The organism is Actinomycetospora callitridis (assembly GCF_028737265.1).
Classification (GTDB): domain Bacteria; phylum Actinomycetota; class Actinomycetes; order Mycobacteriales; family Pseudonocardiaceae; genus Actinomycetospora; species Actinomycetospora callitridis.
The window spans coordinates 1-53,363 of the sequence record NZ_JAQZAK010000005.1; the positions used below are offsets into that span (position 1 = coordinate 1).

General features: G+C 74.7%; 65 protein-coding genes (1 of these 65 running past the window's edge). 31 read left to right on the forward strand and 34 right to left on the reverse strand.

Going from position 1 to position 53,363, the window contains the following annotated elements; all coding sequences use genetic code 11:
- Window positions 1–369: 369 nt before the first annotated feature.
- From PH191_RS17230 to PH191_RS17245, 4 genes are all read right to left on the reverse strand, one after another.
- On the reverse strand, window positions 370–747 hold the full coding sequence (locus PH191_RS17230) for a hypothetical protein (protein ID WP_274195857.1): 378 nt from the start codon (window positions 745–747) through the stop codon (window positions 370–372).
- 254 nt (window positions 748–1,001) lie between these two features.
- Complete coding sequence (locus PH191_RS17235; protein ID WP_274195858.1) at window positions 1,002–1,316, reverse strand: hypothetical protein; 315 nt, start codon at window positions 1,314–1,316, stop codon at window positions 1,002–1,004.
- A 209-nt stretch (window positions 1,317–1,525) separates the two neighbouring features.
- Window positions 1,526–1,924: a hypothetical protein gene (locus tag PH191_RS17240; protein ID WP_274195859.1), complete on the reverse strand. Its 399-nt coding sequence runs from the start codon at window positions 1,922–1,924 to the stop codon at window positions 1,526–1,528.
- Window positions 1,925–2,039: 115 nt separating this feature from the next.
- A complete protein-coding gene (locus tag PH191_RS17245) occupies window positions 2,040–2,348 on the reverse strand; it encodes a hypothetical protein (RefSeq protein ID WP_274195860.1) in 309 nt (102 codons plus the stop codon).
- A gap of 459 nt (window positions 2,349–2,807) precedes the next feature.
- On the opposite strand from PH191_RS17245, the gene PH191_RS17250 reads away from it, so the two are divergent.
- A complete protein-coding gene (locus PH191_RS17250) occupies window positions 2,808–3,659 on the forward strand; it encodes an acyl-CoA thioesterase (protein WP_274195861.1) in 852 nt (283 codons plus the stop codon).
- Here the strand turns inward: PH191_RS17250 and PH191_RS17255 are convergent.
- From PH191_RS17255 to PH191_RS17270, 4 genes are read right to left on the reverse strand one after another with little or no spacing between them, the layout of a single operon-like run.
- A complete protein-coding gene (locus PH191_RS17255; RefSeq protein WP_274195862.1) occupies window positions 3,640–4,131 on the reverse strand; it encodes an NUDIX domain-containing protein in 492 nt (163 codons plus the stop codon). The genes PH191_RS17250 and PH191_RS17255 overlap by 20 nt on opposite strands.
- Before the next feature lie 39 nt (window positions 4,132–4,170).
- Window positions 4,171–5,775 (reverse strand): flavin-containing monooxygenase, encoded by a 1,605-nt coding sequence (locus PH191_RS17260; RefSeq protein WP_274195863.1) that lies wholly within the window; start codon window positions 5,773–5,775, stop codon window positions 4,171–4,173.
- Window positions 5,762–6,757 (reverse strand): alpha/beta fold hydrolase, encoded by a 996-nt coding sequence (locus PH191_RS17265; RefSeq protein WP_274195864.1) that lies wholly within the window; start codon window positions 6,755–6,757, stop codon window positions 5,762–5,764. The genes PH191_RS17260 and PH191_RS17265 overlap by 14 nt, the downstream gene beginning before the upstream one ends.
- A 39-nt stretch (window positions 6,758–6,796) precedes the next feature.
- Window positions 6,797–7,696 carry an AurF N-oxygenase family protein gene (locus PH191_RS17270; RefSeq protein ID WP_274195865.1) on the reverse strand — a complete coding sequence of 300 codons (900 nt, stop codon included), beginning with the start codon at window positions 7,694–7,696 and terminating at the stop codon, window positions 6,797–6,799.
- A gap of 100 nt (window positions 7,697–7,796) precedes the next feature.
- Here PH191_RS17270 and PH191_RS17275 point away from each other — a divergent pair, with 100 nt between their 5' ends.
- The 3 genes from PH191_RS17275 to PH191_RS17285 are packed head-to-tail and all read left to right on the forward strand — an operon-like array spanning window position 7,797 to window position 9,483.
- On the forward strand, window positions 7,797–8,606 hold the full coding sequence (locus PH191_RS17275; protein ID WP_274195866.1) for a TetR/AcrR family transcriptional regulator: 810 nt from the start codon (window positions 7,797–7,799) through the stop codon (window positions 8,604–8,606).
- The gene (locus PH191_RS17280) at window positions 8,603–8,953 is read left to right on the forward strand and encodes a DUF4873 domain-containing protein (RefSeq protein WP_274195867.1); all 351 of its coding nucleotides are present in this window, start codon (window positions 8,603–8,605) and stop codon (window positions 8,951–8,953) included. The genes PH191_RS17275 and PH191_RS17280 overlap by 4 nt, the downstream gene beginning before the upstream one ends.
- Window positions 8,953–9,483 (forward strand): hypothetical protein, encoded by a 531-nt coding sequence (locus tag PH191_RS17285; protein ID WP_274195868.1) that lies wholly within the window; start codon window positions 8,953–8,955, stop codon window positions 9,481–9,483. The genes PH191_RS17280 and PH191_RS17285 overlap by 1 nt, the downstream gene beginning before the upstream one ends.
- A gap of 55 nt (window positions 9,484–9,538) precedes the next feature.
- Here the strand turns inward: PH191_RS17285 and PH191_RS17290 are convergent, their stop codons facing one another.
- Window positions 9,539–10,948, reverse strand: coding sequence for an FAD-dependent oxidoreductase (locus tag PH191_RS17290; RefSeq protein ID WP_274195869.1), 1,410 nt, complete (start codon window positions 10,946–10,948; stop codon window positions 9,539–9,541).
- 209 nt (window positions 10,949–11,157) lie between these two features.
- Here PH191_RS17290 and PH191_RS17295 point away from each other — a divergent pair, with 209 nt between their 5' ends.
- A complete protein-coding gene (locus tag PH191_RS17295) occupies window positions 11,158–11,454 on the forward strand; it encodes a hypothetical protein (protein ID WP_274195870.1) in 297 nt (98 codons plus the stop codon).
- A gap of 3 nt (window positions 11,455–11,457) precedes the next feature.
- Here PH191_RS17295 and PH191_RS17300 read toward each other — a convergent pair whose 3' ends face one another.
- Window positions 11,458–12,204 carry a class I SAM-dependent methyltransferase gene (locus PH191_RS17300; protein ID WP_274195871.1) on the reverse strand — a complete coding sequence of 249 codons (747 nt, stop codon included), beginning with the start codon at window positions 12,202–12,204 and terminating at the stop codon, window positions 11,458–11,460.
- A gap of 209 nt (window positions 12,205–12,413) precedes the next feature.
- Between PH191_RS17300 and PH191_RS17305 the strand changes: the two genes are divergently transcribed.
- Together PH191_RS17305 and PH191_RS17310 are read left to right on the forward strand one after the other, a co-directional pair.
- A complete protein-coding gene (locus PH191_RS17305) occupies window positions 12,414–12,656 on the forward strand; it encodes a hypothetical protein (protein ID WP_274195872.1) in 243 nt (80 codons plus the stop codon).
- A gap of 85 nt (window positions 12,657–12,741) precedes the next feature.
- Window positions 12,742–13,005: a hypothetical protein gene (locus PH191_RS17310; protein ID WP_274195873.1), complete on the forward strand. Its 264-nt coding sequence runs from the start codon at window positions 12,742–12,744 to the stop codon at window positions 13,003–13,005.
- 79 nt (window positions 13,006–13,084) lie between these two features.
- Here PH191_RS17310 and PH191_RS17315 read toward each other — a convergent pair whose 3' ends face one another.
- On the reverse strand, window positions 13,085–13,291 hold the full coding sequence (locus PH191_RS17315) for a DUF2795 domain-containing protein (RefSeq protein ID WP_274195874.1): 207 nt from the start codon (window positions 13,289–13,291) through the stop codon (window positions 13,085–13,087).
- A gap of 74 nt (window positions 13,292–13,365) precedes the next feature.
- On the opposite strand from PH191_RS17315, the gene PH191_RS17320 reads away from it, so the two are divergent.
- Together PH191_RS17320 and PH191_RS17325 are read left to right on the forward strand one after the other, a co-directional pair.
- On the forward strand, window positions 13,366–13,833 hold the full coding sequence (locus PH191_RS17320; RefSeq protein ID WP_274195875.1) for an HAD family hydrolase: 468 nt from the start codon (window positions 13,366–13,368) through the stop codon (window positions 13,831–13,833).
- A 4-nt stretch (window positions 13,834–13,837) separates the two neighbouring features.
- Window positions 13,838–15,145 carry a DNA polymerase IV gene (locus tag PH191_RS17325; protein WP_274195876.1) on the forward strand — a complete coding sequence of 436 codons (1,308 nt, stop codon included), beginning with the start codon at window positions 13,838–13,840 and terminating at the stop codon, window positions 15,143–15,145.
- A gap of 3 nt (window positions 15,146–15,148) precedes the next feature.
- Here PH191_RS17325 and PH191_RS17330 read toward each other — a convergent pair whose 3' ends face one another.
- Window positions 15,149–15,739, reverse strand: a complete 591-nt coding sequence (locus PH191_RS17330; RefSeq protein ID WP_274195877.1) for a TetR/AcrR family transcriptional regulator — start codon at window positions 15,737–15,739, stop codon at window positions 15,149–15,151.
- 82 nt (window positions 15,740–15,821) lie between these two features.
- On the opposite strand from PH191_RS17330, the gene PH191_RS17335 reads away from it, so the two are divergent.
- Window positions 15,822–16,874, forward strand: a complete 1,053-nt coding sequence (locus PH191_RS17335; RefSeq protein ID WP_337994068.1) for a zinc-binding dehydrogenase — start codon at window positions 15,822–15,824, stop codon at window positions 16,872–16,874.
- Window positions 16,875–16,923: 49 nt separating this feature from the next.
- Here PH191_RS17335 and PH191_RS17340 read toward each other — a convergent pair whose 3' ends face one another.
- Window positions 16,924–18,084 carry an epoxide hydrolase family protein gene (locus PH191_RS17340; RefSeq protein ID WP_274195878.1) on the reverse strand — a complete coding sequence of 387 codons (1,161 nt, stop codon included), beginning with the start codon at window positions 18,082–18,084 and terminating at the stop codon, window positions 16,924–16,926.
- 180 nt (window positions 18,085–18,264) lie between these two features.
- Between PH191_RS17340 and PH191_RS17345 the strand changes: the two genes are divergently transcribed.
- The 6 genes from PH191_RS17345 to PH191_RS17370 all read left to right on the forward strand — a co-directional run bounded on the left by PH191_RS17345 (window position 18,265) and on the right by PH191_RS17370 (window position 23,527).
- A complete protein-coding gene (locus PH191_RS17345; RefSeq protein WP_274192316.1) occupies window positions 18,265–18,489 on the forward strand; it encodes a hypothetical protein in 225 nt (74 codons plus the stop codon).
- Window positions 18,490–18,615: 126 nt separating this feature from the next.
- Window positions 18,616–20,229 carry a benzoylformate decarboxylase gene (gene mdlC, locus PH191_RS17350; protein ID WP_274195879.1) on the forward strand — a complete coding sequence of 538 codons (1,614 nt, stop codon included), beginning with the start codon at window positions 18,616–18,618 and terminating at the stop codon, window positions 20,227–20,229.
- Window positions 20,230–20,383: 154 nt separating this feature from the next.
- Window positions 20,384–21,400, forward strand: a complete 1,017-nt coding sequence (locus PH191_RS17355) for an ABC transporter ATP-binding protein (protein WP_274195880.1) — start codon at window positions 20,384–20,386, stop codon at window positions 21,398–21,400.
- The gene (locus PH191_RS17360) at window positions 21,391–22,191 is read left to right on the forward strand and encodes an ABC transporter permease (RefSeq protein WP_420791827.1); all 801 of its coding nucleotides are present in this window, start codon (window positions 21,391–21,393) and stop codon (window positions 22,189–22,191) included. The genes PH191_RS17355 and PH191_RS17360 overlap by 10 nt, the downstream gene beginning before the upstream one ends.
- On the forward strand, window positions 22,191–22,769 hold the full coding sequence (locus tag PH191_RS17365) for a dimethylsulfonioproprionate lyase family protein (protein ID WP_274195882.1): 579 nt from the start codon (window positions 22,191–22,193) through the stop codon (window positions 22,767–22,769). Before PH191_RS17360 ends, PH191_RS17365 begins: the two co-directional genes overlap by 1 nt.
- A gap of 44 nt (window positions 22,770–22,813) precedes the next feature.
- Window positions 22,814–23,527: a DUF2267 domain-containing protein gene (locus PH191_RS17370; protein WP_274195883.1), complete on the forward strand. Its 714-nt coding sequence runs from the start codon at window positions 22,814–22,816 to the stop codon at window positions 23,525–23,527.
- Window positions 23,528–23,577: 50 nt separating this feature from the next.
- Here PH191_RS17370 and PH191_RS17375 read toward each other — a convergent pair whose 3' ends face one another.
- Entirely contained in the window at window positions 23,578–24,186 is a 609-nt protein-coding gene (locus PH191_RS17375; protein WP_274195884.1) for a maleylpyruvate isomerase family mycothiol-dependent enzyme, read from the reverse strand.
- Between the two features lie 47 nt (window positions 24,187–24,233).
- On the reverse strand, window positions 24,234–24,851 hold the full coding sequence (wrbA, locus tag PH191_RS17380; RefSeq protein WP_274195885.1) for an NAD(P)H:quinone oxidoreductase: 618 nt from the start codon (window positions 24,849–24,851) through the stop codon (window positions 24,234–24,236).
- A gap of 116 nt (window positions 24,852–24,967) precedes the next feature.
- Between wrbA and PH191_RS17385 the strand changes: the two genes are divergently transcribed.
- Window positions 24,968–26,287 (forward strand): PucR family transcriptional regulator, encoded by a 1,320-nt coding sequence (locus PH191_RS17385; RefSeq protein ID WP_274195886.1) that lies wholly within the window; start codon window positions 24,968–24,970, stop codon window positions 26,285–26,287.
- Window positions 26,284–28,233 carry a homocysteine S-methyltransferase family protein gene (locus tag PH191_RS17390; protein ID WP_274195887.1) on the forward strand — a complete coding sequence of 650 codons (1,950 nt, stop codon included), beginning with the start codon at window positions 26,284–26,286 and terminating at the stop codon, window positions 28,231–28,233. Before PH191_RS17385 ends, PH191_RS17390 begins: the two co-directional genes overlap by 4 nt.
- Before the next feature lie 3 nt (window positions 28,234–28,236).
- Here the strand turns inward: PH191_RS17390 and PH191_RS17395 are convergent, their stop codons facing one another.
- Window positions 28,237–28,383: a hypothetical protein gene (locus tag PH191_RS17395; protein WP_274195888.1), complete on the reverse strand. Its 147-nt coding sequence runs from the start codon at window positions 28,381–28,383 to the stop codon at window positions 28,237–28,239.
- A 211-nt stretch (window positions 28,384–28,594) separates the two neighbouring features.
- Complete coding sequence (locus PH191_RS17400; RefSeq protein WP_274195889.1) at window positions 28,595–29,362, reverse strand: tyrosine-protein phosphatase; 768 nt, start codon at window positions 29,360–29,362, stop codon at window positions 28,595–28,597.
- A 98-nt stretch (window positions 29,363–29,460) separates the two neighbouring features.
- On the opposite strand from PH191_RS17400, the gene PH191_RS17405 reads away from it, so the two are divergent.
- Complete coding sequence (locus PH191_RS17405; protein ID WP_274195890.1) at window positions 29,461–29,988, forward strand: GNAT family N-acetyltransferase; 528 nt, start codon at window positions 29,461–29,463, stop codon at window positions 29,986–29,988.
- 151 nt (window positions 29,989–30,139) lie between these two features.
- Here the strand turns inward: PH191_RS17405 and PH191_RS17410 are convergent, their stop codons facing one another.
- Entirely contained in the window at window positions 30,140–31,360 is a 1,221-nt protein-coding gene (locus PH191_RS17410) for a methyltransferase domain-containing protein (RefSeq protein ID WP_274195891.1), read from the reverse strand.
- Window positions 31,361–31,448: 88 nt separating this feature from the next.
- On the opposite strand from PH191_RS17410, the gene PH191_RS17415 reads away from it, so the two are divergent.
- Window positions 31,449–32,183 (forward strand): Clp protease N-terminal domain-containing protein, encoded by a 735-nt coding sequence (locus tag PH191_RS17415; RefSeq protein ID WP_274195892.1) that lies wholly within the window; start codon window positions 31,449–31,451, stop codon window positions 32,181–32,183.
- Here PH191_RS17415 and PH191_RS17420 read toward each other — a convergent pair.
- From PH191_RS17420 to PH191_RS17440, 5 genes are read right to left on the reverse strand one after another with little or no spacing between them, the layout of a single operon-like run.
- Window positions 32,171–32,602, reverse strand: coding sequence for a TIGR03618 family F420-dependent PPOX class oxidoreductase (locus PH191_RS17420; protein WP_274195893.1), 432 nt, complete (start codon window positions 32,600–32,602; stop codon window positions 32,171–32,173). The genes PH191_RS17415 and PH191_RS17420 overlap by 13 nt on opposite strands.
- Window positions 32,603–32,622: 20 nt before the next feature.
- Window positions 32,623–33,360, reverse strand: coding sequence for an energy-coupling factor ABC transporter ATP-binding protein (locus PH191_RS17425; RefSeq protein WP_274196176.1), 738 nt, complete (start codon window positions 33,358–33,360; stop codon window positions 32,623–32,625).
- Window positions 33,354–34,118, reverse strand: coding sequence for a cobalt ECF transporter T component CbiQ (gene cbiQ / locus PH191_RS17430; RefSeq protein ID WP_274195894.1), 765 nt, complete (start codon window positions 34,116–34,118; stop codon window positions 33,354–33,356). The genes PH191_RS17425 and cbiQ overlap by 7 nt, the downstream gene beginning before the upstream one ends.
- 2 nt (window positions 34,119–34,120) lie before the next feature.
- Entirely contained in the window at window positions 34,121–34,477 is a 357-nt protein-coding gene (locus PH191_RS17435; protein ID WP_274195895.1) for a PDGLE domain-containing protein, read from the reverse strand.
- Complete coding sequence (locus PH191_RS17440; RefSeq protein ID WP_274196177.1) at window positions 34,474–35,157, reverse strand: energy-coupling factor ABC transporter permease; 684 nt, start codon at window positions 35,155–35,157, stop codon at window positions 34,474–34,476. Before PH191_RS17440 ends, PH191_RS17435 begins: the two co-directional genes overlap by 4 nt.
- A gap of 214 nt (window positions 35,158–35,371) precedes the next feature.
- On the opposite strand from PH191_RS17440, the gene PH191_RS17445 reads away from it, so the two are divergent.
- Window positions 35,372–36,703 carry an FAD-dependent oxidoreductase gene (locus PH191_RS17445; RefSeq protein WP_274195896.1) on the forward strand — a complete coding sequence of 444 codons (1,332 nt, stop codon included), beginning with the start codon at window positions 35,372–35,374 and terminating at the stop codon, window positions 36,701–36,703.
- On the opposite strand, the gene PH191_RS17450 is transcribed toward PH191_RS17445, so the two are convergent.
- Both PH191_RS17450 and PH191_RS17455 read right to left on the reverse strand, forming a co-directional pair.
- Window positions 36,634–37,029: a VOC family protein gene (locus PH191_RS17450; protein WP_274195897.1), complete on the reverse strand. Its 396-nt coding sequence runs from the start codon at window positions 37,027–37,029 to the stop codon at window positions 36,634–36,636. The genes PH191_RS17445 and PH191_RS17450 overlap by 70 nt on opposite strands.
- A gap of 9 nt (window positions 37,030–37,038) precedes the next feature.
- Complete coding sequence (locus tag PH191_RS17455) at window positions 37,039–38,355, reverse strand: cytochrome P450 (protein ID WP_274195898.1); 1,317 nt, start codon at window positions 38,353–38,355, stop codon at window positions 37,039–37,041.
- A 228-nt stretch (window positions 38,356–38,583) separates the two neighbouring features.
- Between PH191_RS17455 and PH191_RS17460 the strand changes: the two genes are divergently transcribed.
- Window positions 38,584–39,774: an isochorismate synthase gene (locus PH191_RS17460; protein WP_274195899.1), complete on the forward strand. Its 1,191-nt coding sequence runs from the start codon at window positions 38,584–38,586 to the stop codon at window positions 39,772–39,774.
- Window positions 39,775–40,509 (forward strand): RluA family pseudouridine synthase, encoded by a 735-nt coding sequence (locus PH191_RS17465; RefSeq protein ID WP_274195900.1) that lies wholly within the window; start codon window positions 39,775–39,777, stop codon window positions 40,507–40,509. It abuts the gene before it with no gap.
- Between the two features lie 687 nt (window positions 40,510–41,196).
- Here the strand turns inward: PH191_RS17465 and PH191_RS17470 are convergent.
- Window positions 41,197–41,646, reverse strand: a complete 450-nt coding sequence (locus tag PH191_RS17470) for an SRPBCC family protein (protein ID WP_274195901.1) — start codon at window positions 41,644–41,646, stop codon at window positions 41,197–41,199.
- A gap of 43 nt (window positions 41,647–41,689) precedes the next feature.
- On the opposite strand from PH191_RS17470, the gene PH191_RS17475 reads away from it, so the two are divergent.
- Complete coding sequence (locus PH191_RS17475; protein WP_274196178.1) at window positions 41,690–42,226, forward strand: O-acetyl-ADP-ribose deacetylase; 537 nt, start codon at window positions 41,690–41,692, stop codon at window positions 42,224–42,226.
- 251 nt (window positions 42,227–42,477) lie between these two features.
- Window positions 42,478–42,948, forward strand: coding sequence for a L,D-transpeptidase (locus PH191_RS17480; protein ID WP_274195902.1), 471 nt, complete (start codon window positions 42,478–42,480; stop codon window positions 42,946–42,948).
- A 131-nt stretch (window positions 42,949–43,079) separates the two neighbouring features.
- On the opposite strand, the gene PH191_RS17485 is transcribed toward PH191_RS17480, so the two are convergent.
- The 5 genes from PH191_RS17485 to PH191_RS17505 form a co-directional block, all read right to left on the reverse strand.
- Window positions 43,080–43,700, reverse strand: coding sequence for a copper resistance CopC family protein (locus tag PH191_RS17485; protein ID WP_274195903.1), 621 nt, complete (start codon window positions 43,698–43,700; stop codon window positions 43,080–43,082).
- Complete coding sequence (locus PH191_RS17490; protein WP_274195904.1) at window positions 43,637–44,293, reverse strand: hypothetical protein; 657 nt, start codon at window positions 44,291–44,293, stop codon at window positions 43,637–43,639. The genes PH191_RS17485 and PH191_RS17490 overlap by 64 nt, the downstream gene beginning before the upstream one ends.
- Window positions 44,294–44,378: 85 nt before the next feature.
- Entirely contained in the window at window positions 44,379–45,347 is a 969-nt protein-coding gene (locus tag PH191_RS17495) for an alpha/beta hydrolase (protein ID WP_274195905.1), read from the reverse strand.
- A 52-nt stretch (window positions 45,348–45,399) separates the two neighbouring features.
- Entirely contained in the window at window positions 45,400–45,816 is a 417-nt protein-coding gene (locus tag PH191_RS17500; RefSeq protein WP_274195906.1) for an organic hydroperoxide resistance protein, read from the reverse strand.
- Window positions 45,817–45,884: 68 nt separating this feature from the next.
- Window positions 45,885–46,664: an enoyl-CoA hydratase/isomerase family protein gene (locus tag PH191_RS17505; RefSeq protein WP_274195907.1), complete on the reverse strand. Its 780-nt coding sequence runs from the start codon at window positions 46,662–46,664 to the stop codon at window positions 45,885–45,887.
- Between the two features lie 88 nt (window positions 46,665–46,752).
- Between PH191_RS17505 and PH191_RS17510 the strand changes: the two genes are divergently transcribed.
- Genes PH191_RS17510 through PH191_RS17525 form a run of 4 tightly spaced genes read left to right on the forward strand, consistent with a single transcriptional unit; the run spans window position 46,753 to window position 49,362 of the window.
- A complete protein-coding gene (locus tag PH191_RS17510; protein WP_274195908.1) occupies window positions 46,753–47,460 on the forward strand; it encodes a dienelactone hydrolase family protein in 708 nt (235 codons plus the stop codon).
- Window positions 47,457–48,236: an HAD-IIA family hydrolase gene (locus PH191_RS17515; RefSeq protein ID WP_274195909.1), complete on the forward strand. Its 780-nt coding sequence runs from the start codon at window positions 47,457–47,459 to the stop codon at window positions 48,234–48,236. The genes PH191_RS17510 and PH191_RS17515 overlap by 4 nt, the downstream gene beginning before the upstream one ends.
- A gap of 18 nt (window positions 48,237–48,254) precedes the next feature.
- Window positions 48,255–48,659, forward strand: coding sequence for a ChaB family protein (locus tag PH191_RS17520; protein WP_274195910.1), 405 nt, complete (start codon window positions 48,255–48,257; stop codon window positions 48,657–48,659).
- Entirely contained in the window at window positions 48,652–49,362 is a 711-nt protein-coding gene (locus PH191_RS17525) for a CPBP family intramembrane glutamic endopeptidase (protein WP_274195911.1), read from the forward strand. Before PH191_RS17520 ends, PH191_RS17525 begins: the two co-directional genes overlap by 8 nt.
- Window positions 49,363–49,377: 15 nt before the next feature.
- On the opposite strand, the gene PH191_RS17530 is transcribed toward PH191_RS17525, so the two are convergent.
- Both PH191_RS17530 and PH191_RS17535 read right to left on the reverse strand, forming a co-directional pair.
- Window positions 49,378–49,725 (reverse strand): hypothetical protein, encoded by a 348-nt coding sequence (locus PH191_RS17530; protein ID WP_274195912.1) that lies wholly within the window; start codon window positions 49,723–49,725, stop codon window positions 49,378–49,380.
- A 664-nt stretch (window positions 49,726–50,389) separates the two neighbouring features.
- Window positions 50,390–50,803, reverse strand: coding sequence for a helix-turn-helix domain-containing protein (locus tag PH191_RS17535; protein WP_274195913.1), 414 nt, complete (start codon window positions 50,801–50,803; stop codon window positions 50,390–50,392).
- A gap of 150 nt (window positions 50,804–50,953) precedes the next feature.
- On the opposite strand from PH191_RS17535, the gene PH191_RS17540 reads away from it, so the two are divergent.
- A complete protein-coding gene (locus tag PH191_RS17540) occupies window positions 50,954–52,348 on the forward strand; it encodes an aldehyde dehydrogenase family protein (RefSeq protein WP_274195914.1) in 1,395 nt (464 codons plus the stop codon).
- 69 nt (window positions 52,349–52,417) lie between these two features.
- Entirely contained in the window at window positions 52,418–53,029 is a 612-nt protein-coding gene (locus PH191_RS17545; protein WP_274195915.1) for a hypothetical protein, read from the forward strand.
- Window positions 53,030–53,104: 75 nt separating this feature from the next.
- Here the strand turns inward: PH191_RS17545 and PH191_RS17550 are convergent, their stop codons facing one another.
- On the reverse strand, window positions 53,105–53,363 hold the 3' portion of the coding sequence (locus PH191_RS17550) for a DUF2267 domain-containing protein (RefSeq protein WP_274195916.1). It continues 188 nt past the right edge of the window; only the last 259 of its 447 coding nucleotides appear in the window; the start codon falls outside the window, past its right edge — the gene reads right to left on this strand; its stop codon occupies window positions 53,105–53,107.

Genomic DNA, 53,363 nt, shown 5'->3' on the forward strand with positions numbered 1-53,363 from the left:
TGTCGCTGCCGCGCGAGCCGTGGTCCGAGCCGTGGTCCGAGTCGTGGCCCGACTCGTGGGCGGAGGCGAACGGGGCGGCGACCATGAGGCCGGCGGTGACGCCGACGGTGACGACGCCGAGCTTCTTGAGCATGGGAACTCCTGGTGGTGTCGGGGGAGCAGGGACGGCGCCGACCGGATGAGCACCACCCGGCACCGCGACTCACACGGCTCAACGAGGACGCCGCGCTGCTGCTACGTGCGGATGCGCCATTACCCCCGAATGGGGGCTTAATTTCCTGTAACGCCCGGAAAACGCACGAAAGCCCGGCCACCGGGAATCGGTGACCGGGCTCGCGCGTCGCCGTCCTCGAGGGGACGGCTCAGGTCTCAGGAGGTCGGGAAGTCGGGCAGCTCGATCGGGAGCTCGGGGAGCTCCGGAGCCCCGGGCAGCCCGGCGATGTCGACGGCGACGTTGTTGCCGCTGACGTTGCCGTTGAGGATGTCGTTGCAGACGATGTTGAGGGCGTTGGCGCCACCCACCGGAGCCTGCGCGAGAACGTTGCCGGCGAACGAGTCGCCGTCGATGCCGCCGTTGGCCTCGGACGAGCCGCCGGTGACGTTGCAGTCCGAGCTGTCGCTGCCGCGCGAGCCGTGGTCCGAGCCGTGGTCCGAGTCGTGGCCCGACTCGTGGGCGGAGGCGAACGGGGCGGCGACCATGAGGCCGGCGGTGACGCCGACGGTGACGACGCCGAGCTTCTTCAGCACGAGAACTCCTGGATGATGTCGGGGGAGCGGCAGCATCGTCCGAGTGCATGACGACGCCTCGAACGGCCCAACGAACTCCCACGACCGAGGCAACGACCCGCGACGTCGATTCCCCCGAATGGGCGTGTCGCGGTGGCAACTCCCTGAACGGACGAAGGCCCGGCCACCGAGACGGTGGCCGGGCCTTTCGCGTGGTCCCGAGGCGTCCGGCGAGCGGACGCCGTCAGTGCCTCATGCTTGCCTCATTCAGGGCCTCAGAGGACGTCCAGGGCGACGTTGTTGCCGCTCAGGTTGTCGTTGAGGATGTCGTTGCAGACGATGTTGAGGGCGTTGGCGCCGCCGATCGGGGCCTGCACCAGGGCGTTGCCCAGGAACGCGTCGCCGTCGATGCCGCCGTTGGCCTCGGCCGAGCCGCCGGTGACGTTGCAGTCCGAGCTGTCGGAGCCGCGGTGCCCGTCGTCGTCGCCGTGGCCGTGGCCGTGGCCCGACTCGGTGGCGGACGCGAACGGCGCGGCGACCATGAGACCGGCGGCGACGCCGACGGTGACGACGCCCATCTTCTTCAGCACGAGAACTCCTGTGGTTGTCGGGGGAGCGAGCGCACGACGGGTGCCGGGCGCGCGTCTGGTGGATCAACGAGCGCGGGGCGTGCCCGCAACGTCGCGGTGCGCGGTCGACACGATCGAGTGACGACCGTCGGGGGTCGGACGGACCCCGGACACACGAGAGCCCGGCCACCGATCGGATGGCCGGGCTCTCGCGCGTTCGTGGAGATGCGTCAGGAAGCGTCCGCGGTCTCGGACTCCTCGGGGAGCTCGACGTCCACCGGCTCCTCGTCGTCGGCGCTGAGCACGCTGACGGCGACGTTGTTGCCGCTGAGGTTGTCGTTGAGGATGTCGTTGCAGACGATGTTGCCGAGGTTGGCCCCACCGATCGGCGCCTGCGCCACGGCGTTGCCCAGGAACGAGTCGCCGTCGATGCCGCCGTTGGCCTCGGCCGAACCGCCGGTGACGTTGCAGTCCGAGCCGCCGCCCTTGTGCTCGCCCTTGTGCTCGCTGTGGTGGCCGCCGTTGTCGTGGCCCCCGTGCTCGGGCGACTCGCCCGCAGAGGCGAGCGGCGCGGCGGCGAGCAGGCCCGCGGTGATGCCGACGGTGACGATGCCGAACTTCTTGAACACTGGTCCCCCAGGGAGATTTCGTCGTGCTGCAGTCATCGTTCAGGTGGCGGAACGGGTCGCCGGTCCGCCGGGGGTGGGCCGCACGTCAGTGCGGTCCCACCCGCGCGAAGGCCTCTTAGAGCAGGCCGCCGGCGATGTCGACGGCGACGTTGTTGCCGCTGGCGTTGCCGTTGAGGATGTCGTTGCAGACGATGTTGAGGGCGTTGGCGCCACCCACCGGGGCCTGCGCGAGCAGGTTGCCGGCGAGGGCGTCGCCGTCGATGCCGCCGTTGGCCTCGGCCGAGCCACCGGTGACGTTGCAGGACCCGGAGTCCTCGTGCCCGCCGCCGTGGCCGTGGCCGCCCTCGGACGCGGAGGCGAACGGCGCGGCAACCATGAGGCCCGCGGCCACACCGACGGTCACGACACCCAGCTTCTTGATCACATGAACTCCTCGAAGAACTTGTCGGGGGAGCGGGACGCACCGGCCGCCCGGCCGGAGCCGGCAGGACGTGGACGGTGTGTCCCCCAGGAGTCACCGCCCCGGGCTTGATCGGCCCCGGGGGTGACGCCAGGGGTTCCAACGAGGTGGTCACGAGACGGTTACGCAGCGGATCGAGAACGGCCCCTTCTGTCACGTTGTGTGGTTGCGCTGCGCTGATCATCGCCACGGCCGGCCCACCGTTCAGGGGCCGAGGCGTGCCACGAACGGACCAGCGGCGCCGCCGGGCGTGAAACGGCCGCAGGCCCCGTCACCACATCGGGGTCCGTCCCGTCATCAGATCCACCGACGCGCTGGGTGACCCACCACTCGGACCCCTCTGCGCCGGACGTGCGCGACGATGTGCGCCGCACACAGGACGTCGGAGAGGCGGTGGGCGTGGGTCAGGCCCTGAGGGAGCTCGTGGACGACGTGCTCGATCTCGAGCGCATCGAGCGCGACATCTTCCGGGGCCGCAGCCCCCGGGAGTCGTTGTTGCGGGTGTTCGGCGGCCAGGTGGCGGGGCAGGCGATGGTCGCGGCCGGCCGCACCGTCGACGACGACCGCGGGGTGCACTCGTTGCACGGGTACTTCCTGCGGCCCGGGGACCCGTTCGCCCCGATCGTCTACGAGGTGGACCGCACCCGCGACGGACGCTCGTTCACCACGCGCCGGGTCACCGCCGTCCAGCACGGCGAGACGATCTTCACGATGTCGGCGTCGTTCCAGCGTCCCGAGCAGGGCGTGGAGCACCAGTCGCCGATGCCGGAGACGCCCGGCCCCGACGGGCTGCACCGTCGCGACATGCCGCCGGTGCCGGCGGACCGTCCCGCCTGGACGACGACGGGCAAGGCGCTGGTGTGGCCGCTCGACGTCCGGTACGTCGATCACTCGCCCTGGGACGAGACCGCGGACCGCGACCCGACCAACCGGGTGTGGGTGCGCGCCGACGGTGAGCTGCCCGGTCCCGACTCGCCCTACGGCCGGCTGCTTCACGTCTGCGTCCTCACCTACGCGAGCGACCTGACCCTCCTCGAGGCGGCGGTGTTCCCGCACGTCGTCGGAGGCGCGGCCTCCGGCGAGGTCAGCCTGGCGAGCCTCGACCACGCCGTCTGGTTCCACCGCCCGTTCCGGGCCGACGAGTGGCTGCTCTACGTGCAGGAGTCGCCCAGCGCCGGCGGCGGTCGCGGTCTGGCGGCGGGGCGCTTCTACACGCGCGACGGGGTGCTCGTGGCCTCTGTCGTCCAGGAGGGGCTCATCCGGCGCCGGTCGTAGCGACGGCCGTCGGTCCTGTCGGTCCCGTCGCCGTGCGCGGCAGGCCGTGCTCGAGATAGCCGCCGCCGTCGAGCGTGCTCGTCACCCGGCGGCACAGGGGCGGCGGCAGGTGGTCGGCGAGATCGGCCGGGGCGACCCACGCCCACCGGTCGAGCTCGGCGGGCTCCAGCACGATGCGGTGCTCGTCGTCGCCGAGCGGGCCGCCGTCGAAGAGGAACAGGATCTTGTCGTACCCGTCGCCCCGCGTGTGGTCGACGGAGAGAAAGGCCCCGGTGGCCCGGTCCAGGCCGAGCTCCTCGGCGATCTCGCGGCGGCAGGCCTCGGCGGGCGACTCGCCGTCCTCGACCACGCCGCCGGGTACGTCCCAGCCGGGCTTGTAGGTGGGGTGCACGAGCAGCACCCGGCCGGCGGCGTCGCGGAACACGGCCCCCGCGGCGACCACGGGGCGGGCGGTCCCCGGCGGGAGCGGCATGCGCGCGAGCCTACGGGCGCCCGACGCCGCCACGACCCGTCAGGCGGGCACCGTCTCGGGCGCGTCCTCGCGCTGCGACGCCTCCTCCGGCGTCGGCGTGGCCGCGGCGTCGGCGGCCCGGCCGAAGAACTCGAAGTCGGTCGGGTCGAACCGCCGGGTCTCCCACCAGTACCGGACGGTGAAGCCCGGCCAGATCGTGCGGTTCACCCCGGCCGCGTCGAGGTACCAGCTGGTGCAGCCGCCGCGGGTCCAGATGCCCTTGTCGAGGCGTCGCTGGACGGCGGCGTTGGACCGCTGCTGGACCTCGGCGCGGACGTCGAGCCCGCCCATGCCCATCGCACGGACCGTGTCGATCGCCTGGGCCACGTAGCGCGTCTGGCACTCGATCATGAAGACGACGGAGTTGTGGCCGAGGCCGGTGTTGGGGCCGAGCAGGAAGAACATGTTCGGGAAGTCGGTGACGGTCAGGCCGAGGTGCGTCGCCATCCCGTCCTGCGCCCAGACGTCCCGCAGCGTCCGCCCGCCGCGCCCGGTGATCTCGAGGGCGTCGAAGGCGTCGGTGACGTGGAAGCCGGTGCCGTAGATGATCACGTCGACGTTCCGCTCGGTGCCGTCGCCGTCCACGATCGACGACGCCCGGACCTCGCGGACGCCGGCGGTGACGACGTGGACGTCGGGGCGGTTCACCGTGGGGTAGTAGTCGTTGGAGACGAGCACCCGCTTGCAGCCGATCGAGTAGTCGGGCGTCAGCTTCGCGACGAGCTCGGGGTCGTCGATCTGGCGCTCGATGTGCTTGGTGGCCAGCCACTCGACGGGCCGCAGGGCCGCCGGGTGCGAGTTGAAGCCGAGGGCGCGCGACTCCAGCGCCGCGTACATCACCGACCGGTACGCCCGGTGGGCGCGCGGGTGGCGGGCGAAGAAGCGCCGGCGGCCCTCCGGGAGCGGCTTGTCGTTCTTGGGCAGGACCCAGGCCGGGGTGCGCTGGTAGAGCTGCACCTCCGCCGCGACGCCCGCGATCTGCGGCACGAACTGGATGGCGCTGGCCCCGGTGCCGATGACCGCGACCTTCTTGCCGCGCAGGTCGACGTCGTGGTCCCACCGCGCGGAGTGGAAGGAGGGCCCGTCGAACGAGGCGGTCCCGGGCAGGTCCGGCGTCTTCGGCAGGTGCAGCGCCCCGACGCCGTGGACCAGGAAGCGGGCCTGCCAGCCCCGTCCGCCCCGGGTGTGCACCGTCCAGGTGCGGCCCTGCTCGTCCCACGTCGCGCCGGTCATCTCCTGGCCGAACCGCACGTGGCGGCGCAGGTCCTCGGCGTCGGCCACCCGCTCGAGGTACTCGCGGATCTCCGGCTGGGGCGAGTAGGACCGCGACCAGTCGGGGTTCGGGACGCTCGAGAGCGAGTACATGTGCGACGGGATGTCGCACGCGCACCCGGGATAGGTGTTGTCGCGCCAGGTGCCCCCGAGTGCGTCGGACTTCTCGAGCAGCACGACGTCGGTGATGCCGGCGCGACGCAGGGCGAGCAGCTGACCGAGGCCCGCGAACCCCGAGCCGACGACGAGGACCTCGTGGACGCGGTCGGCCGTCCCGGGCGCGGACGTCCCGGGCGCGGACGTCTCAGCCGCGGGCGTCTCAGGCGCTGACACGGCCGGCGTCCTCCTGCGGGATCACGGTGGTGGTCGGGGCCTCGGCGGCGGGCACGGCGAGCAGCCCCGCGATGTGGGCGGCGACCTCGGTGCTGCGTTCGAGGTTGATCATGTGTCCGGCGCCGGGGAGCAGGACGATCCGGGCGTCGGGCAGCGCGTCGGCGATGTCGCGGGCGCGCTGCTGGGGGCAGAGCCGGTCGTGGTCGCCGACCAGCACCACCACGGGGATCCCGCGCAGCGCGGCCAGCGAGCCCCGGCGCCGGTGCTCGCCGATCGACGCGCGGAAGGCGGCGACGCTCGGCGGGTGCGCGGCGAGGGCCTGCTCGGCGACGGAGAGGACGTCGTCGCGGCGGGCGTGGCGCCCGAACACCAGCGCCCGCACGCCCGGGGCCAGCAGCGACGCCCGCACCCGGGGCGCGTGCTCGCGGGAGCGGCCGATGGTGCCGATCTGCCGCGGCGGGGCGCGGTGCCCGAGCCGGGCGGTGAGCGGGACGAGGACGTGCTCCCCGCGGGCGACCAGCCGGCCGCGCCGCCCGGGCAGCCCGAGGGTCAGCTCGTCCATCTCGTCGCTGGCGGTCGCCACGAAGGCCACGGAGGCGACCCGGTCGGCGACGAGCCGGGGGTGCCGCTCGGCCAGCGCCATGAGGGTCATCCCGCCCATGGAGTGCCCGGCGAGCACCAGCGGACCCCCGGGCACGCGCTCGGCGATCAGCGCGGCGAGGTCGTCGGCGGCGCGTCCCACCGTCGCGGTGCCCTCGGCGGCCGCGTCGGACCCGCCGTGCCCGCGGTGGTCGTAGCGCAGGATGCGCCCGGTGAACCCGGTGCGGCGCAGGTCGTCGACCACCCGATCCCACGTGCGCAGGTCCTGCGACCAGCCGTGGACGAGCACGAGCGTCGGGCCGCCGGTGCCGTCCCCGGAGTCGCCGACGCGCAACTGCGCCCCGTCGGGGGTGGTGAACCGGTCGACCTGTTCGCGCAGCACCGCGTCCCCTCTCCGCCTTGCCCGATCCTCCGTGCCGGATCAGCCCTCGGTGAGGAGGAACGACCGGCGCCACCAGGTCATGCCCGGACGGCCGACGAGCCCGGCCTCCGTGAGGAACGGCATGATCTTCTCGCCGGCCCACCGGATCATCTCGCGGTGGTGGGGGTTGGCGAGCGCGGCGCGGCGGCCTTCCTTCGGGTCGATGCCGACGGCCGCGTAGACCTTCGGATTGATCAGGCTGCGCACCACGAACATCGAGATGAACGCGACGATGAAGCGCTGGTAGGCCTTCTCGCGCGGCGAGAGCTGCGCCATGCCGCGGGTGACCTCGTCGCGGGCGAAGGAGACGTGGCGCGCCTCCTCCATGATGTGGATGCGGTTGACCTGGCGCATCAGGGGCTGGACGCGATCGTCGTTCGCCTGCTCGCGCTGCAGGCGGTCGAGCACCTCCTCGGCGACGAGGATCGCGCCGTAGGAGGCCGGGCCCCAGCTGACGACGGAGAAGAGCTTGCCGAGCTGGCGGATCGACTCCCGCGGCCCGTACGGCTCGACCCCGGCGGCGTCGACCATGCGCGCGAACATCTGGGAGTGGCGGCACTCGTCGGCCACCTCGGTGAGCGCGTACTGCGCGCGGGGCGACGTCGGGTCCTCGGCGTAGAAGTCCTTGAGCAGGCGCTGCATGAGCAGGACCTCGAACCACAGGCCGACCGAGGCGACGCTGCAGGCCTCGTGCTTGCCGAGCTCGACGCGTTGCTCGGAGGTGAGGCGCTCCCAGAGCTCGGTGCCGTAGAGGGAGACGCGGTGCTCGGGCACCCAGATACCGTCCGGCACGAGCGGGGCGTCCCAGTCGATGTCGACCGCGGGGTCGTAGGACTTCTTCGCCGACGACTTCAGGAGCCGTTCTGCGGTCTGGTGCCGGTCCGCCGTGGGCGCACTCATGGCTGGGTCCTCCTGCTCGCCGTGGACCGGACTCCAGGTATCACGCACCTGGTGTACGTCTTACCGCTGGTAACTGTAACTGGTGGTAGCGTGCGGACCCGTGCCGGACGATGTCAAGCCGAACCGCTCGGGTCCCACCCCTCCGCGTGACGGACGTCGCACGCGGTGGGAGAAGCACCGGACGCAGCGCCGGGCCGAGTTCGTCGAGGCCGCGATGCGCGTCCTCGCGGACGTGGGTCCGGACTTCGGGATCGAGCAGGTCGCGGTCGAGGCGGGCGTCACCAAGCCCGTGCTCTACCGGCACTTCTCCGACAAGGCCGACCTCGTCGAGGCCATGGGCGAACGCGCCACGGAGATCCTGCTCGACCGGCTGATCCCCGCGCTGAACAGCGAGGAGGCGCCGCTCCCGCGCATCCGCAAGTCGATCGACGCGTTCTTCGGGACCCTCGACGAGTACCCGAACCTCTACTGGGTGCTGGCGCGGCACACCCCGATCGACGGGCGTGGCTCCGACGTCGTCCGCGAGGACAAGGAGATCATCGCGACGGCGCTGTCGGCGCTGCTCGGCGACTACCTGCGGTCCTTCGGGCTCGACTCCGGGCCCGCCGAGCCGTGGGCGTACGGCGTGGTCGGCTTCGTCCAGAACGCGGCGGAGTGGTGGCTCGAGCGGCGCTCGATGAGCCGCGAGAGCGTCACCGAGTACCTCACGTTGCTGGTGTGGGCGGCGATCGACGGGTTCGCCCGTCAGCACGACGTCCTCATCGACCCCAACGCCCCCCTGGCCATCAACAAGGTCATCCAGTTGCACGCGGGAGACGTGCGGGCCCCGGCCAGGCGGCCGGGGGAGTCAGGCGGCCCGAGCGGCGGCCGAGCGAGTACCGATCGAGCAGTGAGGAGCCCGGAGCGATGACGCCAGAGGCAACACCCGCGCACGACCACGACGAGGACGGCTACGCCGGGCCCGCGACCCTCGAGGTCGACGGCACGGAGTACGACGTGCACGTCACCCTGCTCGGGCACTTCGAGCCCCTCGACGGGCGATTCCACTGGTACGGCCGCGTGGCCGTGCACGCCGAGCTGCACGCGGCCCTGGACGGCCGCAAGCGCCCCACGCGGGTCACGACGCCCGTCGGCGCCGCGGACGGCGAGCTCTCCGACGTCGACCCGTGGGGCCGCTACCGGATCGCCGGCTTCTCGACGCCGCCGTTCCCCGTCGGTTCGGAGGACACGCCCGCCGAGATCGCCGGGGTGCGCTGATGGCGCCCGGCGAGGCGGGCCGCGCGGTCGCGGACCAGGTCTGCGACCCCGCCACCGTCCGCTCGCTCGCCACCCCGGAGCGCGCTGTGCGCGTCATCGGCGGCCTGATCGGCGACCGGGTGACGTTCGGCCCGGTGCCCGCCGGCCCGCACGACATGGCCACCGCGTACGCGGAGGGTGCCGTCGGACGGCTGACGGCGCGCCGCGAGGGCGACCAGCTCGTGGTGGTCCGGGTCCCGGTGTCGCTCGACCTCACGGTCGTCATCGGCACCCGCAGGATCCCCGCCGACGTCGAGCTCCTCGTGCGCGTCGGCCTCGTCGCGCGGGCGGCGCCGGACGCGGTGGAGATCGACGTCGAGCCGGTCCGGTACTCCGACATCGACGCCGACATCCGCACCAGCGGCGTCGGCGGCGTGTTCCTGCGCCGCCTCGGCGACCTCGACACCGAGATCCGCCACCACGTCGGCGTCTACGTCTCCACCGTGCTGGCCACGCCCGAGGCCGTCGCGGAGTGCCGCATCCCCCTGTGAGCCGCGCCCCCGTGAGCGATGTTCCCGGCTATCACCGCGAACATCGCTCACGGGGTCAGCGGGGGCGCGAGAGCTCGATGAAGTGGTCGCGGTCGACGACCTTCACCCGCGGGCGGCCGTCGGGCTCGCCGCGCCCGCGCTCGTGGGCGTCGATGGCCTCCCAGCCCTCCTGGTCGACGAGGTCGGGGCAGCGCTCGCGCAGCCAGGCCTCGACGGCCTCGTGGTGGTCGTCGGCCCGCTCGATCGGCGCGCGCTCGGCGAGGTCGGCGAGCAGGTGGCGGACGGTCTCGTTGGCGTCCTTCTTGTTGGTGCCGATGATCCCGGTGGGCCCCCGCTTGATCCACCCGACGACGTACTCGCGGTCGTGCCCTTCGACGCGGCCCTCGGTGTGGGGCACGGTGCCGCTGTCGTCGTCGAAGGGCAGCCCGGGCAGGGCGACCCCCCGGTAGCCCACGGCGCGCAGGACGAGCCCGGTCGTGACGGTCTCGCGCTCGCCGGTGTCGACGGCGCGGGTGCGCCCGTCCTCGCCGGTCTCGAGTCGGTTGATCCCCAGGACGATCTCCTCGACGCGCCCGTCGCCGCGGATCTCGACGGGCGAGCGCAGGAACCGGAACTCCATGCGGTGCTTCGCGTCGGGGTCGGGGCCCCTCTGCGCCCAGCCGCTGAACAGCTCGAGGTTGCGGCGCGCGCCCTTCGTGAGCGTGTCGTCGTCGGCGATCCCGGGCGGGGCCTGCTCGGGGTCGACGACGACGGTGAGGTCGGCGATGTCGTCGAGCTCGCGCAGCTCGGTGGTGGTGAACGCGGCCTCGCGCACGCTGCGGCGCCCGCAGATCAGCGTCTCGCGCACCCCCGAGGCGACGAAGGCGTGGAGGGCGTGGTCGGCGGTGTCGGTCGTGCGCAGGTCGGCCTCGGGCAGCAGCAGCATCCGCGCCACGTCCAGGGCGACGTTGCCGGCGCCGATCACCACCGCCCGCTCGGAGTCGAGCCGCGGGTCGAGGGCGGCGTGGTCGGGGTGGCCGTTGTACCAACCGACGAAGTCGACCGACGCGATGCTGCCGGGCAGGTCCTCGCCGGGGATCCCGAGCCGGCGCTCGGTCTGCGAGCCCACCGCGTAGACGATCGCGTCGTAGCGCTCCAGGAGCTCGTCGCGGGTGATCACCCCGCCGCCCTCCCCGGTCGAGCGGAGCTCCTCGTCGTCCCCCAGGTGCACGTGCCCGAAGAACCGGAACTCCTCGCGACGGGCGGTCTTGTCGTACTGCGCGCTCACCGACTTGATCTTCGGGTGGTCCGGGGCGACCCCGAGCCGCACCAGGCCCCACGGGGTGGCCAACCGGTCGAACATGTCCACCCGGACGTCGAGCCCACCGTCGGTTCCAGCGTCGAGCAACGCGGCCGCGGCGTAGAACCCCGACGGCCCGGAACCGACGACGGCGACGTGGTGGGGTCGCGTCGTGTGATTCTCCACCAGAACATCGTGGCCCACCCGGACCTGCCGCGCACCCGTCTGCCGGAACGGTCGGAAACCGGGTGTGCGGCGCCACACCGGGGCCGGACACGCCGACGGACGAGTGATCCCGAGCCGGGGCGTGGCCGGAACCGTCCTCGGTCGAGGCATCACTCCATGGGATCATCGAGCGCGAGAATGCCGCGTCACCAGGGCTAACGTCCCTCGTGATGATCAGCGACGAGGTCGGGCCCCGGCACGGTGCCCACGATGACCGAGCCGGAACCAGCGTGTCGTGGCGCCGCGGCGTCGACGTGCTCGACGACTACGCCGGTGGTGGCGTCCTGTCCGAGGAGCTGGCCGACGACCTCGTCAACGACCTCGTCGGGCTCGTCGGCGGTGCCCGGCCGCGTCGCTCGCGCCGGGGACCGCACACCGGCTCGCGGCCCGGCCCCCAGCCCAGCCGCCCGGCGGTCACGCCGCCCGCGCACCGCCCCCGGCTCACGCTGGTGCGCGGCGGCGCCTGAGCGCTACTCCTTGACGGCCACCAGCACGAGGTAGTGCAGCTCGGCGCCGGCCATCGACAGGCGGTGCCGGAAGGTGCGCCGGACGACGATGTGCGAGGGGTGCTCGGACCCCTCGGTCGCGGCGAGCATGGCCTCGACGTCCGTCGCGTCCTGGCCGGCGTCGCCGCCGGCGAGGGTCAGGGCGAGGAACGAGCCGGGCGGGAACGCGTCCCACAGCTGGGCGAGGGCGTCGACCGGGACGTGCCCCTCGCCGACGGCGCCTGCGGCGACCAGCGCGGTCAGCCCCTCGTCGCGCACGAGCTGCCGGACCTCGTCGACGTCGAGCCGCTCGCCCACGAGGTAGTGCGCGTAGAGGCCGGGGCGGTCGCGGTGCGCGGCGTCGCGGGCCTCCGGCACACCGTCCGCGCCGGCGACCACGGTGACGCCGCGGGCGCGGAGCTCCTCGCCGACCACGCCGTTGCCGGCGCCCAGGTCGAAGGCGCGCAGGTCGTCGACCGAGGACCCCGACGCGGCGACGGCCTCGGCGAGCGCGGTCGCGACGGTGGCGGGCGACGCGCACTGCAGCCGGTGCTGGACGACCTCCTCGTAGAGGCCGGGCACCGAGTACACCCGCGCGTAGTCGTGCAGGACGAGGCGCTCGTCCGTGCCGTCGGCGTGGTGGAGGACGAACTCCTCCTGGGCCTGTCGGCGTCCCGGGGTCGTGTCGAGCTCGACGGTCCAGCCGGCCGCCGGCTCCTTCGCTGTGGCCATGGCGGTCATCATGCCCGGCCGCCGCGGCCCGGGCCGGGGCCTCGCCTGTGGCGAACGTCCCGGTCCGCGCGCTGTGGCCCGGATCCCGCTCTGTTCCCTCGGGCGTCACCGGTCGGTCACGCTCGGTGCGTCAGGCACGCGTCGACGTCGTCGCGGCTCGCCCACCCGCCCCGGGACCGTCGCGTCGACGGCCCGGCAGGGAGGTCGTCATGAGTGCTGTGCCCGCCCACTCCCCCGTCGCCGCGCTGCTTCGCCCGGGGACGCACCCGCGCGCGGTCGCCGTCGACGCCGCCGACCGGGAGCACGCCGTCACGGTCGTCGCCCACCTCCTCCACGCCGAGTGCGAGCAGTGGAGCTGGACGACCCACCACCCCGACACCCACCGCCCGGAGGCGCTCCGGATCGTCGGTGCCCTCACCCGAGAGGGGTGGGCACCCCGCTCGGCCGCATGAGCGGACGCGAGTGGGCGCGTCCGACGCCCCGGTCGGTCGGTAGATTGCTGCTCCGATCGGCTCAACGGAGCCTGGAGGGGTGGGCATGGCCATCGAGGTGGACGGCGTCTCCGTGAAGGAGACGTCCCGGGGTTCGGGGGCCGCGTGGCGGTGGAGCTCGGTGGGACCGAGCCCGATCGACTACGAGATCCAGTGGGTCGAGAACAAGGACACGTTCCTGTACTCGACGCGCGTGCGCCCGGGCGGCTGGAACGTCTCCCAGCTCGACCCGGACACGTGGGTCGGCGACGGGACGATCGAGGGCGCCCGGGAGATGGTCGAGCGGGGTCTGCCGACGCTGCCGCACTGAGACCCTCCCCGCAGAAGCGAACGGCACTCTCGCTCCACCGAACGGAGCGAAAGTGCCGTTCGTTCCTCGTCGCGGGACCTCAGTTGCCGCCGAGCACCCCGGCGTCGCCGAGCTTCGCCATGACGGCGTTGGGGCCGTCGAACTGGTCCTTGTCGAGACCCTTGAGGGTGTCGACGAGCTGCTGGTCGGCCCCGTTCGAGGAGGCGTGGTCGGCCAGCTCCTGCGGCCCGCCCGGGTACTGGAACCCGGCGAGCGTCTTCTGCACCTGCGTGACGTCGTAACCCATGTCGGCGGTTAGCCGACCGTCCGTCGCTCGAACCGTCCCTCACCCGAACCGTCCGGTGCGCGACACTCCCGGCCGTGGCGCCCCCGTTCCCGGCCGTGGTGTTCGATCTCGACGGCACCCTCACCGTTCCCGGGACGACGCGCCCGGCCCCTGGGGTGATCGCGCTCGTCGAGGCCCTGCACGCGCGGGACGTGCCGCTCGCCGTCGCGACGTCGGCGTCGGTGGGGCCCGCCCGCCGGGTGCTCGCCGGGCTCGGGGTCCTCGCGTGCTTCACCGAGGTCGCGGGACGCGGGACCGACGGCGTGTACGCGGGCAAGGACGCCGTGGTCGGCGAGGCGCTGCTCGGGCTCGGGATCACGACGGCCGGGCCGGGCACGCCGATGCTGGGCGACAGCCCCGCCGACCTCGACGCCGCGGCCGCGCACGGCCTGGTGCCGGTCGGCGTGGCCTGGGGCGCGTCGCGCGCCGACGCGCTGCGGGCTGCCGGGGCGTGCGCCGTGCTCGGGCACCCGGACGAGCTGTGGTCGTTGCGGGCATCCTGAGACCGTGCCCCGCTGGGTCCTGCACCTCGACCTCGACTCGTTCTTCGCGTCGGCCGAGCAGCTGACCCGTCCGACGCTGCGCGGGCGCCCGGTGCTCGTCGGCGGTCTGGGCCCGCGCGGGATCGTGGCCGGCGCGAGCGGCGAGGCCAAGGAGTGCGGGGCGCGCTCGGCGATGCCGATGGGCCAGGCGCGGCGGCTGTGCCCGCACGCCGTGGCGCTGCCCCCGCGCACCGCGCTCTACCGGGTGCTCTCCGAGCGTTTCTTCGGTGTCGTGCGGGCCTGGGCGCCGGTGCTCGAGCAGATCGCCTACGACGAGACCTTCGCCGAGCCCGAGGCCCTCGCCGACGCGGGTGCCGACGACGTGCGCGCGTTCGCCGAGCGGCTGCGCGCCGAGGTCCGCGTCGTCACCGGGCTCGCGGTCTCGGTGGGCGCCGGGTCGGGCAAGCAGGTCGCGAAGATCGGGTCGGGGCTCGCCAAGCCGGACGGGGTGCACGTGGTGGCCCAGGGCGGCGAGCGGGCGCTGCTGGACCCGCTGCCGGTCCGCGCCCTCTGGGGCATCGGCCCGGTCGCGGAGACGACGCTGCACCGCTCCGGCGTCGACACGGTGGCCAAGCTCGCCGCGCTCGACCTCGCCGACGTGACCTCGCTGCTCGGGACGGCCGTCGGGACGGGCCTGCACCGCCTCGCGCGCGGCGTCGACGACCGGCCGCTGGTCGAGCGCGGCGAGGCCAAGCAGGTGAGCGCGGAGACGACCTTCGACGCCGATCTCTCCGACCTCGGCGCCGTGCGCACCGCCGTCGCCGAGCTGGCCGAGGGCGCCCACCGCCGTCTGCTCGCCTCGCACCGCGCGGCGCGCACCGTCAGCGTCAAGATCCGGAGCTCGTCGTTCGGGACGACGAGCCGCGCGGAGACCCACGCGGTCGCCACGACCGACCTGGCCACGCTCACCGACACCGCGCAGCGCCTCGCGGTCGCCGCCCTGCCCGACGCCGGCGTGCGCCTGGTCGGCGTCTCGTTCTCCGGGCTCACCACCGCCGTGCAGGAGGCGCTGTTCCCGGAGACCCCGACGGCACCCGCCCCCGTGCCGGAGGTGGCGCCCCTGCCGGAGCCCGAGCCGGAGCCCCGTCGCGAGTGGCGCACCGGCGACGACGTCGCCCATCCCCGGCACGGGCACGGCTGGGTGCAGGGCGCCGGTCACGGCCGCGTCACCGTGCGCTTCGAGACCGCGTCCTCGGGCCCGGGGCGGGCGATCACCTACCCCGCCGACGACCCGGCCCTGACCCGGGCCGACCCGGCGGCGAGCCTCGGCTGACGCTCACACCCCCGGCGCCACCGCGGCCTCCACCAGCTGCCGCGCGATCGCCGACCCCGCCCGGGGGGCCGCCGGCTCCGCCGCCACCGCGTGGGTCACCAGCGCGCCCTCGTGCACGAGGAGCAGCTGCAGGGCGAGGCCGTCCGGGTCGGCGACCCCCGCCCGCCCGAGCTCCCGGGTGAACAGCTCCCGCAGCCAGCGCTTCTCGTCGTCGATCACGGGGCGTCCGGGGTGGTCTGGCCGGTCGAGCTCGGCGAAGGCGTTGACGAACGCGCACCCCCGGCTCGCGTCGTCGACCCAGCCCTCCAGCACCGCGAACGGGGCCAGCGCCCGGCGCACGGGGTCGGTCTCCGCCTCGACCGCCGCCACGACCCGCGCACGCCACCGCTCGTCCCGGGCCCGCAGGTAGGCGGCCACCAGCTCGTCCTTGGAGCCGAAGCGGTCGTAGAGGGTGCGCTTGGTGACGCCGGACTCGGCCGCGATCGTGTCGACGCCGATCGCGTGGATGCCGTGGCGGTAGAAGAGCGCCGAGGCCACCTCGAGGATGCGCCGCGCCCCGGGGGTCAGGCGGGGCCCCTCGCCCGTCGTCGTCATGCGCGGCCTCCTGCCGTTGTGTTCACCGAGCTGTGAACCTACTCTGCATCGGAGTGGTTCACAGACCTGTGTAGGAGGATCGGTGGAGGACACCATGCTGGCCGCGGTGCTCACGGGCTTCGGGGGACCGGAGGTACTGGAGCTGCGCACGGTCCCGGTGCCCGTCCCGGGCGCGGGCGAGGTGCTCGTGCGGGTGACGGCGGCGGCGCTCAACAACACCGACCTCTGGACCCGGCGCGGCGCCTACGGGCTCCCCGGCGACCCGGACGCCCTCGCGGGCTGGCGCGGCCCGGTGGACTTCCCGCGCATCCAGGGCGGCGACATCGCCGGTGAGATCGCGGCGGTGGGCGACGATGTCGACCCCGGACGGGTCGGCCGGCGCGTCGTCGTCGACCCGGCGTTCTACGACGGCCCCGGCCCGGACGCCGGCCCGATCGGCCTGCTCGGCAGCGAGGCCGACGGCGGCTTCGCGGGCTACGTCGTCGCGGCGGACGGGCGCGCCCACGACGTGACGGACTCGCCGCTGTCGGACGAGCAGCTCGCGGCGCTCCCGGTCGCCTACGGGACGGCGGCGGGGATGCTCGCGCGCGGCCGGATCGGCGCGGGCGAGACGGTGTTCGTCACCGGGTCCTCGGGCGGGGTCGGCCTCGCGGCGGTCCAGCTCGCCTCGGCACGGGGCGCCCGCGTCGTGGCGCTCACCGCGGCCGGGAAGGAGGACGCCGTCCGGGAGGCGGGGGCCGCGGCCGTCGTGGTCCGGGGTCCGGACCCGCACGCCGTCGCCGGGGCCGTGCACGACGCCGCGGGCGGGGCGCTGGACGCCGTCGTCGACGTCGTCGGCGGTCCCCTGCTGCCGGCCCTGCTCGAGCACGTCCGCGACGGCGGGCGGTGGGTGGTGGCGGGCGCGCTGGGCGGCGCGTCGGTGGACCTCGACCTGCGCAGGCTCTACCTGCACAACGTGTCGCTCGTCGGCTCCTCGATGCACACGCCGACGCACTTCGCCGCGCTCGTCGACGACGCCGTCGCCGGGCGCGTCCGGCCCCGCATCGCGGCGTCGTACCCGCTGGCGTCGATCCACGCCGCGCAGGAGGAGTTCGGTCGCGGCGAGTACGTGGGGAAGATCGTCGTCACGCCGTGATCAACGGGGACTTCGTGCGCGTAGAAGCAGCGAACAGCGCGTTCGTTGCTTACCGAGGTGCCCGCGCGAACGCCGCCCGCAGCTCGTCGACGAAGTCGCCGGGGACCTCGAGCGAGGCGAAGTGCCCGCCGGTGGGCAGCACGTTCCAGTGCCGGAGGTCGACGTAGCGGGCCTCCACCCACGCGCGCGGGTTCTTCACCATCTCGGCCGGGAACACCGAGACCGCGCTGGGCACGGTGACGGGCCTCGACCTGTCGATGCCGCCGAAGCTCTCCCAGTACAGGCGCGCCGACGACGCCCCGGACGCGGTGAGCCAGTAGATCGAGACGTTGTCGAGCACGCGGTCGCGGGGCACGCCGCCGAAGCCGTCGCCGTCGGTCCAGGCCACGAACTTCTCGGCGATCCAGGCGAGCTGGCCCGCCGGCGAGTCGACGAGGCCGTAGCCGAGGGTCTGCGGACGCGTGCGCTGCTGGCCCGAGTAGCCCGAGCCGACCCGGCGGAACTCGGCGGACTCGGCCAGCCAGCGCTGCTCGGTCTCGGAGAGGGTGGCGTCGTCGAACCCGTCCGGGCGCGGGGCGAGCGGCATCGTCGTGTGCATCATCGCGACGCGGTCGGGGTGGCGGACGGCCAGCGCGGTGGTGATCATCGCGCCCCAGTCGCCGCCCTGGGCGAGGAAGCGCTCGTAGCCGAGGCGGGTCATGAGCTCGGCCCAGGCGTCGGCGATGCGGTCGACGCCCCAGCCGGGACCGGTCGGCTTGTCGCTGAACCCGAAGCCGGGCAGCGACGGCGCGACCACGTGGAAGGCCGGCAGCGCGTCGTCGCCGGGGTCGGTTAGGGCGTCGAGGACGTCGAGGACCTCGACCACCGAGCCGGGCCACCCGTGGGTGACGAGCAGTGGCTGTGCGTCACCACGAGGTGACCGTACGTGCAAGAAGTGGATGCCGAGACCATCGATCGCGGTGCGGAACTGACCCCGCCGGTTGAGCTCGTCCTCGACGCGACGCCACTCGTGCTCCTCGAGCCAGGCGCGGCACAGCTCGGCGACCGCGTCGAGGCCCAGCCCCTGGCCCGCGTCCGTCGCGGGCTCGGGCAGGCGCACGCGGCGGAGGCGTTCCTGCAGGTCAGCGAGCTGCTCGGGCGGCACGTCGAGCACGAACGGGACGATCTCGACGGAGGGGTCCCCGGCGGGCACGGGTGCGTGGATGGCCACGGGACGGCACCGTAGCCACACGACGCCCCCCTCGCCGGACGGCCGCGTAGGGCACCTCCGAACGCGTGGTGCGACGACACGCCGAAGGCTGGAGTTCGTGACCCGAACGAGCCAACTTCGCCCCGAGGTGTCACACCGGGCCTCATGGTGGCGATGCACGAGGTGGAGGTGATCAGCGTGATGAACGATCGGTCGGCGGCCCTGCTCGCCGCAGCAGTGGACCTGGACGAGTGTGACGGCTACGTGGTGCTGGTGTTCGATCCCGAGACGGGGGAGCTCGACGCCCACGGACCCTACGAAGGGGTCGAGGCCACCCTGCGCGCCGAGGAGATGCGCCGCGAGTTCGACAACGACGGCCTGCGCGACGTCGTCATCCGTCTCTCGCGCCTCCACCGGCCGCGCTGAGGGCCGTCCCGGTGTCGTGTCCCCCCACCGACACCGGGATGGTCCTCAGATCGAGGGGTACTCCTGCCGCCGACGACGGAGCTCGGCGATCATCGCCGTGGTCGACCACGATCGGCGGGAGGACGCATGGCGCAGGGACCCACGGTCCGGGAGGCCTCGCTGGAGGTGCTCCGGGCGCACGGGATGACCACGATCTTCGGCAACCCCGGGTCCACCGAGCTCCCGATGCTCTCCGAGCTCCCCGACGACTTCCGGTACGTCCTCGGGCTGCAGGAGGCCGCGGTCGTCGGCATGGCCGACGGCTATGCCCAGGCCCGCGGGCGTCCGACCCTGGTGAACCTGCACACCGCGCCCGGCGTCGGGAACGCGATGGGCGCCCTGGTCAACGCCTCCGCCAACGGGGCGCCGCTGGTGGTCACGGCCGGGCAGCAGGTGCGCCCGATGATGAACCTCGAGGCCCTGCTGACGAACCCGGACGCGACGATGCTGCCGCGGCCCACGGTCAAGCTCTCCCTCGAGCCGGCCCGCCCGGCCGACGTCCCCGCCGTGCTGGCCCGCGCGATCCACGTCGCGACCAGCCCGCCGTGGGGCCCGGTGTTCGTGTCGATCCCGATGGACGACTGGGACGCCGTGCTCGACCCGGCCACCGAGGCGGCCGACCTCGTCGCGGGCCGCCGGGTGCACCAGCGCGCGGCCCCGGACCCGGCGGGGCTCTACGTCCTCGTCGGGGCCCTCGACGCCGCCCGCGCCCCGGCGCTCGTGGTCGGCGGCGACGTCGACGCCACCGGCGGCTTCCACGACGCCGTGGCGCTCGCCGAGCGGCTCGGCGCCGCGGTGTTCGCCCCGCCCGTCGAGGGGCGCGTCGGCATCCCCACCGACCACCCGCAGTTCCGGGGCCCGCTGCCGATGGCGATCGCGCCGGTGGCCGAGGCCCTCGAGCCGTTCGACGTCGTGCTCGTCGTCGGCGCGCCGGTGTTCCGCTACTACCCCTACGTGCCCGGCCCGTTCCTGCCCGAGGGCACCCGCCTGCTGCACGTCACCGCCGACCACGACCAGGCCGCGCGTGCCCCGATGGGCGACGCGGTCGTCGCCGACCCCGCCCTCACGGTGCGCGCGCTGCTCGAGCGCGTCGGGCCGGGTCCGGCCGACCGGGCGGCGCCGCCGTCCCGCCGGGCGCTCGACGCGCCGCGCCCGGGCGGCGAGGGCCGGCTCTCGGCGGAGGAGCTCTTCACCGCCCTCGCCGAGGAGTGGCCGGACGGCGGTGTCCTGGTCAACGAGGCCCCCTCGCACCGCGCGACCCAGCAGGCGCGGCTGCCGATCTCGCAGCCCGGCAGCTCGTACTTCACCACCTCGGGCGGGCTCGGCTTCGGCCTGCCGGCCGCGGTGGGGGTGGCGATCGCCGACCCGTCGCGTCCCGTCGTGGCGGTGCTCGGCGACGGCTCGCTGCAGTACGCGATCCAGTCGCTCGCCACCGCGGCCGCCCAGCAGGTGCCGGTGACGATCATCGTCCTGGACAACCGCGAGTACGCGATCCTCAAGTGGTTCGCCCAGCGCGAGCAGACCCCGAAGGTGCCGGGGCTCGACCTGCCCGCGATCGACCACCTCGCCCTGGCGCAGGGCTACGGGGTGCCGGCCGAGACCGTCGGGACGGTCGAGGAGTTCCGCGCCGCGGTGCGCCGGGGCGTCGCCGGCCCGGGGCCGCGCCTCGTCCACGTCCCGGTGCCGCCCGCGGCGGGCTGAGCTCGTCCGCTTGACCTCGACCGTCGTCGAGGTCGCACGGTGACGAGTCATGAGCATCACCGAGCACCGAGATCGACACGAGGTCCGTCGTACCCCGGGCGTAGCGTCGCGCGGGCGCCCTCCGAACGGTCCGGGGCGCGGGGGAGGACCACGCGTGAGCACGGAGACCACGACGCGGCCGTCGGCCGACGAGCAGACACCGGACGCCGCGCCCGCGGTCGAGGTGCGCGATCTCGTCAAGCGCTACGGCCGCAGCACCACGCCCGCGGTCGACGGGCTGAGCTTCGCGGTGCGCCGGGGCGAGGTGTTCGGGCTGCTCGGCCCGAACGGCGCCGGCAAGACCACCACGGTCGGCGTCCTGACGACGCGGGTCACCAAGACCTCGGGTCTCGCCACCGTCGCCGGCATCGACGTCGCGACCAACCCCGTCGGGGCGCGCGCGGTGCTCGGGGTCGTCCCGCAGCGCCCGAACCTCGACCGCTCGCTCGACGCCCGGGGCAACCTCGTCTGGCACGCCGCCTACCACGGCGTCCCGCGGGCCCAGCGCGGTCGGCTGGCCGACGAGCTGCTCGAACGGATGGGGCTCGCGGAGAAGGCGAAGACCAACCCGGACGAGCTCTCCGGCGGCCAGGCCCAGCGACTGATCATCGCGCGCGGCCTGATGCACGACCCGCAGGTGCTCTTCCTCGACGAGCCGTCGACGGGGCTCGACCCGCAGGCCCGCCTCTTCGTGCACGACCGCGTCACCGAGCTCGCGGCCTCCGGCGTCACGGTGGTGCTCACGACCCACGACATGGACGAGGCGGCCAAGCTCGCCGACCGCGTCGGCATCGTCGACCACGGCAAGCTGCTCGCGCTGGACACGCCGTCCGCGCTCGTGGCGGCCCTGCCCGGCGAGGCCACCATCGATCTCACGATCACCGGCGCCGACGTGGACGTGCTGACGGGGCGGCTGGGTGAGCTGCGCGGTGTGTCGAGCGTCGAGGACCTGTCCGGCGAGGCCGCGGCCGCCACCCACCTGCGGGTGGGCTGCGACGGCGAGGCCGGTGCCGCGCTCCCGCCGGTGCTCGCCGCGGTGGCCGACGCCGGCGCCGTCGTCTCGCAGGTCGAGCTCGGCGAGCCGACGCTCGAGGACGTCTTCATCGACCTCACGGGCAGGGGATTGCGGTGAGCGCCCCGGTGAAGGTCGGGCCCGGCCAGGGCCGCGCGTTCCTCGGTGTCCTGGGCCGCGACCTCGCGGTCACGGGCAAGGAGTTCGGCAGCTTCATCAGCCAGGTGCTGATGCAGCCGTTCTTCCTGCTGTTCGTGTTCGGCGTGGTGCTGGGCCAGCTCGGCTACGTCACGCCGGGCTACGCGCAGCTGCTGCTGCCCGGGCTGCTGGCCCTCAACGCGTTCTTCGTGGCCGTGCAGGCCACGGCGATCCCGCTGGTGATCGACTTCTCGTACACCAAGGAGATCGAGGACCGCCTGCTCGCGCCGCTGTCCACGCGCCTCGTCGCGGTCGAGAAGATCGTGTTCGGGGCCTCGCGCGGGCTGTTCGGCTCGCTGGTGATGATCCCCGTCGGCTACATCGTGCTCGACGAGGTCAACTGGGTGCTCTCGGGCCTGCCGTTCGCGGCGGTGCTGCTGGTGCTCGGCTCGCTCGCGGGCGGGGCCGCGGGGCTGGTCCTGGGCACGCTGGTGTCGCCCAGGAAGATCAACGTGGTGTTCGCCCTGGTGATCACGCCGCTGCTGTTCACCGGGTCGACGCAGTTCCCGTTCCTGCAGCTCGAGAACCTGCGCTGGTTCCAGGTGATCTGCGCGCTCAACCCGATCACCTACGTCTCCGAGGGCCTGCGCGGCGCGCTGACGCCCGCGGTGCCGCACCTGCCGGGCTGGCTCTGCCTGCTGGCGCTCGTGGCCTCGTGCCTGCTCTTCGGGGCGGTCGGCATCCAGGGGTTCGTGCGCCGCGCGCTCGACTGATGGCGGGCGGGCTCGACGCCCTGCGCGGGCGGCTCGCGGAGGCGATGACCGCCCGGGGGTTCGGGGCGCAGGCGGCGGCGCTCGAGCGGCTCGCGGCGCGGTCGGAGGGACCGGACACGGTGCTGCCGGTGCTCCCGGTGCTCGCCCACCTCGACGGCGCCGTGGCGCGGGCCGGCGAGGAGGTCGACGCCGACCTCGCCGCGGTCCTCGGCCCGCTCGCGGCGGCGGCGCGGTGGCAGCAGACCGCGGCCTACGTCGCGAGCCCGCCCGACCCGTCGTTCCTCGACCTCTACGCGCACGCCACGCTGGCGGACGCCGAGGACGTCGCGCTGGGCCTGGTCCTGCTGGGCCCGGGCGTGCGGTACCCGCCGCACCACCACCCGGCCGAGGAGTTCTACCTGCCCGCGGGCGTGATCCGGTGGGTGCACGCGGCCGCCGCCGACCCCGCGCCCGAGCCCGCAGGCGTCCTGGTCCACCACGGGTCCTGGCAGCCCCACGGGATGTGGACCGGCGAGCGTGCCGTCCTGCTCGTCTACGTCTGGATCGGTGAGGTGGGGACGTCCGCGGCGTTCTGCTGAGGACGTCGATTGTGGGGCCCCGCGCTCCGGGTAGGCCCGGGACCATGCGACACCAGGAGTTCCTCGCCGGCGTCGCCACCCGAGGTGGCTTCGCCGAGACCGACGACGCGCGCCGGGCCGCCGACGCCGTGCTGGCCACGCTGGCCGAGCACCTGCCCGGGGACGACCGCACCGCGCTCGTGGAGGCGTTGCCCAACCTGCTCGAGGTCGAGTCCGGCGTCGACCGGGTGAACGGCGGCGGGGGTACGCCGACCGAGGCCGGCCTCGTCGACGAGGTCGCCCGCCGCAGCGGGTGGGCCCTCGAGCGCGCCCGCTACGCGCTGACCGCGGTGATCGGCCAGCTGGGCGCCGAGGACGCCGACCTGGGCGAGCGGATCGGCCGCGTCGTGCCCGCGGACCTGCGCGGCGCCGGGCCGCCGCTCCCGCCCGACGCGCCGTCCGAGGGCGCCCAGGGTCGCCCGCAGCCGGTGGACGCCGACGAGCTCGACCGCGCGCTGCACCGGCTGCCCGAGTGGTCGGGCGACGTGACCGGCATCGAACGGACCGTCGAGCTGCCGCCCGAGCGCCTCGACCTCGTCCTCGAACGCCTGCGGAGCGCCGAGAGCGAGCTCGGCGCCCGGCTGCGGATCCTCGACCGCACGCCCACCTCGCTGACCGTGCGCGCCCGCACCGAGAGCATGCAGGTGGTCGCCGAGATCGACCTCGAGCTCGCCGCCCGGTTCGACGAGATCGTCGGGGCGATCGGCGCGGGCGGCTGACCCCACGTGCCTGATCTTCTGAGCTGTCGCTCAGAAGATCACGCACGTGACTAGACCACCGAGAACCCCGGCGGGAGCGAGCCGCGGCCGGTGAGGGCGTGCAGGAGCATCGGTCCGTGGCCGAGGCGCACGCCGGTGCGGGCGAGCACCGTGACCACCTGGGTCGTCGTGTGGGCACTGAACGCCACGTCGAGCCCGGTCGCCGTCGCGATGTCGTACCCGTGCACGACGAGCTCGATGGTGCGCGTCGGCACGTAGGACGCGACGCGCAGGCCGCCCGCGATCGTCGTGATGAGCGCGTCCGGGTCGGCGGCGCGGGTCGCCGCGACGGCGCGCTCGGCGAGCGTCGCGAACGCCGCGGCCGGGTCGTCGCCGAGCGCCACGCCCGCGTCCCGCCCGCGCTGCGCGACGGCGGACGGGTCGATCCCCTCGCCGGTCACTGGCGACATGAGGGCGTAGTAGCCCTCGGGCGAGTCGATGTCCTCGGTGTCGGCGGGCCGCTCCAGGTACGTCAGCACGGTGACGAACGCCCGGCTGGTGTGCCCCACCAGCGAGCGCAGGTCCCACTCACCCAGCGCCGGCGCGTCCCAGGCGTCCGGCGGCACCCGCCCGACCAGCTCCGTGACCACCTTCGCCGCTTCGGCGTACCCCTCCAGCATGTGAGCGATTTTCACGGCTATAGCCGTGAAAATCACTCACGGGGCGGTCAGGCGATCAGCTTCCCGGCGACCTCCGCGAGGCGGGTGCCCTGGATCCGGGCGGCCTGGAGGGCGGCGTCGTCGGGCGCGGCGGACTTCCGCGACACCCAGGACGCGCCGTACGGGTTGCCCGACGACATCAGCGAGGCGTCGGCGGCGTAACCGAGCGGCATGACCAGCGCGCCCCAGTGGTAGAGCACGTTGTTCATCGACAGGATCGTCGCCTCGAGCCCGCCGTGGCCGGTCGAGGCGCTGGTGAACGACGTGCCGACCAGGCCGGCGAGCTTTCCCTGCGCCCACAGCCCGCCCGTGGTGTCGAGGAACGCCTTGAGCTGCTCGGCGCTGTTGCCGAAGCGGGTCGGGCTGCCCATCGCGAGGCCGTCGGCCCACTCCAGGTCGTCCAGCGAGGCGACGGTGTCGTAGGGGTTGTCCTCGACCCACGCCTTCCACCGCCGGTTCGCCTCGATGGCCTCGGCCGGGGCGCGCTCCGCGACGGGCCGGACGCGGGTCTCGGCGCCGGCGTCCCGGGCGCCCTGCGCGAGCGACTCGGCGAGCGCGGCGACGTTGCCGGTCGCGGAGTAGAAGACGACGACGATGCGCGGCGCCCTGCTGGTCGAGGCGGTCACGGAGCCTCCCGGGTCGGTGGTCGGACCCCGATCATCACCCGGACGTCCGCACCCCGTGGCCCGGGGGTCACCCGCTCGGCTCCCACGAGCGTCGGAGACGGAGCAGGATGGGCCGGGTGACGACGCGGGAGGCCGGCGGGATCCGGACCGGTGCGCCGACGCGCGGCCGGGACGGTGCCGGGCCCCGCGGGCTCGTCGCGCTCTACCGCCGCCTGTCCGGCCTCGTCGCCGCCCCGTCGGCCGACGCCCAGGCCGTCGCGGCCGTGATGGCGGGCGAGCTCGGGGTGCTCGCGGCCGTCGTCGGGCCCCAGCGCGAGGTGCTCGCCGCCGCCGCGCCCGGCATGGGCGTCGCGGAGGCCTCGGCCCTCGTGCGCGCCGACGCCCGCACGGCGGCGTGGCCCCGCACCCTCGAGGTGGCCGCCGCGGCCGGACGGGCGCTGCGTGTGCCCGGCCCCTGGCTGCGCGGGCAGGTCGTCGCCCCGGTGCTGCTCGGTCGCGAGGTGCCGGCGTTCGTGTTCGCCGAGGAGGACACCGCGACCCGCGACCGCCCCGAGGCGCTGGCCGGCGACGACGTCCTGCTGCTGGTGGCCGAGCACGCCGCCACGGTCGTCGGGGTGCTCCACGGCCGCGACCGCGTGCTGGCCACCGCGGCCGGGCAGGTGCGGGGCGACCTGGTGTCCGGGCTGCTGCTCGACCGCGCCCGCGACGCCGACCAGGCCGCCCAGTGGGCCGAGCACGTCGGCTACGACCACGGCGTCGCCCACCGCGTCGTCGTCGTGTCCCCGGACGACGAGGACGCCTACGGCGCCGGGCCCGCGAGCCTGCTGGGCGAGGCCGAGGAGCACCTGCTCGCCGCCGCCCCGGCCGCGCTGACGGTCGTGCGCGACACCGAGACCGTCGCCGTCGTCCCCGAGACCGCCGACCCCGTGGCCGTCGGCGCCACGTGCGCCCGCCGGCTGGCCCGCGGCCGCGTGCCCGACCCCGACGCCCGCTGGCCGGTGACCGTCGCCGTCGGCGGTCCCGTCTCCGAGCCCGCCGACATCGCCGCCTCCTACGACCAGGCCCGCCGGACCCTGCTCGCCTCCCGCCGCCTCGGGCGCGCGGGGCGGGTGCTGCGCTTCGACGAGCTCGGGGTGCACCGGCTCCTGCTGCAGATCCCGGACCCCGACGCCGCGCGCGCCTTCGCCCGCGAGGTGCTGGGGCGGCTCGCGACCGACCGGTCCGAGCGCACCGTCGAGCTCCTGCGCACGCTGGCCCGCTACTTCCGCGAGGACGGCAGCCCGCAGCGGGTGGCGCGGGCGCTGAACGTCCACCCCAACACCGTCGGCTACCGCCTGCGGCGCGCCGAGGAGCTCAGCGGCCTGGACCTCGACTCCTACCGCGACCGCCTCGCCGCCCAGGTGGCACTGGAGATCCTGGGGGAGATGGAGGCGTGAGCGAGTCCTTCGCCACCGAGTCCTTCACCGCAGCGCTCGCCCGCCGCGTCCTGCTCTGCGACGGCGCGATGGGCACGCTCGCCCGGGCCAGCGGCGTGCGGGTCGAGGGGCCCGGCGCCGAGCTGTGCGTCGTCGCCCCGGAGCTGGTCACGGCGCTGCACGAGCGCTACCTCGCCGCCGGCGCGGACGTCCTCCAGACCCACACCTTCGGTGCCTCGCGTCCCCGCCTGGAACGCCACGGGCTGGCCCGCCGCACCCGCGAGGTGAACCTCGCCGGCGCGCGCCTGGCCGCCGCCGCGCGCGACGGTGCCGGCCGCCCGGCCTGGGTGGCCGGCTCGGTCTCGCCGGTGACCCAGCCGGGCCGGGGCAGCGCCGTCGACGCGCCGGCGGCCGCCGCGGCGATCCGCGAGCAGGTCGAGGCGCTGGTCGAGGGCGGGGTCGACCTCGTCGTGCTCGAGACCTTCAGCCGCGCCGACGAGTTGCTCGCCGCGGTGCGCGCCGTCCGCGAGGTGACCGACCTGCCCGTCGTCGCGGAGGCGACGTTCGTCGACGAGGACGGCAGCCCGCTGACCACCGCCGGCGAGTCACCCGCCGACGTCGTCGCCCGCCTCGCCGACGCGGGCACGGTGGCGATCGGCAGCAACTGCACCCTCGGTCCGCAGGGCCTGCTCGACGTGGTGCGCCGGATGGGCCCGACGGACGGGCTGGCGCTCGCCGCGCAGCCCAACGCGGGCCTGCCGCACGTCGTCGCCGACCGCAGCGTGCGCTTCGCCGGCGACGCGGAGCACTTCGCGCGCTACGTGCTGCGCTACGTCGAGGCCGGCGCCCGCTTCGTCGGCGGGTGCTGCGGCACGACCCCGGAGCACACCGCGGCGGCCGCGACGGCGCTGACCACGCACGACGCGTGGGCGCCGTCCGCACCCGTCGCGGACCCCACCCCCGAGAGCGGGCCGATCCGCATCGTCGAGGGCCGCCGCGCCGCTCCCGAGCCCGAGCCCGACGATCCCGGCCCCGGCAGCGGACCCGACGCCCGCGGCGCCGTCGACCGCTGGCTGCGCCACCGCGGGGCGGGCGAGTTCCTCGTCGCCGCGGAGGTCGCCGGGGCGGGCGGGCCCGCCGAGCACCTCGCCCGGGCCCGGCGCGCGGTGGCCGGCGGCGCCTCGGTGCTGTGGGTCAGCAGGCCCCGCGCCCGTCGCGCGACCACCAGCAGCGCCGCGCTCGCCGTGCACCTCCACGACCGCGTCGACGTCGACACCGCCCTGACGGTGACGAGCTGGCAGACGGGCCTGCTCGCCCTGCAGGCCGACCTGCTCGGACTGCACGCCCTGGGTCTGCGCACGCTGGTCTGCGAGACGGGCAACCCGCCGGTGCACGCCGAGCAGGCCGTCCGCGACGGGGTGTGGGAGGTCGACGGGGCCGAGCTGCTGCGCACGGCGGCCGGCCTCAACCGCGGCGTCGACATCGACGGGGTGCAGCTGGGCACCGCGACGGCGTTCCGTCTCGGCGCGCGCTTCACCCCGGGTTCGGACGACCTCGAGCACGAGGCCGCGCGGGCGATCGCCAAGGTCGAGGCGGGGGCGGAGTTCCTCGTCTCGCGGCCGGTCTTCGACCTCGACGGGCTCCGTCGGATCGTCGACGCGCTCGCGGACGCGGGCTGCCGCGTGCCCGTGCTCGCGTCGGTGGGGGCGCTGACCGGCTATACGCAGGCCGAGCACATGCGCCACGAGGTGCCCGACGTCGTCGTCCCGGACCCCGTCATGGACACGATGCGCCGCGCCGGCGACGGGCCGGAGGCCGCGCGGACGGGGCTGTCGCTGGCCGCGGACCTCGTGGGCGCGGCGGCCGACGTGGTCGAGGGCGTCGTCGTGCGCTGGTCCGGACCGGCCTGGCCCGGGCTCGACCCGGCGACGGCGGTGGCGCGGCTGCACGCCGCCGCCGGCGCCTGATCGTCAGACCGCGACGGGGGCCCGCCGCACGGCCGGCGTCGGCTGCGGGGTGCCGCGCAGGTGGGCGATGGTCGCGCGCAGGTAGGCCACCTCACGCGTCAGCGAGGCGACGGTCTCGCCGTCGTAGTCGTAGGACATCTCGCGTGGCATGACCACGACTCCGCAGCAGGGGCACGTCGTCGGGGCGTTCATCCTCGTCACCTCGGTGCTCACGATCCGGTGGGTCACGGGTCCTGTCGGCCCCGGCACCCTCCAGTGTTCGCGTCCGCCGACGGCCGGGCACTGTGTCCGCCCACAGAGATCACGCCGGTGGCGTTGTGTCCCGGCACAGCGTGCGCCCGCCACTGCGCCGGATGCCGCGTCAGGCTCCCTCGACCAGTCGAGCGCGCCACGCGTCCAGGTCCGCGTCGGAGACGCCGGCGGCCCGGAACGGCGCACGGGGGTCGTCGTCGAGCTGGTCCAGTACGGGCTCGAGGTGCGCGGGGTCGACGCCGACACGCTCCGGGCCGGCGCCCGGTGCGGCCGAGCCCTGGAGGACCAGGCGGTCCCGCAGGGCGACCCGGTGGTCGTTGGTGGCGGCGAAGTCCGCGGCCACGACGTCGCGCGGGACGCCGGCGGCGCGCAGCAGCAATGCCACCGCGACGCCGGTGCGGTCCTTGCCCGCCGCGCAGTGCACGAGCAGCGGACCCGGCCCGTGCGCGGCCACGCGGACCAGCTCGGGCAGCCACGCCTCGCCGATGCCCAGCAGGAGCATGTACAGCTCGTCGAGACCCCGGCGCTGGCGGCTCTCCGGCGGCGCGTCACGCATGAGCACCTCGGGGGCGAGGGCCTGGATCAGCGGCAGCGGCGTCAGCTCGGTGCCGAGGGCCACCAGCGGGTGCGGCCGCCCGTCGAGCTCCTCGGGGTTGCGCAGGTCGATCACGCTGCCGGGCGGCCAGGCGCGCCCGTCGGGGCCGTGCGTCGTGGCGTCGTCGGCGAGCGGGGCGTCGGAGCGCCACAGCACCCCGGGTTGCGTGCGCAGGCCGTCGACGGTCGGCATCCCGCCGGCGTCGCGGAGGTTGGCGAGGTGGCGGACGTCCGGGAGGTCGCCGGTGTCGGGGACGGTCGGGTCCGTGCGCGTCGCGGGCACCGGTGTTCTCCTTCGTCGGGACCTCCATGGTCCCGCGCCCGGGCGCCGTGCCCGGCCCGTGGTGCGCGACCTCACCTCCCGGGTGCCAGGGTGATCCCGTGGAGGGTGACGACACGCTCGTGCTGCGGGCGCCCTGCCCGTCCGACGAACCGGTGGCCCGCGAGGCCCAGGCCGCCCTCGCCGCGGACGGGTTCGACTTCGGTCTGCATCCGGACACCGAGCCCTGGCTGGCCTACCTCGACCGGCTCCAGCGCGAGCACCGTGGCGCGGACCTGCCGCCGGGCCGGGTGGCGTCGACGTACCTCTACGGCGAGGTCGACGGACGGGTCGTCGGCCGCACGTCGATCCGGCACACGCTCACCGACACGCTGCGCGCCGAGGGCGGGCACATCGGGTACGCGGTGCTGCCCGCCGAGCGCCGCCGCGGCTACGCGACGGCGATCCTGCGCCGCAGCCTCGAGGTCGCCCGCGACCTCGGGATCGGCCGGGTCCTCGTCACCTGCCGCGAGGACAACGTCGGCTCGCTGGCCGTGATCGCACGCTGTGGCGGCCGGCTCGATCCCGAGTGGCCCGTCAACCCCGACGGCCCGGGCGGCGTGCCCCTGCGGCGGTTCTGGATCGACTGATGGGAGCTCTCCAGTTCGATCTCTCGGGAGTGTCGCGAGAGTGGGACGGCCCGGCGGGTGACCCGACAACTCCGACGGCACTGTCGAGAGATCGATCTGGCGAGCTCGGACGGACGGAGCGGCGGCGCCGTGCCGCTCCGCGAGCAACGCCCTACGACGCGCGGCTCGGGTTCGTCGGGGTGGTCGACGTCGTCGACGCGGCCCTCGTCGCGGTGGCGCGGAAGAACGTGTAGCTGAAGGTCCCGCCGGGCTCGGTGGTGCGCAGGAGGTCGCGCACGCCGGCGTCGAAACGCTCGGCGGTGATCAGCCCCGCGGCCAGGGCCGGTTCGCGCACCCCGGCGACCATGGGGGTGAAGGTCCGGCGCACGAGGCTGTCGGCCAGGTCGGGGCGCCCGGCGTGGGCGTGGGCGGTGCGGGGCACGACGGCGACGTCGTCGAACCCGGCCGCCGCGAGCAGCGGGTGGAGCCGCCGGCCGATCCCGGCGTCGCCCCCGGCCTGGCGCTGCAGCACCTCCTGGCACGCGATGACGGCGCGGGCGTCGTCCGAGTCGGGGTGGAACGAGGTGGCGCCGTGGTCCCCCTCGACCACGGTGATCGTCCCGCCGGGCCGCAGCACGCGCCGCAGTGCGACGAGGGCCTCCTCCGGGCGGGGGAGGTGCTCGAGCAGGAAGAACACGACGACGTGGTCGACGGTTCCGGGCGGCACCGGCGGGTCGTGGACGTCGCCGGCGCGCACGTCGACCCGCCCGGCGAGACCGGCCGCCTCGACGCGGGCGCGGGCGGCGGACACCTGCGTCTCGGTGAGGTCGATCGAGGTGAAGCGGGCGCCGGGGCTGCGCGCGGCGAGCACGACGGTCTGCGCGCCGACCCCGCAGCCGGGCTCGAGGACGTGGGCACCGTCGGGGAACGTGACGCCGTCGTGCAGGAGGTCGGCGAGGGTGGCGGCCTGGTCGCGCAGCCGCGTCGCCTCGGTCTCGTGGTAGCCGTGGACGTAGGACCCGATCATGGTCATCTCCCGGAGCACGGCGGACAGGACGTCGTCGTCGGTGTCCGCGAGGACCTCGGCGAGGCGGTCACGCACCGTCCGGCGCCGGCGCAGGTCGGCGTCCACCTGCGCGAGGTGGGCGCGCAGCGTCGCCGCCGGGTCGGGGTCGGTGCCGTCGAGCAGTGCGGCGACCCGGTCGAGCCGCAGGCCCAGCGCGCGCAGGGTGATCGCGCGGTGCAGGCGGACGACGTCGTCGGCGTCGTAGAGGCGGTGGCCCGCCGGGGTGCGCGAGGGCGAGACGACGCCGCGCTCGTCCCAGTGCCGCAGCACGCGCACCGACAGCCCGGTGGCCTCGGCGAGCTCACCCACCGTCCGCCCGCGCGTCATGGGAGGAACGCTAGGACCTCACACCGTGAGAGGAGCAAGCGTCCACCCAAGGTTGACGATGCGCGCTCCGTCAACCTACGGTGGACGCATGCCACCCACGAACGTCCGCCTCGACGACCTCATCAACGCCATCACCTCGGTCCACTCCGACGCCCTCGAGCAGCTCCAGGACGCCGTGCTCGCCGCCGAGCACCTCGACGAGGTCGCCGACCACCTCATCGGCCACTTCGTCGACCGCGCCCGGCGGTCCGGGGCGTCGTGGACCGACATCGGCAAGCGCATGGGCGTCACGAAGCAGGCCGCCCAGAAGCGGTTCGTGCCCAAGGGGTCCGGCGAGATCGACCCCGAGGAGGGCTTCAGCCGTTTCACCCCGCGCGCCCGCAACGTCGTGGTGAAGGCCCAGGAGGAGGCCCGGTCGGCGGAGAACGCCGAGATCACGCCGGCGCACCTCGCGCTCGGGCTGCTCCACGAGCCCGAGTCGCTGGCGGTCCTGACGATGACGGCGCTCGGCGTCGCCCCGGAGACGGTGCGGCGCACGCTGCTCGGCACCCTGCCGGCCCGGTCCGACGAGATCGGCGCGCTCATCCCGTTCGACGGCGCGGCCAAGAAGGTGCTGGAGCTGACGTTCCGCCAGGCGCTGCGGCTCGGGCACAACTACGTCGGCACCGAGCACATCCTGCTGGCGCTGCTCGAGCACGAGGACGGGGCGGGCACGCTCACCGGCCTCGGCCTGGACCGCGAGGCCGTCGAGGGCCACGTCGTGCGGATGCTGTCGAGCCTGTCGGGCGCCCCGGAGGACCCCGGGACGGCTCAGACCCCGTAGATCCGCGTCGGCGTCACGAGGACCGCCGCCCGCCGCTCTCGCGCCATCGTCTCGTCGTAGGAGATCCAATCGTCGTGCGTCCCGCCGGCGGCGGTGAAGACCTCCCGCAGCAGCGCGGGGATGTCGTCGATGCCGGTCAGCGGGTCGTCGGGCCCCGCGATCTCGGTGGCGCCCTCGACGGTCGTCCAGCGCCATCCGGCGCGCACCGTCACCGTCATCCGCGGCCGGGCGCGGAGGTTGGCGAGCTTCACCGATCCGCCCGCCGCCACGAGCGCCACGATCGGTGTCCCGTGCACCGGGTGGTCCATCACGCCGGCGTTGACCACCGACGACTGGATCGAACCGTCGGCCCGCGCGGTCGACACGACGACCAGGAAGTGCTCACCGGCGGCCCGCTCGCGGAAGTCGTCGAGGTCCATGGCGTGAGCCTGGCACGGGCTCAGTCGAGAGCGAAGCCGAACGGCAGTTCCAGCCGGTGGGCGCGCAGGAAGTCGGCGTCGGCGAGCAGGTCGCGGGTCGGGGCGTCCGCGACGACGACCCCGCCGTCGATCACCACCGAGCGCGGGCAGAGCTGCAGCGCGTAGGGCAGGTCGTGGGTGACCATGAGCATCGTCCGGTCGAGCCCCAGCAGGACCTCCGCGAGCTCCCGGCGCGCGACCGGGTCGAGGTGGGTCGAGGGCTCGTCCAGCACGAGGATCTCGGGATCGCACGCGAGCACGGTGGCCAGGGCGGCCCGTCGGCGCTGTCCGCCCGAGAGGTGCATCGGCGAGCGGTCGGCGAGCTCCGCCACGCCGACGGCCTCGAGCGCCTCCTTGACCCGCAGCGCCAGCTCCGGCTCGGTGACCCCGAAGTTGGCGGGCCCGAACGCGACGTCGTCGGCGACGGTGGGCATGAACAGCTGGTCGTCGGGGTCCTGGAAGACGATGCCGACGCGCCGGCGGATCTCCTGCACGTGCTCGCGGGTGACCTCCATCCCCCCGACCCGCACGGTGCCCGCGCCCGCCCGGTGCACGCCGTTGAGGTGCAGCACCAGCGTCGTCTTGCCCGCCCCGTTCGGCCCGAGGAGGGCGACCCGCTCGCCGCGCTCGATGCGCAGGTCCACGCCGAAGAGGGCCTGGTGGCCGTCGGGGTACGCGAACGCCAGCCCCGAGACCTCGAGGGAAGGGACCGTCACCAGGCCCAGTATCCGGACATCGCGAGCAGCGCCGCCGCGACGGCCGGCACCAGGGCCACCGACCAGGTCGCCGTCGACGCGGACGCCGTGGTGAACGCCGGCATCGTCCCCGTGTAGCCGCGGGAGAGCATCGCGAGGTGCACGCGCTCGCCCCGCTCGTAGGAGCGCAGGAACAGCGCCCCGACCGACCGCACCGTCGCCCCGAGCTGCCAGACGAACCGCGGGTCGTGGCCGCGGGACACGCGGGCGAGGCGCATCCGCCGCGCCTCGGCGGCGATGACCTCGAGGTAGCGCAGCATCAGCGTCGCGATCACGCAGACCATCGACGGCACGCGCAGCCGGGAGAGCCCGGAGACGAGGTCGCGCAATGGGGTGGTGGCGGCGAGCGTCACCGAGACGAGCACGCCGAGCGTGCCCTTGACCAGGATGTTCCAGCCGGCGAGCAGGCCGTCGACGGCCAGCGACATCCCCATCCACTCGACCCGCGGGCCCGTCGCGAAGAACGGCAGCAGCACGGCGAGCACCACGAACGGTGCCTCGATGAGCGCCCGCGCCGCGAGCCACCCGGGCGGGATGCGGGCGACCGTCCACACCCCGACGAGCAGCAGGAACTGCAGCCCGAACACCGCGAACGCCTCGCGCGGCGTGGCCACCACCGCCAGGACGAAGACGAAGGCCACCACGATCTTGACGTGGGCGGGCAGGCGGTGGACCACGGAGTCGCCGGCCCGGTAGAGCGGGTGGGCGTGCCCGGCGCCCACCGCTACTCGACCCGGCTGGGCGTCTCGTCCTCCGACGACCGCCGTCGCAGGACCCAGAACAGGCCCCCGGCCGCGACGAGGGTGACGAGCACGCCGATCACGCCCGCGATCCCGGTCGTGCCCTCGGAGCCGCCGACCGTGTAGTCGGCCAGTGGGCTCCCGGCGGTGGCGTGCTCGCCGGCGTTCTGCGCGATGCACGTCCCGCCGACGGGCTCACCGGCCTCGTCGAGCTGGCAGCCGGTCTGCGTCACGGCGTCCAGGCCGTCGGGGCTGCTGCTCGCGGCGTACGAGACGACGCCGGCCAGCAGCAGGGCGACGACGAGGAAGCCGGCGTAGAAGGCCACGGGGAGCTTCGTCACGACCGCACTCCCTGGTCCTTGATCGTCAGCGACGGCGCGGCGCCCCGCGTCAGGTAGACGAGGTCCGGGCGCACGGCCGCGACGGCGCCGACGGTGAGCGCGGTGATGATCCCCTCGCCGATGCCGATGAGGGCGTGGAACCCGGTCATCAGCCCGAACACCGTGCCGAGCGCCAGGCCCTCTCCGCCGATCGCGTACTCGAGCACGAAGCCCAGCGACGCGACGACGGTGTTGACCCACGCGGCGACGAACGCGACGACCACGAGGCCGCCCCGGCTGCGGGTGGCGACGCGGCGCAGGGCGACGGCGACGCCGTAGCCGACGAACGTGCCGATCAGCGCCATGTTCGTGATGTTCGTTCCGAGCGCGGAGAGCCCGCCGTCGGCGAAGAGGAGCGCCTGGAGCAGCAGCACGATCGACACGCAGATCGCCCCGACGTACGGGCCCACGAGGATCGCGCACAGCGCGCCGCCGAGCAGGTGACCGCTGACGCCCGGGAGGATCGGGAAGTTCAGCATCTGGACCGCGAACACGAACGCGGCGACGAGGCCGGCCATGGGCGCGGTGCGGTCGTCCAGGTCACCACGGGCGCGGGCGACGCAGAGGGCCAGACCGAGCACGGCCACCAGCCCGAAGATCACCGAGGTCGGTGCGTTCACGATCCCGTCGCTCATGTGCATGGCGACGAGGTCGGTGTGCGGTTCCACGACTCACCCCCGCGTCCGGTGTGGCGCCACCCGGACGGGCGACGCCGGTCAGTGTGTCGCAGGAAAGTCGTTGTCGCACTACTCCTGCGACAAGCGTGTACTGGCCGAACGGAGGGTGTGCGAGGACCGTCGTTCTGCTCGCCCGGTTCGGGCATGCTGGCCGGGCGCCGAGAGAGGGAGGATCCCGATGGCAGAGCAGCGGACGACGTGCGCGATCGTCGGTGGCGGGCCCGCCGGGATCGTGCTGGGGCTGGTGCTCGCGCGGGCCGGGGTCGACGTCACCGTGCTGGAGAAGCACGGCGACTTCCTGCGGGACTTCCGCGGCGACACCGTCCACGTCTCGACGATGACGCTGATCGACGAGCTGGGCCTCTGGGACCGCTTCGCCGAGCTGCCGTGGAAGCCGATCGAGCAGGCGCGGGTCGTCCTCGACGCGGGCCCGGCGACGGTCGCCGACCTGTCCCGGCTCCCGGTCCGGCACCCGTTCATCGCGATGGTCCCGCAGTGGCACCTGCTCGACATGCTCGCCGCGGCCGCCGAGGAGGAGCCGACGTTCACGCTGCTGCGCCACGCCGAGGTCACCGACCTGCGCCGGCGCGGCGGCCGCGTCACCGGGGTGCGGTGGCGCGACCGCAGCGGGGAGGTCGGGGACACCGAGCACGACCTCGCGGCCTACCTCGTCGTCGCCTGCGACGGGCGCAGCTCCCGCGTGCGCGACCTGACGGGCCTCCCGCTGCGCGACTATCCCGTCCCGATGGACGTGTGGTGGTTCCGGCTGCCGCGCGGGGAGGGCGCCGACCCGGCGGGCGGTCTGGGGCGCGTCACCGAGGGCCGCTTCGTGATCATGCTCGACCGCGGCGACTACTACCAGGTCGCCTACCTCATCCCGCGCGGCGCGGACGCCGAGCACCGACGGCAGCCGATCCAGACCCTGCGCGACGACCTGCGGGAGCTGCACCCCTGGCTCGGCGACCGCGTCGACGGCGTGGCGTCCTGGGACGACGTCAAGCTGCTGCGCGTCACCCTGGACCGCCTGCGCCGCTGGTCGGCCCCCGGTGTGCTCTGCCTCGGCGACGCCGCGCACGCGATGTCCCCGGTCGGTGGCGTGGGGATCAACCTCGCCGTGCAGGACGCCGTGGCCGCCGCGCGGCTGCTCGCGCCGGTGCTCGCGGCCGCGCCCGCCGACCCGGCGGCGGTCGACCGCGCCGCGGCCCGCGTGCAGCGCCGTCGCTGGTGGCCGACCTGGGCGACGCAGACCGGCCAGCGCATCGCCCACCGCGGCGTCATCGCCGCGGTGCTCGGTGAGAGCGAGCAGGCGCCCGGTCGCGAGCGGTTGCCGCTGCCGCTGCGCCTGCTGCAGCGCGTGCCGGCGCTCCAGGTGGTCCCGGCGTACCTGGTCGGGGTCGGCGTGCTGCCCGAGCACGCGCCGTCGTGGGCGCGCCGGGACGCTCAGCCGGCGAGCGCGAAGAACTCCAGCGCGTTGCCGTCGGGGTCGACGAACGACAGCGCCCAGCCGTAGTCGGCCTCGACGACGCCGCTGTGCACGACCCCGATCTGGTCGAGGTGGGTCTGCCACGCGGAGACGGCGGCACGGTCGGCGCAGGAGAACCCGACGTGGTCGAGGCCGGGCGCCACGACGTCGAACGTGTCGCCGGAGCGGGCGCCGTCGTGCGCGGTGAGCCCGAAGAGCTGCCCGCCGGCGAGCGCGAAGACCTTCCGCTCGAACGGGCCGTCGGACAGCGTCATCGCCGGCTCCACGCCGAAGAGGCGCTCGTACCAGGGCTGGCTCGTGGCCAGGTCGGTCACCGAGAGCGCGACGTGGGAGATGGAGGGGAGTTCGGGCACGGCGCCAACCTAGTCCGCGCGGACCGGGAAGTGGATCGGCCCGCGCAGCACCGTCGCGACGCGGGGCTCGATCCTCCCGGCGGGGCGCAGGCGCGGCATCCGCTCGGCGAGCATCTCCAGCGCGACCTCGCCCTCCATCCGGGCCAGGGCGGCGCCGAGGCAGTAGTGCGCGCCGCCGGAGAACGCGAGATGCGTGGTGGTCTGCTCGCGGCGGGGGTCGAAGCGGTCGGGGTCGGGGTGCGCGGCCGGGTCGCGGCCGGCGCTGGCGAGCAGCACGAGCACGCCGGAGTCGCGGCGCAGCCTCCGGCCGCCGATCTCCACGTCCTCGTGCGCGAACCGCGCGGTGAGCTGGACCGGCGGGTCGAAGCGCAGCGTCTCCTCGACGGCGCCGGCCGCGAGCCCGGGGTCGGCGGCGAGGTCGTCCCAGGTGCCCGTGGCCTGCAGCGCGCGCACGGCGTTGCCGACCAGGTTCGTCGTCGTCTCGAAGCCGGCGACGAGCAGCAGCTGGGCGAGCGAGACGAGCTCGTCGAGGGTCAGCGTGTCGTCGTCGAGGGCCGCGACGAGCTGGGAGATCACGTCGTCGCCGGGGTCGGCGCGGCGGCGCTCGACGAGGTCGGCGAACAGCGCCCGCAGGTCGGCGGTGGCCCGGGACAGCGCGTGCGCGTGGCGCACCGAGCGGACGCCGTCGAGCGCCGCGCCGAGCGCCCGGCCCCAGCGGGCGAAGCGCGGGGTGTCGACGTCGGGGATCGCGAGCAGCTCCGCGATGACGCTGATCGGCAGGGGCGCGGCCAGGTCGGTGGTGAGGTCGAAGGTCCCGCGCGAGGCGGCGTCGTCGAGCAGGCGGCCGGTGACGGCCCGCGCCGTCTCGCGGTACTGCGCGAGGCGCTTCGGGGCGAACGTCGGCTGGGCGAGGCGACGCAGGCGCGTGTGGTCGGGGGCGTCGAGGGCGAGCAGCGAGAGGTCGATCGGCTCGATCAGCGCGGTGCCCGGGTCGGTCGGATCGGGACCACTCGCCGAGCTCGCGTCGTCGGTCGGGTCGAACGGCATCCGCCCGTCCGCGAGCCGCACCCCGAAGCGGCGGTCGCGCAGGACGGCCGTGCACGCCTCGTGCGTGGCGACGGCGTTGATGCCGGTGCGGCTGCGGGCCACGCCGCCCGTCTCCGCCGCCGCGGCGCGGAGCCGGGCGTAGGTCGGGTACGGGTCGAGGCGCCAGGGCTTGTGCATGAGCCGGGCGACGGGGTCGCCGCGCAGCGCCAGGGCGAGGCCGCCGGCGCGCATCACGGCGATGCGCGTGCCCAGGCGGAGGTCGGCGCGCCACTGCGGCATCGCCCGCCGTGTCACAGGTGGGGGTGCCTGTTCCGTCGTCACTGTGTCGTCGCCTCCTCGGACGGGCGGCGGGTACCCGCCGTACCGTGGCGCACCGGTCCCGAGCACCGGTGCGGAGCGTCACGTCCGGTCCGCTGGACCGGGCAGGACCCGGCGCGGAGGGTGAGAACGGACGGCCCCACGATGCCACCGGGCCGCCGACGGGACCGAGACGACAGGAGGCGGGACGTGACGAGCACCAGCGCGGCTCGGCGCCCGTCCACCGAGGGCGCCACCGATCCGGTCCGTCTGCTCCGCTCCTGGGCGCCCGGCGAGGGCTCGTGGTTCTCCGGTCCGCGCGGCGCGATGCTCACCCGCGGCGTCCGCGCCCGCCCGCCGTCGGCCGACCCGGACGCCGTCCTGGCCTGCCTGCGCGAGGTCGGCACACGATCGGGATCGCCCGCGGTCGCGGTCGGCGCGCTGCCCTACGACGCCGCCGCGAGCGCCCACCTCGTCGTCCCCGAGCACGTCGAGCGCGCCGGCCCGCTCGGCGCCGTGCTGACCGCCGAGCAGGCGCACACCCCGGTGACGGGCGTCGCGCGGCCGGTGCCCGAGCCCGCACGCTACGAGGCGATGGTCGCCGAGGCCCTGGCGCGCATGGAGGCCGGGCCGCTGGAGAAGGTCGTGCTGGCCCGGACGCTCGAGGTCCTCGCCGACCGGCCCGTCGACACCGTCCCCATGCTGCGCGCCCTGGCCCGCCGCGACCCGCGCCTGTACCTGTTCGCCGTCGACCTGCCCCCTGCGCGGACGGGCACCCCGCGGACGCTGCTCGGCGCGAGCCCCGAGCTGCTGCTCGCCCGCGACGGACACGGCGTGACGGTCAACCCGCTGGCGGGCTCCGCCGCCCGGTCCACCGATCCCGCCGAGGACGGCCGCCGCGGCGAGGCCCTGCTCGCCTCGGCCAAGGACCGTCACGAGCACGCCCTGGTCGTCGACGACATCGTCGAGCGCCTGCGTCCCCTCGTCGACGACCTCGAGGTGCCCGACGGCCCGTCGCTGGTCGCCACCGCGACGCTGTGGCACCTCTCGACGACGCTGCGGGCGCGGGTGGCCGACCTCGACGTCTCCGCGCTGCACCTCGCGCAGGCCCTGCACCCGACCCCGGCCGTCTGCGGCGTCCCGCGCGCCGACGCCGCGGCCGCCATCGACGAGATCGAGCCCTTCGACCGCGGCTTCTACACGGGCACGGTCGGCTGGACCGACGCGCGCGGCGACGGCGAGTGGGTCATGGCACTGCGCTGCGGCGAGGTGGAGGGCGACCGGGTCCGGCTCTGGGCGGGCGCCGGCATCGTGCCCGCCTCGTCCCCGCCCGACGAGCTCGCCGAGACCACCGTGAAGCTGCGGACCCTGCTCGACGCGCTGGGCCTCGACGAGGGCTGAGTGGGGACAGGGCTGGGCGGGATGGAGACCTGGGACGAGCTCCGCGACGGCCGCGAGCTCCTGCGCGACGACGACCTGCTCGTCCTCGACAAGCCCGCGGGCTGGTCGGTGATGGGCGAGCGCCACGACACCGACGTCGTCCGCCTGGCGCGCGACGCCGGCGAGACGCTGTGGCCCGCGCACCGCATCGACAAGGTGACCTCGGGGCTGGTGCTGTTCGCCCGCCGTCTCGAGGCCCACGGCGACCTGACCCGCCAGTTCAACGACCGCACCGTCGCGAAGACCTACCTCGCCGTCGCGACCGGCACCGGTCTGCCCGAACGCGGGACCATCGATCTGCCGCTGTCGGTGGGCCGCAAGAACCGCGTGCGCATCGCCGCGCCGCGCGAGGCGATCACCCGCGACGGCGACGCCTGGACGGTCCCCGACGACGCCGTCCTTCCCGGCGACCACTACCCGTCGACGACGGCCTTCGAGCGCCTGTGGGTCGGCGACGAGCGGACCCTGCTCGCGGTCACGCCGACGACGGGGCGGCGTCACCAGATCCGCGTGCACCTCGCCTGGATCGGCCACGCCCTCGTCGGCGACCCGCTGTTCGCGACGAACCCGCCGACCCGCACCGGCCTGCACGCCTGGCGCCTGGCCTTCACCGGCCCGGACGGCACGCGCCACGACCTCGTGGCCTCCCCGGGCGAGGACTTCCGCGAGCTCGCGCCGGCGTACGACTTCTCGTAGGGACGCTTCGATTTCCGAAGCGTCTCCAGAGGCATGAGCTGGAGCGTGCGGGCACGTCGAATCGGTGACGTCGCGATCTCGTGCTGTTGTCGATCGCCGGCCGGTCCACCCTTTCGGGCCTGAGATCTCGGAAAAGCCAGACATAGATTGGTCGCTCGTGCGTGCCGAGACCAAGCGCAAGATGTGGAGGAGCATCGGCCAGAATTGGGGGTACCTCGTCCTGGCGCTTGTCCTCTACGGATGGTTCATCGCTGACCGGACGAATCCTGCTTTGTTGGTGCTTGGCTCAGGACTGGTCGTCGTCTTCGCGTTGTTCTTCGCCGAGAACCCGTGCACGGCGGGTTGCTCGGCGCCTGTCACCTCAAGCGCACAAATGGCAGAACCTGAAGGCGCTGGGTAGTCGTGAGCGGAGCTTGCAGGCCCTCCGCCATACGGTGTCGCGATTCTGCGGGCAAGCAGCGGCGTTCTCGGCGCTGGCCGGGATCGGTCCGTTGCTCGTCGCCACGTTGACCTTCGTCTTCGTCACGACGAGGCAGCCTCCGCCGCCCATCCCCTGATCGGTGCAGGGAGAGCTCTCCACTTCGATCTCCCGACAGTGCCGTCAGCGCGGGCGGGTCGCGGGAACCGGATGACGCTCCTGACCCGCTCGGGTGATCACGGCGGCGAGCACGACGGTGCGGCCGCCGGTCAGGCCAGCGCCTCGGCGAGGTTCTCGATCGTCGCCCGCATCTCGTCGGGCGTGACCTCGCGGATCCGGTCGAGCAGCGCGGGGTCGGTGACGTCCGTCCAGTCGTGGAAGTGGGTCACGGCGGTGCGGTCGTCGCCCTCGGACTCGAGCTCCCAGCCCCAGACGTGGCCCGACGGCCGCTCGCCGGGCTTCGCCGGCATCCAGGCCAGGGCACGGTCGGGCTCGTAGCGGACGACGTGGTTCTCGACGCGGTAGTTCCCGCGGGTCGGGTTCTCCATCTCCATGACGAAGACGTCGCCCTCCTCGGTGATCGCGAGGTGGGTGTGGGAGGCCCGCACCGTCCCGCTCCCGTCGATGTCGGGGTGACGGTCGGGGTCGGCGAGCAGGGCGAAGACCCGCTCGACGGGGGCGTCCACGGTCGCGGTGACCGAGATCTGGGTGTCGCTCACACCGTCGATCGTGTCAGGTCCCCCCGCGGGGTACTCGGGGCGCATGGGCACCCCGGAGCGCACCCCGGAGATCACACTCCACCGCGGCGACATCACCGCGGCCGAGGTCGACGCCGTCGTCAACGCGGCGAACTCCGGCCTGATGGGGGGCGGGGGCGTCGACGGGGCCATCCACCGGGCCGGCGGCCCGGCGATCCTGGAGGCGTGCCGCGAGCTGCGGCGCACGACGCTGCCCGACGGCCTGCCGACCGGTCAGGCGGTCGCGACCACCGCCGGGGACCTGCCGGCGCGGTGGGTGATCCACACCGTCGGCCCGGTCTACGCGAAGTCCCAGGACCGCTCGCACCTGCTCGCCTCGGCCTACCGCGAGTCGCTGCGGGTGGCCGACGAGATCGGCGCCGCCACGGTCGCGTTCCCCGCGGTGTCGGCGGGCGTCTACGGGTGGCCGCTCGACGACGCCGCCCGGATCGCCCTCACGGCGGTGCGCGAGGCGAAGACTGCCGTGCGCGAGGCGCGGTTCGTCCTCTTCAGCGACGAGGTCTATGCGGCGTTCGCCCGAGCAGCCCAATCGAATGGGTGAATCGTCCCAGTGTGTCCGCAGCGTCTACGCCGACGACGCGCCAGACCCACAGCGGTTGCGCCACGAACCGGTGTAGGTGACGTGCGACGGACCACCTGAACGGTCCGTGACCCCGCCGTCACCGGGTCGTTGTGCCCCACAGATCGCCGGTGAAACCCGCGGTCCTCCCGTCCGGGCAGCGGACGGGGGTGTGCGGCGAGCGAGGGGCAGGACGCATGTCGGGTAGGCATCGCAGGGGGGCGCATCGCGGGGTGCCGACCGGACGGGTCGCGGTCTCGGTGGCCGCCGTCGGTCTGGGCGTGCTGCAGCTGGGCGGGATCGCCTCGGCCGCACCGGCCGCGGGGGGCGGCGGCGGGATCGACGGGACGTCGTGCACGGACGCCCGTATCAAGGCCTGCGTCGACCTCTCCGAGAACCGCGCCTGGCTGCTCGACGGCCAGGGCAACGTCGTCCACGGGCCCGTGGTCAACAGCCACGGCTCCGAGGGACACGAGACCCCGACCGGCGACTTCGTGATCCAGCGCAAGGAGCGCCACCACGTCAGCCGGGAGTACGAGGGCGCGCCGATGCCGTACGCCGTGTTCTTCGACAACAGCGGCCGGGCGTTCCACGGGGGCAGCACCGAACGTCAGTCGGCCGGGTGCGTGCGCCTCGGCATGGAGGACGCGAAGCAGTTCTTCGAGCACCTGGACCCGAACGACCGGGTCCAGATCGTCGAGTGAGCCCGTCCGGGCGCACCCGATCTCTGATCGGTGCGGACGGACGCGACGGGACGAGGGGCACCCGAGGGGGGTGCCCCTCGTCCCGTCGTGTGTCAGGCCGGGGTGTCAGGCCGGGGTGTCGGGCCGGGGTGTCAGGCCCGCCGGCGCAGCACGAGCGCCACGGCGCCGCCGACCACCACGATCGCGATCACGACGAAGACCCACGCGGGCACCCCGCCGCTCCCGGTGTCGGGGCCCGCGGAGGCCGCCGGCGAGGGCGGCGCGGAGCCGTCGGAGTGGCCCGAGTGGTCGGCCGGGGCCGCCTGGGCGGGCGCGCCGGTCGTCGCCGCGCCGGTGGGTGCGGACGGCGTCGTGAGCTCGAACGTCACCGAGCCGCTCACCGGGTGGCCGTCGCTGGAGACGACCCGGTAGCCGATCTCGTACTGTCCGGCCTGCGGCAGCGCGCCGACGGGCACCGAGACGACCTTGTCCCGGACCGTCACCGCACCCTGCTCGTGACGGGCGCCGTCGGGGCCGACGACGGTGAGGGCCGCGCCCTCGGGCTGCGGGGTCTCGTCGAAGGTCACCGAGACCTGCGTCGGCGCGGTCGGGACGGTCGAGCCGTCGGCGGGGTCGCTTCCGGTGATCACGTCGTGCGCACTGGCCGGGCCCGCGGTGAGCAGGAGGACGGTCAGGGCGAGCAGGCCGGTCACGAGGACGGCGAGCGGGCCTCGACGGTGGGTGCGGGCGGACGGGGTCCGCGGTGTGGGCATGAGGGGGTCCTTCCGGGTCGGGGTGGCGTCGCGGCGCGGACCGGGCGGGACCCGGTCCGGTGCGGCGACGGCGGACCCCGACGTGGGTGGTGCCCCACGGCGGCGCGGCGGACCCGGACGGTGGACGCCGGTCGCGCGGCCACGGGCGTCGGCGCGGCCGGCACGGGCGGCGGCCCGTCGAGCAGCCGGGCCCAGACGGCGACGCGTCGTAGGTGACGACGGGCGGCGCGGGCGAGGGCGCGGTCGGCGTGGACGATCCCGCCGGCGACCAGCGCCGCGACGGCCAGGTGCGCCACGACCATCCCGGGACCGGCGCCGGCCGCGGCCGCGTGGTGGTCGTGGCCCGCGACCTCGGCCGGCAGCGCCAGGTGGAGGGCGAGCTGCCCGCCGGCGAGGACGACGGCGAGGCGGGCCACGGAGTGCGGGCGGGCGCCCAGCAGGGCGGTGCCCAGCGCGACCGCGACGACGACGGCGATCGCGGGCGGGCCGGCCACGACCGGTCCGCCGGCCTCCCCGTGCGCGGCGACCCCGAGGACGGCCGCGACGAGACCGAGCAGCGCGGCGCGCGCCGGGGTCGCTCGGTCGGGGGTCACGGGCCTCCACGGTAGCCCGCGCCGGACGGTGCGCCGTCCCGGACGCCTCGTGAGCGGATTTCCCGGCGACGGGCCCGAAATCCGCTCACATGGCGCGGAGGAAGGCCGCGATCTCGGCGACGGCCTGGAGCGAGGTCCGGGGCGTCAGGGTCGCGGTCGCGACGTAGCCGTGCGCGGCGCCCAGATAGCGGGTGTGGCGCACCGGCACCCCGGCCGCGTCGAGGGCCTCGACGTAGCGCTCGCCGTGGTCGCGCAGGGGATCGTGCTCGGCGGTCTGCACGAGCGCGGGCGGGAGACCGGCGAGCTCGGCACGCAGCGGCGAGGCGTAGGGGTGCGTGCCGTCGGCGCCCGCGAGGTAGAGCTGGTGGAAGCCGCGGATGTCGCCGGCGGAGAGGATCGGGGCGACGGGGATCGCGCGCTCCGAGGGCAGGACGTCGACCATCTCGGTGCCCGGGTAGACGAGGACCTGCGCGGCGATGGCCGGCGCGTCGACACCGTCGAGACGCCGATCGCGGGCCATCAGGCACACGACCGTGGCGAGGTTGCCGCCCGCGCTGTCGCCCATGACCGCGACGCGCGCGGGGTCGAGGCCCCAGGCGCGGGCGTCGGCGACGAGCGCGCTGACGGCGTCGTAGCAGTCCTGCGCGGGCACCGGGAACGTGTGCTCCGGCGCGAGGCGGTAGTCGACGGACACCACGACGACCGATCCCTCGCGGGCCACGTGCGCGCAGAACCACTCGGACTGGTCGAGGTCGCCCTGCACGAACCCGCCGCCGTGGAAGTTGACGACGACGGGCGCCGGGGACGCGCTGCCCGCGGGCCGGTAGACGCGCACCGGCAGGCCCTCGGGCACGGCCGCGGTGGGCAGGCGGGCGTCGATGATCGTCACGTCACGGGGCGCCGGGCCGATGACCGCCCGGCCGAGCGGGCCGTGCTGCAGGCGCAGCACGGCCTCCCGGGCGGCGGGGACGGCGTCGGGGGCGAGGTGGGCCACCGAACCGCCGAGCCGGCGGCGCAGGGCACCGAGGAGACGCAGGCCGAGGGGGAGGCGCACGCCGGGGAGCCTCGCCCACCGGACGTGCGCCCGTCACGTCGGGCCGCAGGCGTCACACCTGGGCGGCCACCTGCACGTCGATGTTGCCCTGCGTCGCCTTCGAGTACGGGCACAGCTCGTGGGCGCGGCCGGCGAGGCGGTCGGCGGTCCCCTGGTCGGCGCCGGGCAGGTGGACGGTGAGCCACACCCGGAGCCCGAAGCTCGTGGCGTCCGGGCCGATCCCGACCTGCGCGTCGACGCTCGAGGAGTCGACGTCGACGTTCTCCTGGCCGGCGGCCAGCTTGAGGGCCTGGTGGAAGCAGGCCGCGTAGCCGGCGGCGAAGAGCTGCTCGGGGTTGGTCGCCCCGCCCGGCCCGCCCATCTCCTTGGGCATCGCCATGTCCTGGTCGATGATGCCGTCCGACGAGCGGACGTGGCCGTTGCGGGCGTCGCCGGACGACGTGGCCTCGGCGGTGTACTTGATGTCCATACGATCCGGCGTACCCGCCATGGCGTCGCCACGTGAGTGAGATGGGTCGCCATGACGACCCGGATCACTCACGTGGCCGTCGGCCATCGCGGCGGACGCTTCTCGAGGAACGCGCCGATGCCCTCGCGGCCCTCCGGGGAGAGCCCCCGCTCGCCGATGCTCGCGGCCTCGGCGTCGAGGTGATTGTCGGTGAGCACGCCGCCGGCCCGGCGCACCAGCCGCTTCGTCGCGGCGAGCGCCTCGGACGGGCCGGCCGCGATCCCCTCGGCGATGCCGTCGGCCGCGAGGCGCAGGTCCTCGTCGGCGACGACGCGGGACGCCAGACCGCAGGCCAGCGCCTCGGCGGCGCCCATCGGCGCGTTGGTGAGGAACATGTCCATCGCCCGCGCCCGCCCGACCGCCGCGGGCAGCAGCGCGGTCATGCCGCCGTCGGGGGTCAGCCCGATCGCCGTGTACGCGGGCCGCAGCCGGGCGCCCGCGCCGAGCACGATGAGGTCAGCGGAGAGCGCCAGCGACAGCCCGATGCCCGCCGCCCAGCCGTGGACGGCGACGACCACGGGCGCCGCGAGGTCGAGCAGCGCCCGCTGACCGACGTGGATGGCGTCGGCCAGCTCGGAGAGGCTGCGGTCGGGCTCCGCGGCGAACCCGGAGATGTCGCCGCCGACGCAGAAGTTCGCGCCCTCGGCGACGATCTCGACGCAGCGGGCGTCCCGGGCCGGGCCCGACAGGGCGGCGAGGAACTGCCGGCCGAACGCGTGATCGACGGCGTTGTGACGCTCGGGGCTCGCCAGCACCAGCCGGCACACGCCGTCGGACTGCTCGACCCGGATCCGTTCGGGGTCACTCACGGGCTCTCCCCTCGTTGCGCACGGGCCCGGCGATGCTGCCACGCTCGACCCCACCAGCACCGGCCGAGATGATCGAGGGACGACAGACGTGCCCGACCTGCACATCCCCGCCTCCGCGGGCAGTCACCAGTCCGCGTTCCTCGCCGTGCCCCCGGTCGGCGACGGCCCGTTCCCCGGCGTCGTCGTCCTGCAGGACGCCTTCGGCCTGCGGGGGACGCTGCGCGAGCACACCGAGCGACTCGCCGCCGCGGGCTACCTGTCGGTGGCGCCCGCCCTCTACACCGCCCGCGGTGGGGGACCCCGCTGCATCGCGGCGACGATGAAGTCGATGACCACGAACACCGGGCCGGTGTTCGACGACATCGAGGCCGCGCGCCGCTGGCTCGCCGGCCGCGAGGACTGCACGGGTCGCGTCGGCGTCATCGGGTTCTGCCAGGGCGGTGGCTTCGCGCTGATCTCGGCGGCGCGCCACGACTTCGCCGCGGCCGCCCCGAACTACGGCCGGGTGCCCGACGACGCCGAGCGCGAGCTCGAGGGCATCTGCCCCGTCGTCGCGAGCTTCGGCGGCAAGGACCCGTCCCTGAAGGGCCACCCCGAGCGTCTCGAGTCGGCGCTCACCGCCCTCGGCGTCGAGCACGACGTGCGCACCTACCCCGACGCCAACCACAGCTTCCTCGAGCCGATGCCGCCGCCGCTGGCCGTCTTCGGCCTCGGCCTGCACCGCCCGTCGGCCGAGGACGCCTGGGGCCGCATCCTGCGGTTCTTCGACACGCACCTGCGCCGGGAGACCGCATGACCGAGGACCTCGAGAGCTACCTCATCGACATGGACGGGGTCCTCGTCCACGAGGAGAACGCGCTGCCGGGGGCGGACGACTTCATCCGCCGCCTCGGCGAGGCCGGCAAGCAGTTCCTCGTGCTGACCAACAACTCGATCTACACCCCGCGCGACCTGCAGGCGCGCCTGCACGCGAGCGGCATCGACATCCCCGCCACGTCGCTGTGGACGAGCGCACTGGCGACCGCGCAGTTCCTGAACGACCAGCGCCCGGGTGGCAGCGCGTTCGTCGTCGGCGAGGCCGGGCTGACCACGGCCCTGCACGACATCGGCTACATCCTCACCGACCGCGACCCCGACTACGTCGTCATCGGCGAGACCCGGACGTACTCGTTCGAGGCCATCACCCGCGCGATCCGCCTGATCCAGGGCGGGGCCCGCTACATCGTCACCAACCCCGACGCGACGGGGCCCTCGCCCGAGGGCACGCTGCCGGCCGCGGGCTCGGTGGCCGCGCTGATCACCCACGCGACCCGCAAGGACCCGTACTTCGTCGGCAAGCCCAACCCGCTGATGATCCGCGCGGGGCTCAACACCGTCGGTGCGCACTCCGAGACCACCGCGATGATCGGCGACCGGATGGACACGGACATGGTGGCCGGGATGGAGGCCGGGCTGCACACGATCCTGGTGCTCTCCGGGGTCACCGACCCGGCCGAGATGGACCGCTATCCCTACCGCCCGAACCAGGTGGTGCAGAGCGTCGCCCACCTGGAGGTGGGCGTGCGGGGCTGACCGGGTACTTCTGCGGACATGCCGGAGGACTACGAGGACCTGCCGTCCACGCTGCAGCGCTCGCCCGAGAGTGCGCGCAAGACCTACGCCGAGGCCAAGGAATCCGCCGAGGGGACCTACGGCAAGGGTGAGCGCGCCAGCCGGACGGCGTACTCGGCGCTCAAGCACACGCACGAGAAGGTGGGCGACCACTGGGAGCCCAAGGAGGAGAAGGGCCCGTCGGACTCGCGCGCCGAGAGCGGCGGGGCGAACCCCAGCGGCGAGCCCGGCGGCGGCGTCGACGCCAACGCCAGCAAGGAGCACCTCTACGAGCGCGCCCAGCAGCTCGGCGTCGAGGGCCGCTCGAAGATGGACAAGGACGAGCTGGTCGACGCCATCCAGAAGGCGAACGACAGGGAGACGCGCAAGGCCCGGGGTGACTGAACCCGCCGTTCCCGCCGCCGACCCCGCCGACCCCCCGCCCACCACCCGCCCGTCGCTGGGCTGGCTCGAGCTCGGGGTCGCGGCCCTGTCCTACGTGGTGGTCCAGCTGGCCCTGGCCGTCGTGGCCGGCCTGCTCTCCGAGGGCGTCCCGCCCGCCCCGGTGCTCGTGGCGATCTCGGGCGTCTCGGCGCTCGCGGCGGTCGCGATCGCGCTCTCGCTGCGGGTGCGCTCGCCCGCCGCCGTCGGGCTGGTCCGCGTCCCCGTGCGCACGGTGCTCGTCGGCGTCGGACTCGGCCTGGTCGTGTGGCTGGTCTCGCGCGCCCTGATCCTCGCCTACGTCGCGATCACCGGGGACACGTCGGACCCGCAGGCCGCGCTCACCCTCTTCAGCGGCCCGGTGGCCGCGACCCTGGTCGTCCTCGTCGGGGGGCTCGTCGTCCCGCTCGGTGAGGAGCTGCTCTTCCGGGGCGTGGGCTACGGCGTCCTGCGCCGCCTCGGGTACGTCGTCGCCGTCGTGCTCTCGGCCGGGGTGTTCGCGCTGGCCCACGGCCTCAACGTCGTGTTCGCCGCGGCGCTGCTGCTCGGCGTCGTCAACGCCGTGCTCTACGAGCGCACCGGCTCGATCTGGCCGCCGGTCGCCGCGCACGCGACGTTCAACCTCATCTCGTTCGCGCTGGTGCTGGCGGTCGGCGGCCAGACATGACGCGAGCTCGGATGTTCAGGACGCCGCGAAGGGGTCGAAGCCGAACTTGATCGCGGTCGGGTCGCGCCGCACCGTCACGACGCCGGCGGCGTCCTGCGTGTCCAACTGGCACAGCAGCCGGACGAGACGGTGCGCGGCTCCGCGGGGCTCGTCGCCCGTCTGCGCCAGCGTGCGGTGCGACGCTCCGACGTTCCACTGCGACGTCGTCCCCGCACCCTGACTGACCGCGATCACGACGTCGAGCAGCCAGCGTGCCGGCTTGCCGGAGAACGCCGTCGTCTGGTGGGCGAGGACCTCGACGACCTGATCGGCGCGCACCAGCCCGTGGTCCTGGGTCTCGATCCACACCTGGTTCAGCGCCATGACCCACCTCCTCGCTCCGGGGCGACATCGGCCCCCCGGCGGGAGCCGGGCCGACGTCCGGAACGACCCGTCTCGAGGAAGGGTCGGCGTACCGCCGTGGGGTCGGTCGTTCCGGTCGGCTCCGGGCTCCCGCCGGGAGGGCCATCCAGTAGCAGGGACCGTTGATCGGATCGCGTTGCGGGCGGTCATCACCTCCTCGCCGGGACGGATGTCGTGGACGGGTGCACCGGAGGCGCCCGGGTGCGGGGAACGGGTCGTCGGCGGCCACCCCGAGCCGTGCCGACCGGGGCGGGGTCCCTGCCGGCGACCAGTCCGCGGGACGACCTCGGTGGAGGTTCGCGGCGGGCCGCGGGGCCGTGCCGCGGAGGTGGCGCGGGAGGCGCGGGACGTTCCTCGCCCCAGGGCTGCTCGGCCGTCACGATCGCGACGAACTCGGCGTCGAACACGGCCTGGTCCACGGCGGGCCCCCCGTCGATCACCACCAGGGGCTCGGGGGCCGGGTCACTCCCGCGACCGCGTCGCGGTGTCTCCCCGAGGCCCTGCGCCTCGTCGAGCACGTCGACCGTCATGACGAACACTCCTCCGGTCGCCACTCTCACCGGTTCCAGCGTTCTCGCCACGATCTGCGAGATATCTACAACTTTAGTTGGAGCTTTTCGCTCGTTCAACCCCGAGATCCGTTGCCGTGGCCATGGTCGCGCCCATGGCGGGCCGAGTCGCGTTGCCGGCGCGCGGTGTCCCGTTCGTCGAGCGCGGTGTCCCGCTCGCGGCGCGCCCGGTCGCGCTCCTCGGTGGTGGCGGCGTGCCGGGCGCGCTCCTCGGCGAGGTCGGCGTGCAGATCGAGGATCGTCGCGGCGCTGGCCAGGGTGTGGCCGTGATCGGTCAGCTCGCGCAGTGCGACGACCCGGGCGAGGTGGTTGCGGGAGTAGCGCCGGTGTCCGCCCCCGGAACGGGACGGGCTGACCAGTCCCGCGGCGTCCAGGCTCCGGAGGAACGCGGCGGTGACCCCCAGCAGCTGCGCGGCCTGACCCATGCCGTAGGCGGGGTGGTCGGGATCATCCAGGCGGTCCAGAGTCATGCGTCGCCTTCTCCTACCGGGCGTCCGCGCCGCACGCTACCCGGGTCCGGGCCCCCGGCGGAGGAGCCAGGTGGGACGCCGGCCGTCCGGCGCCTCGGCTCCTGGCCGGACGAGGCGTACCCGGGAGCTCGAGGTGGAACCCCCGGCCCCATGAGCACAGCGTCCGACGTCGAGACCGCCATCGAGATCCACGACCCCGCGACGGGGGAGTTCGTGGGCAGCGTCCGCCCCGCGGGCCCCGACGAGGTCGACGCCGCCGTGGGCCGGGCGCGCACCGCCCGCGACGCCTGGGCCCGCACGGCGCCCGGCGACCGCGCCGGCCTGGTGCGCGACGCCGCCGGGGCGCTGCGGGGCGTCGCCGAGGAGTTCGCGCGCCTCAACGAGACCGAGACCGGGCGGCCCTACGACGACGCCCTGGGCGGGGTGCTGGCCGCGGCCGGGACGCTCGAGCAGTACGCCGAGCTGGGCCCGTTGCACCGCGGACGCTCGCTGCAGGGCTCGTGGGACGCGACCGACCTCATGGTCCCCGAGCCCCGCGGGGTCGCCGCGGTGATCACGCCGTGGAACGACCCGGTGGCCGTGGCGGGGGGCCTGATCGGTGCGGCGCTCGTCACCGGCAACACCGTCGTGCACAAGCCCAGCGAGCGCTGCCCGCACCTCGGACGACGCTTCGCCGAGCTCGTCGCGTCCTTCCTGCCCGAGGGCGTCCTCGAGATCGTCGACGGGGCCGGCCCGACCGGCGCCGCGCTGTCCGGGCACCCGTCGATCGACCTCGTCGCCCACGTCGGCTCCATCAACGCCGGGCGCGCCATCCGCCAGGCCGCCGCCGGCACCGGCGCGCACGTCCTGCTGGAGAACGGGGGCAACGACCCGTTCGTCGTCGACGCCGACGTCGACCCGCGCTGGGCCGCCGAGCAGGCGGCGCTCGGCTCCTACGCCAACGGCGGCCAGGTGTGCGTCTCCGTCGAGCGCATCTACTGCGCCGCCGCGATCGCCGAGCCGTTCCTCGACGCGCTGGCCGAGGAGGCCGCGCGCTGGGTCTACCGGCCCTCGGCGGCGGGCGAGAAGGCCCTCGGCCCCGTGGTGGACCGCCGGCACCGCGAGCACGTCCACTCCCACGTCGCCGCCGCGATCGAGGACGGCGCGCGGGTGCACGCGGGCGGGTTCGTGCCCGAGGGCGACGGTGCCTTCTACCCGGCGACCGTGCTCTCCGGGCTCACGCCGGCGATGACGATCCTGCGCGAGGAGACCTTCGGGCCGGTCGCGCCGGTCCGGGTGGTCGAGGACTTCGCCCACGGGCTCGCCGAGGCCGTCGACGACCCGCACGGACTCGCCGCGACCGTGCTCACCGGCAGCATCGCCCACGCCCAGCAGGCCTGGCGCGAGCTCCCCGTCGGCACCGTGAAGATCAATGCGGTGTTCGGCGGCGCGCCGGGCGGGGCGGCCGAGCCCCGCGGGGTGTCGGGGTCGGGCTTCGGCTACGGCCCGGAGCTCCTCGACGAGATGACCACCACCAAGGTGGTCCACTGGTCGCCACTCCCGTGAGCGAGTGCTGACGCTGAGTACGTGTTGATCGACCCGTGACCCCCGGACGGGTGCTGTCGTTGCCCCGACGTGACCAATGACGACGACGCCGTCACGGCCGCCGCACCGACGGCCGCACTCGCCCGGCCGGCTCGTCCGCGCCCGGCACCGCGGTGGCCGCTGGTGCTGAGCCGGTCGGTGCTGGGCGTCGCGGCCACGGTCACGGGCGTGCTCGGGGTCGGCGTCGCGACCGGCGCGACGCCGATGCTGTCGATGGTCGCCGGGCCCCAGGCCTCGCTCGCGGTCCCGCCACCGCCTGTCGTGCCGGTGCTCGGCACGCCGACCTCGGTCGAGGCGACGACGACGGACACCAGCGAGACGACGACGCGCACGACCACGCGCTCACCGCGCCGGACCGTGGACGACGAGACCACCACCGCCCGCCGGACGACCCGCCCGACCCCGGTCGTGCCCGTCGTCCCGGAGCCCGAGCCCGTGGCCCCGGCGCCGGTCGAGCCGCCGGCCGGCGGGGGCCAGGGCGGCGGCGCCGGCGGCGGCGGTAGTGGCGGTCACGGCGGCGGTGAGGGTGGCGGCGGCCAGACCGGCGGCGGCACCGGCGGCGGTCAGGGTGGCGACGGTCAGGATGACGGCGGTCAGGGTGGCGGCGCTCAGCAGCCGCGCCTCACCAGGGGCGCCGGCTGACCGGTCCAGGACATACCTCGGTGGCGAAACCCGCGCTCAGCGCGGGTTCCGCCACCCAAGTCGGGGTCGGTGGCCTCAGCGCACGAGGGCGACGAGGTCGCCCGGGAGCTGCTCGAGGGTCCGGTCGACCTGGTCCTCGGGCAGCCACTCGCGCAGCAGGTGCAGCACCTGCTCCACCTGGTGCTCGACCTTCTCCGCGTCCACGGACGTCACACGCCCCGAGACCGCGTCGACGAAGGCGTCCTTCGTGACGGAGCGGGCCTGATCGTCCTTCGGGCGCTGGGCGCGGAGCTCCGCGGAGAGCTCGGGGGGCAGGCTGACCGTGAGGTCCTGC

What these genes read in the sequence shown, in the direction of transcription:
- PH191_RS17255 (WP_274195862.1), bottom strand. Translation starts at nt 4,131, where the DNA reads ATGCCGCTCCCGCCGGGGACCGCCCGCCCCGTGGTCGCCGCGGGGGCC.
- PH191_RS17515 (WP_274195909.1), top strand. Translation starts at nt 47,457, where the DNA reads ATGACCGAGGACCTCGAGAGCTACCTCATCGACATGGACGGGGTCCTC.
- PH191_RS17305 (WP_274195872.1), top strand. Translation starts at nt 12,414, where the DNA reads ATGAGTGCTGTGCCCGCCCACTCCCCCGTCGCCGCGCTGCTTCGCCCG.
- PH191_RS17365 (WP_274195882.1), top strand. Translation starts at nt 22,191, where the DNA reads ATGGCGGGCGGGCTCGACGCCCTGCGCGGGCGGCTCGCGGAGGCGATG.
- PH191_RS17415 (WP_274195892.1), top strand. Translation starts at nt 31,449, where the DNA reads ATGCCACCCACGAACGTCCGCCTCGACGACCTCATCAACGCCATCACC.
- PH191_RS17440 (WP_274196177.1), bottom strand. Translation starts at nt 35,157, where the DNA reads ATGCACATGAGCGACGGGATCGTGAACGCACCGACCTCGGTGATCTTC.
- PH191_RS17300 (WP_274195871.1), bottom strand. Translation starts at nt 12,204, where the DNA reads ATGGCCACAGCGAAGGAGCCGGCGGCCGGCTGGACCGTCGAGCTCGAC.
- mdlC (WP_274195879.1), top strand. Translation starts at nt 18,616, where the DNA reads ATGGCGCAGGGACCCACGGTCCGGGAGGCCTCGCTGGAGGTGCTCCGG.
- PH191_RS17420 (WP_274195893.1), bottom strand. Translation starts at nt 32,602, where the DNA reads ATGGACCTCGACGACTTCCGCGAGCGGGCCGCCGGTGAGCACTTCCTG.
- PH191_RS17370 (WP_274195883.1), top strand. Translation starts at nt 22,814, where the DNA reads ATGCGACACCAGGAGTTCCTCGCCGGCGTCGCCACCCGAGGTGGCTTC.
- PH191_RS17285 (WP_274195868.1), top strand. Translation starts at nt 8,953, where the DNA reads ATGGCGCCCGGCGAGGCGGGCCGCGCGGTCGCGGACCAGGTCTGCGAC.
- PH191_RS17345 (WP_274192316.1), top strand. Translation starts at nt 18,265, where the DNA reads ATGAACGATCGGTCGGCGGCCCTGCTCGCCGCAGCAGTGGACCTGGAC.
- PH191_RS17295 (WP_274195870.1), top strand. Translation starts at nt 11,158, where the DNA reads ATGATCAGCGACGAGGTCGGGCCCCGGCACGGTGCCCACGATGACCGA.
- PH191_RS17540 (WP_274195914.1), top strand. Translation starts at nt 50,954, where the DNA reads ATGAGCACAGCGTCCGACGTCGAGACCGCCATCGAGATCCACGACCCC.
- PH191_RS17500 (WP_274195906.1), bottom strand. Translation starts at nt 45,816, where the DNA reads ATGGACATCAAGTACACCGCCGAGGCCACGTCGTCCGGCGACGCCCGC.
- PH191_RS17475 (WP_274196178.1), top strand. Translation starts at nt 41,690, where the DNA reads ATGGGCACCCCGGAGCGCACCCCGGAGATCACACTCCACCGCGGCGAC.
- PH191_RS17395 (WP_274195888.1), bottom strand. Translation starts at nt 28,383, where the DNA reads ATGCCACGCGAGATGTCCTACGACTACGACGGCGAGACCGTCGCCTCG.
- PH191_RS17330 (WP_274195877.1), bottom strand. Translation starts at nt 15,739, where the DNA reads ATGACGACGACGGGCGAGGGGCCCCGCCTGACCCCCGGGGCGCGGCGC.
- PH191_RS17375 (WP_274195884.1), bottom strand. Translation starts at nt 24,186, where the DNA reads ATGCTGGAGGGGTACGCCGAAGCGGCGAAGGTGGTCACGGAGCTGGTC.
- PH191_RS17310 (WP_274195873.1), top strand. Translation starts at nt 12,742, where the DNA reads ATGGCCATCGAGGTGGACGGCGTCTCCGTGAAGGAGACGTCCCGGGGT.
- PH191_RS17445 (WP_274195896.1), top strand. Translation starts at nt 35,372, where the DNA reads ATGGCAGAGCAGCGGACGACGTGCGCGATCGTCGGTGGCGGGCCCGCC.
- PH191_RS17520 (WP_274195910.1), top strand. Translation starts at nt 48,255, where the DNA reads ATGCCGGAGGACTACGAGGACCTGCCGTCCACGCTGCAGCGCTCGCCC.
- PH191_RS17270 (WP_274195865.1), bottom strand. Translation starts at nt 7,696, where the DNA reads ATGAGTGCGCCCACGGCGGACCGGCACCAGACCGCAGAACGGCTCCTG.
- PH191_RS17535 (WP_274195913.1), bottom strand. Translation starts at nt 50,803, where the DNA reads ATGACTCTGGACCGCCTGGATGATCCCGACCACCCCGCCTACGGCATG.
- PH191_RS17485 (WP_274195903.1), bottom strand. Translation starts at nt 43,700, where the DNA reads ATGCCCACACCGCGGACCCCGTCCGCCCGCACCCACCGTCGAGGCCCG.
- PH191_RS17530 (WP_274195912.1), bottom strand. Translation starts at nt 49,725, where the DNA reads ATGGCGCTGAACCAGGTGTGGATCGAGACCCAGGACCACGGGCTGGTG.
- PH191_RS17410 (WP_274195891.1), bottom strand. Translation starts at nt 31,360, where the DNA reads ATGACGCGCGGGCGGACGGTGGGTGAGCTCGCCGAGGCCACCGGGCTG.
- PH191_RS17315 (WP_274195874.1), bottom strand. Translation starts at nt 13,291, where the DNA reads ATGGGTTACGACGTCACGCAGGTGCAGAAGACGCTCGCCGGGTTCCAG.
- PH191_RS17455 (WP_274195898.1), bottom strand. Translation starts at nt 38,355, where the DNA reads ATGCCGCAGTGGCGCGCCGACCTCCGCCTGGGCACGCGCATCGCCGTG.
- PH191_RS17280 (WP_274195867.1), top strand. Translation starts at nt 8,603, where the DNA reads ATGACGCCAGAGGCAACACCCGCGCACGACCACGACGAGGACGGCTAC.